The sequence below is a fragment of the Paenibacillus sp. UMB4589-SE434 genome, from assembly GCF_030226685.1.
GTDB lineage: Bacteria > Bacillota > Bacilli > Paenibacillales > Paenibacillaceae > Paenibacillus_B.
Window position 1 is genome coordinate 461,371 of sequence record NZ_JASOYK010000001.1, and the last position, 57,671, is coordinate 519,041.

Genomic DNA, 57,671 nt, shown 5'->3' on the forward strand with positions numbered 1-57,671 from the left:
TAAAGCGGGTCCATCTTCCTCAAAAGGAGCAAAACCTGCTCCACCCCCCTATAACCTAGGTAAGCAAGTCCCATCTGCAAATAGGCCAGACACGCACACCAGTGAAGGTTCAAGTTATGATCCAGCATTTCCATTTCCGCCGCCACTTGAAGATACGATAATCATCAATGAGGTCGACTATTATTATCGAATTATTGTCCCAGTTCGTGTTCACCATTCCGTGATCGGGACCATTGCTATTTCTTATGCCAAGAAGGAGCTTACCGATATCAGCCAACAGTATGGACTGATTATTTCGCTGCTGCTTTTATCGGGTTTGCTTGGCTGGTCGATCCTTTATTTAATGCTGCGTAAATTAACGAAGCCGATTCATGAGGTTGTGCAGGCGTTTAAACGAATCGAGGCAGGAGACTACCGATTGCTATTGCAGGAGCATGTAAAAGAGCAGGAGATTTACGATCTTCTAGTTTACTTCAACGTAATGGCAGCCAGACTGGAGCAATTGGAGCAGTTGCGTGCAGAATTGATTGCCGGAGTAACCCACGAACTGCGAACGCCGATCACATCGATCCGGGGACTTACTCGTGCAGTCAGAGATCAAATCGTTGCCTCTAGCGAAGCAGACGAATTTCTGGATATTTCGTTAAATGAAACGAAGCGGCTGGAGCAGATGGTATCAGATTTGCTTGATTTTAATTCTTTTATTTCCGGAAACATTAGAATTCATTTACAGGCTGTTGATCTAGGCAAGCTGTTGAGTGATATCATCCATCACTGGAGCCTGATCTATCAGGATGATAGCTTAGTTATACAACTCGATATACCTGCTCGAACACGAATGGTGTATGGGGATACCGGCCGTATTCAACAAATTATCGTCAATCTTCTACATAATAGCCGGCAAGCGATCGGCAGCAACGGTAAAATTTCCATTTCTCTATCGGAGTATTCAAGCACACATTATGAAGTCCAGTTTAAGGATAACGGCTTAGGCATTCCTATTGGTGAACAGCTCCGTATATTTGAACGGTATTACCGGGGTCAGAACAAGAAGCCTGCGGTGCATGGACTAGGGCTTGGACTTACAATAAGTCGAATGTTGGCGGAGGCGATGAGCGGGACACTGATTTTGGTAGAAAGCTCTCCCCAAGGAACAACATTTCAGCTTCTGCTTTCTAAAGTTCCAGAGAACATGAATATCGTACATCGTTCAAACTGTGTCCAATAAAACGCTTTTAAAATAAATAAATTCGATTCGGATTTTGCCACACTGCTGCCACACGATCCGATTATTCTGAGATTGTTCGAACTGCTCGATGATCGTGTCGGAGGTGGTACCAATGATTGTCTCAAAATAAAGTGGGTTTCAGTTTCATACTTAATTAGATCTTAGCAAACTCCAATTTATTTGACTTTTATAGTGGATTTATTAAATGTTAACAAAGGTTGAAAGGTGGTTTTAATAATATGTCAAATGTGGTTGAGTACAATACAATTGTGTCAAAGGCAAGAACACATGACAATAAGTTATTAGTCATCACAGCGTCCGAAAAAGAAGATAAGCTATATGTATCTCCACAGCAGTATGGCAATGACCATCAACTGTGGGAAAAAAGACAGGTGCGCAGTGGTGACACAAATGCATATGCGCTTGTGAATAAGGCAACAGGCACCTGCATAGGAAGGAAGGACGCCACTAACGGTTCCAAACTTTACTTGGAATCCGTCTCCGAAGCAGACGTAAACGGCTTGATGGTATGGCGGGATGATCACGTGACAGGAACTCACAACGCGATTAATAGTTATGTCGACTGGGAACAAAAGGTGAATATTCCAGGGAACGGCCCGTATGCTGATGGGAATGTCCTTGTTACTTGGGAGTGGTCTAAGGGTCAGCCCAATGAGCTGTGGGTATTTGTCCCAGACAAAAAAACAATCAGTGTGAAGCGAATGGACTTTCAGATGGATAAGGCAATCATATTAAATAGTGTACCCATAGTTTCCTCCAAACAAATCGTTAGCAATCATACGGATACAGAGCAAACCCAGAAAGTGACCCTTTCCTTTTCCAAAGGGTACACGTACAGTTTTACGCGCGAAAGAGGGATCAAAATATCAGAAACGGTTAAATTTAAAGGAGGCTTGCCTTTGGTAGGCGAGTCAGAAGTTGAAATTGTGGTCGAGGGTTCGCGCACTTATTCTGAAACCAACACACAAGAAGATACACAAGAAATAACGACAGAGGTTCCGGTTGTCCTGCCGCCCCGCAAATCAATTGAAGTGTCTGCTATTTTATTACAGGGGATCATTGATGTTCCTTATACGGTTACGTTCGACATTGAATACCCAGGTAAAAAGGTAGAAGAAACCGTCTCTGGCAAGTATACAGGAGTAAACACATTTACGATGAAAACGGATTTTAAGCTGTTGGGGGACTGAATGAACAGATAGTTGCTGGATACAGCGTAAGCGTTAAATGGATTATGAGCTACTATGTAAATAAGGCTTATAGAGTAGAGAATATAAGCCCAGTTGTACTAACTAAAGAAGTAACGGAACAGCAAAAACAGCCTCCTTGCAATAGCCAATTGGCTATTGCAAGGAGGCTGTTTTGTTTGCAGGTTCACTATACCCAGCCAAGCAATCTTGCTGTCTGAGCAACAATAAACGTAACCGCAACGGCAATACCTAGCGGAATTACAGCTGAGAGTACCGTCCACTTCGCACTTTTAGTCTCTTTATAAATATTAAATAATGTAGTTCCGCATGGATAATGAAGCAATGAGAACAGCATCATATTTAAAGCAGTGAGCCAAGTCCAGCCATGCTGGAGGAATATATCTTTGATGTTATCGAGTCCATCGGCATCCACCATTGCACCAGAAGACATGTAACCCATTAATAAAATAGGAAGCACGATCTCATTCGCAGGCAAACCAAGCAAGAAGGCCATAATAATATAACCGTCTAGTCCAATTAAGTGACCAAATGGCTCAAAGAACCCAGCCATGTGGGCCAGAATGCTGTCACCACCGATAAATATGTTCCCTAATATCCACGTGATTACCCCAGCTGGGGCGGCTACAACGACGGCACGAGTCAATACATTCAAAGATTTGTCACGCGACGACAATAAGATGGTCTTCCAAATTTGCGGCCTGCGGTAAGGCGGCAATTCAAGCGTGTAATGGGTAGGGACACCACGCAGTGCCGTCTTAGACATCACCCAGGACACAGTAAGTGTCACGACGATGCCAAACAATACCATTCCCATGACAACACCCGCTGTTGCTAATGACTGCAGTCCACCGCCAACTCCAGCGGCCATAAACAAGGAAGATAGCAGGATCAGTGTAGGCCAGCGGCCATTGCACGGCACAAAGTTGTTCGTCAGAATCGCGAGCATTCGCTCACGTGGTGACTCGATGATCCGAGTAGACAATATCGCTGCGGCATTACAGCCAAATCCCATTGACATCGTCAGGGCTTGTTTGCCATGGCCACCTGACTTTTTGAACAGTCGATCCATATTAAAAGCGACACGTGGTAAGTAACCGAAATTCTCCAACAAGGCGAACACGGGGAAGAAGATTGCCATTGGCGGCAGCATTACGCTTATTACCCACGCAGTCCCGCGGAAGAAGCCGAGTACGAGTACGCCGTGCAGCCACGCGGGCGCATGAACAGCTTGGAATCCTGCTGTTAAGTAACCCTCGATCACCCCGAAGAAGTCAGCGATCCAGCCTGACGGGACATTTGCCCCTGTAATCGTAATCCAGAAAACTACACCTAAAATAGCAAACATAATAGGGTAGCCCCATATCTTAGAGGTGAGTACTTTGTCTAATTTATAAGTGCTCTGCAGTTTCTTTTTGTCTTCATATTGGACGGCCAATTTACAGATTTCCCGGCTTTTGCTGTAGATGTCACTAACCAGTTCATCCCGAATAGAAGCACCTTGCGAAATCGTGCGAGCTGCGCCGAGCAGGGAATCAAGCGGATCAGTGGTGTTAGTGGCAAGCGGTGCGTCCATAACTGATCTCCTCCTTTTGCTGCTCCATCACAGGCTGCTCTTGAAGCTTTGCTCTTAAAGATGAGATTAAGCTCTCATCCTCATCCAATAGTCTTAAAGCTACCCAGCGAGCAGGAAATCTGTCGCCTAAGGTTTGTCGGATCATCGGCTCCAACTGAGCAATCTTGCTTTCAATGTCGTTGTTATAAGTGATGGGAACAGGCCTAGGAACATTTTGACCCGAAGCGACCTCAGCAACCCTGTCTAACAAGGTATCAATACCAGTCTTATTGCGAGCAGATACAGCTACAACAGGTACACCAAGCTGGCTTGCAATCTGGTCGGTATCTACCCGAATGCCAAGCTTCTTTGCTTCATCGATCAGATTGATACATACAACGACACGAGAAGTCATCTCGAGCACTTGGAGTGCCAGATTCAGGTTGCGTTCCAACGAGGTAGCGTCCAGTACAACAATCGTCACATCGGGCTGTTCAAAAATAATATAGTCTCGTGCCACTTCCTCATCCGCGGAATTTGAGTATAAAGAATAAGTACCAGGCAGATCGATCATTCGAAAGGATATATCCTTATGGACAAATTCACCCTCAGCGGACACGACTGTCTTTCCGGCCCAATTGCCTGTATGTTGACGAAGCCCTGTCAGGGTGTTAAAAAGTGTACTTTTTCCCGTGTTGGGATTGCCCGCCAGAGCTACAGCGTAAGGTCTCATAGCAAATCCCCCTCCTCGTATTGCCCGTAGATAAGGGAGCTTTCTTCTATTCGCAGTGCAATGGTTGTATTGTTAACTCGGAATGCGGTTGGATCACCGAGTGGGCTCTTCTGGAGCACTTCAATTACGTTGCCAGGCACGAATCCGAGATCAAGCAGCCGTCTGCGCAGCACGCCCTGGACTTCGATGCGTTCCAAACGTACATAACGACCTGTGCTTGCATCAGCTAAAGATAGACTTGATGTTGTTGTCATAAGAGCATCCTCCCTTTCATGTTAGTTTAGAGACAAAGTGTTTACCTAGGGCAAAAAGAAAATTGTATTATGGTATATGTACAGACGAAGTAATTTGTTATTTAGTATAGGGCAATTGTATTTCCATGACAACAAAATCTTTCGCAAGGGCAAAACTTAAGTGTTATTTGACAGTCTAATTGGCTGTGTTTGATTGTCTGAAGAGCGTCTGAAAGGACTACCACGCTGCTAATGGTAAATTGTTAATTGGCGTTTATATGTCAGTACCCACTTACATGGTTTGTTGAATATCGGGAGCCTTAAATAACTTTGACATCTAATTTGCTTTGTTTTATAGTGAGTACTACACTAACTACTAAAGGAGTTATCATGGAAGAACTTTATAAAGAACTTCAGAAGTGGGGCTTTTCGCAATATGAATGTAAAGCATATATAGGGCTTTTAAAAAACTACCCCATTACGGGATATGAAATAAGTAAAAGGTCAGGTGTACCTCGTTCAACGATATACGAAGTTTTGGCAAAATTAATAGATAAAGGTGCGGTTTATACCGTACCTTCTGATCCTGTAACCTATGCACCCTTGCCAGCAAAAGAGTTAATCCGCAGATTGCGTAATAACTTCGAAAATTCTATGGAGTATCTTGAAAAGAATTTATCTGCTTTAGAAAGCGAACAAGAAGTAAATGCAGTTCGCCGCATCAGCAGTGATGAGCGTGTTGCAGCCGAAATGATTGACATCATAGATAAAGCAGAAGAAGAAATATGGCTATCGATTTGGGAACCACAAGTCTCATGTATAAAAAGGGCGATAGATAGGCGTGTACATGATGATATTCATGTTTTTTCTATTCTTTTCGGGGCACCTGAGATTGAGCTTGGTGCAACCACCCATCACAATTATATGACTCCCAAAGTAGCTGAGGAACGTATGAATGGTCGATTAACGATTGTTGCACGAGACAATAAAGAAGTATTAATTGCAAATTTTTCTGCAAATACACCTGCATGGGCCATAAAAACAGAAGATCCAGCACTTGTATTAATTGCGATGGAATACATCAGGCATGACATTATGTTCTCAGAATTAGTTAAAGAAGTTGGTCCAGAGAAAACAGAAGCCCTCTGGAAAAACGACCCTAATTTATTTCATGTGGTTACTGGAAAACGGTTCAAATAAATTGAACCGTATTTTCTTTCATTTTTTCCGTAGTAGTTAGTGTGTTAGCTTCTATTTTTTGCGAAGAAGGAGGGAATAAAGTGAGTTTGTCAAACGTCCAAATAAATTCGTCTCAGAGAGATGAAGAAAGCTTTATCAAAGGGGTAAAAGACTGTATCCCTACGCTACTGGGTTACTTAAGCATCGGAATAGCAGCTGGAGTTATCCAAAAGACCGCGGGGTTAAGTATAGCTGAAATAGCTCTGATGTCATTAATTCTCTATGCTGGCTCAGCTCAGTTTATTGCTGCTGGAATGATAGCAACAAGCAGTTCTCATACGGCCATTATTATTACTATTTTCTTTGTTAATCTTCGTCATATCTTACTTAGTGCAGCATTAGCACCTTATTTCCGGCATCTTTCCCCACTTCGGAACATGCTGGTAGGTTCTCTACTCACGGATGAGACATTCGGTGTCGCTATTAGCGAGACTGCGAGAAAAAAGAAAATCAGTGAAAAATGGATGCATGGCCTCAACATAACTGCTTATGTCAATTGGCTTATAGCAAATCTAGCGGGGGCATTTTTGGCACAATGGATTTCAAATCCTGAAAAATTCGGTCTAGAATTTGCCTTGCCAGCTATGTTTATTGGAATTCTTATGTTGACAATGTTAGGTCGAAATAAAATCAAACTTGATATAGTTGTTGCAAGTATAGCAGTTGTTATTGCTGTAGGTAGTACTTTTATGATGTCTAGCAGTATGGGCGTTATTGTTGCTACAATTGTTGCTTCAACAATCGGAATGGTGGTTGAAAAATGGAAGTAAGATGGGAAGTTTTTTTGATTATTTTAGGGGCAGCTTTTGTGACCTTTATTCCAAGGGTAGTTCCTCTTATGGTGCTAAGCCGTTTCGAATTACCAAAATGGGCAATGCGGTGGTTAAATTTTGTGCCCATTTCTGTTATTGCTGCTTTAATTGGACAAGAGATATTTACACATGATGGAAAGATTACATCCCTCACTACGAACCTTGAATTTTTTGCAGCCATACCTACATTCTATATTGCGGTAAAAACACGTAGTTTACTGGGAACTGTTCTGGGTGGAATTATTTCCATCATAGTTTTACGTCTTTTGTTTTAAAATGTAAATTCATTAATTGGACAAGCTACACCTTTTAATACATCAGACCTTGCACGAAAGAATAACTAGTTTATAGTAAGTGCATATTTCGTGGATTAGAAAAGAGAGAGTTAAGAGACATTTTACTTACCAGTTTAGCAAGTTACAATTCTTATTGGTTCGGAATTCAGTTTGATCTATATTCACTTGGAACTCTTTAAATTGGAATAGGTAAAGATCATATTTTTTAGTATGGGTCATATCATTCTTACCAATCATTACATTGCTCAGTTGATATATCATTGTGATATACTTCTATATGTATTATTTGATATAAAATTATAAACAATCTTTCCCTATATAACCGTCTAGCTTCTTTTTTATTAGTCCATAAAGGAGTGATACAGATTGAAACAAATTCGTTGGGTTCCATTGATATCAACTATCCTTATTAGTGGCAGCATATTATTTGGTGGCTGGTATATTTACCGACATCAGCTTATGGAAGCACCGCTGCAGACCAACATTAAAGATATAAGCCATGTACAGCAAGCAGAAGTGAATTGGCAGCCGAAGCAGGTGGCTATTAAGCTGCGAGTCACCCCGGATAGTGATATACGCGAGATTGTACAGAATGTATATAAAGTAACGGCAAAGCAGGCCCAGCAGCGTACAGTAGATATTCAGGTCATAAACGATAAAACGTCGCCGAAGCTGGAAAAGTGGTGGTCTGAAGCTTTATTTCCAGTAGCAGAGGCTATGGCACATCAACGCTATGGAGATATACCCGATAAGCTAGCAAGCCTAGCCAAAGATAAAGGCGTTAAGGTGCAGACCGAGATGGACAACCAGTATGTATATGTAACGGTTAAGGATGATGAAGGCAACAGCAAAGTCGTGTTATTGCCATTACAAGGACAACCAATGGGGGTGTGGCCAAATGCGAAATCGGACGATGGCGTGGCCTGAGTTAGCGATCGGTTTGTCGATCGTCATACTTGCTTTTCTTGCTTACATTGGTATTAATGTGTGGCCGATTGTCATTGCGGCTGCGGCTATCGGTATTTTGGCTTTTGCAGCACGATATCGCAGTAAAGCTACAGGGATGACCGGCGGCAACGGCAGCACACGTTCGAAGTCACGATCCGCTAAGGTACAATCCATTGGATTTGAAAGGATTGGCGGTCAAGATCGTGCGAAGCATGAACTTGTTGAAGCTTTGGACTTTCTTGTCAGACCGGAAGCCATTAAAAAATTTGGCATCCGCCCCTTAAAGGGGATTCTGCTGACAGGACCACCGGGTACAGGCAAGACGTTGATGGCAAAAGCTGCAGCGAGTTATGCAGATGCCGTCTTTCTTGGCGCATCAGGTAGTGAATTCGTGGAGATGTATGTGGGTGTAGGCGCAGGACGTATTCGTAGTTTATTTAAAGATGCACGTCAGCTCGCTGCCAAAGAAAAGAAGGAAAACGCGATTATTTTTATCGATGAAATTGATGTGATTGGTGGAAAGCGTGAAGGCGGTCAGCAGAAGGAATATGACCAGACGCTTAATCAATTATTAACAGAGATGGATGGTTTGTATGCAGATGAGATGCCTCGTATACTGATTATGGCAGCAACCAATCGCAAAGAAATGCTTGACGGTGCGCTGCTGCGCCCAGGACGGTTTGATCGACATATTCAGGTGGATCTTCCCGATAAGAAAGGCAGACAGCATATCTTGGAACTGCATACTTTGAACAAACCGATTGCAGATGAAGTACAGCTTGAAAAGATTGCAGAAGAGACATTTGGTTTCTCCGGTGCTCAGCTTGAAAGCGTGCTGAACGAAGGTGCTATTTATGCAATGCGCGAAGAAAAAGAGCAGATTGAGATGCGCCATCTGTCACTGGCCATCGATAAAGTGATGATGGGGGAGAAGACGGATCGGGAGACGAACCAGGAAGAACGACGCCGTGTCGCTTTGCATGAACTCGGTCATGCTATTGTGGCGGAAATAGTTCGTCCGGGCAGTGTATCCCAAGTGTCGCTTAGTCCAAGGGGCCAAGCGTTAGGGTATGTTCGACATCAGCCTCAGCAGGAAAAATATTTATATACATTACCATTTCTGGAAGAACAGATTATGATCTCTCTTGGCGGCGCTGTGGCGGAAGAAATGTTCTATGGCCATCGGAGTACAGGCTCGCAAGGAGACTTTGATCAGGCATTAAACATAGTGGAGACCATGGTAAACGCAGGTCTGACAAGTCTTGGTATAGTTAAAATGAAGCATGTATCGATTGAGGCTTTGTCTGCTGAGATGAATACCATCATGGAGCAATTAACGGCACGGACTAGACAGATGTTGGAACAGCATCGGGATACGTTCCAGCATTCGTTGGAGAAGCTGATTCAAGATGAGCAGCTTTCGGGGGACGATTTCCGGTGTCTAATATGTGAAAGTAAACAATTACCAGCGTGAAAATGCGCTGGTAATCTCCTTTTTTTAACCTTAAACATGTTAAGATATCGTTAGGTACCTATGCGTTAATCCTTTTGATAACGATACCCCATGTTCGGGTACAATACCAGAAGAGCATAGAAACATGAAAGGTGGAAGAGACCATGTTTTTCAAAAAAATCGGCGTCATTGGCGGCGGTACAATGGGCCAAGGCATCGCAGAAATGCTTGCTGTGAAAGGCCTGGACGTGCTGTTGGTGGAGCAAACGCCGGAGAAGCTAAACCATGCTTATGAAATGATCGAAACAAGCTTGGACAAGCAATTGGAGAAATGGGCCATTACACAAGCCGAGAAGAAGCTTATCTTGTCCCGCATTCACAAAGTAACTCATCTCGCTGAACTTAGCGCTTGTGACATGGTAATTGAGACGATCTCGGAAGATTTGGAAGCGAAGAAAGCGATCTTCGCGGAGCTTGATCGTGTCTGCCCTAGCAGTATCATTCTGGCAAGCAATACATCGACTTTGTCGTTGACTGAGCTTGCAAGTACGACTAAATATCCTGAGCGTGTCATTGGCATGCACTTTATTTATCCAGTATCCAAGGTTGACTTGGTTGAAATTATCCGTGGGTTGAAGACTTCGGACGCAACGTTCTCGGAAACGAAACGTTTTGTAGAGGAAGTTGTACAGAAGAAAGGCGTTATGGTTTATGAATCGCCTGGCTTCGTTACTACACGGATTATTTGCATTCTTATCAATGAAGCGCTGCATGTGCTTCAAGAAGGCGTTGCAACTGCAGAAGACATCGACAATGCGATGAGAATCGGATATAATTTCCAATATGGCCCGCTTGAAATGGCAGACCGTTTTGGCTTAGATTCGGTATTGGCGGCTATGGAGCGTATGTTCCGTGAATTCGGAGATATCAAGTATCGTCCTTCCGTGTTGTTGAAAAAGATGGTTCGCGCTAACCAACTCGGTATTAAGACCGGCGTCGGATTCTTCAAGTATGACAAGGATGGGGATAGACTATGAAAATTCTCGTAATTAACGCAGGAAGCTCCTCGCTTAAATATCAAATTTACGACATGACGACAGAAGCCGTCTTGGCGGCAGGTCGAGTGGAACGTATTGGCATGGATTCATCCATCCTCGTTCACGAACCACATCATGTAGACGAGATTACTGAGGTTAGTGAAATACTAGACCACACAACAGCAATCCGTAAAGTGTTGGATAAGTTGACTGACCCTCAGGTTGGTGTTGTCGGTTCGATCGGCGAAATTGAGGCTGTTGGTCATCGTGTCGTTCACGGCGGCGAGACGTTTAAGAGTTCTGTACTCGTGGATTCCGAGGTTAAATCGGAAATTCGTCGTTTGTTTGACTTGGCGCCGCTACATAACCCAGCTTGTATGATGGGAATCAAAGCGGCTGAAGCCAACATGCCTAACGTGCCGCAGGCAGTTGTATTTGATACAGCTTTCCATCAAACGATGCCTGCTAAAGCGTATATGTATGCCATTCCTAAAGTGTTGTACAAGAAACACAAAATCCGTCGTTATGGCTTCCATGGAACTTCCCATGATTATGTGAGCAAACGTGCGGCACTGGTTGTTGATCGTCCACTGGAGGATCTGAAGATTATTACTTGTCACATCGGTAATGGTGGCAGCTTGACGGCTGTCAAAGGCGGCGTGTCGGTCGATACAACGATGGGTATGACTCCGCTTGAAGGCTTGATGATGGGTACCCGTAGTGGTGACCTTGATCCAGCAATCGTACCATTTACGATGATGAAGGAAGACTTAACGGTCAATGAAGTGAATTCCATGCTTAACAAGCATAGCGGCTTGTTGGCTGTGTCCGGGCTATCCAGTGATATGCGTGAGATTACAGACGGCATGGAAGCAGGCGAACCGAATGCGACTCTAGCATTTGAGATGTATGAGTACCGTCTTCGTAAGTATATCGGTGCATATGCGGCAGCAATGGACGGTGTGGACGTGATTGTCTTTACTGCTGGTGTTGGGGAGAACTCTGCGATTGTTCGTAAGCACGTGTGTGACAACCTGACATTCTTGGGCGTAGAAATTGACCAAGAGTTGAATAAGGTTCGTTCGAAGGAACCACGTGTCATTTCTACACCTAACTCACGAGTAGCGGTACTTGTTGTCCCTACGAACGAGGAGCTTATGATTGCACGCGATACGTATCGCCTTGCACAAGAAGCTAACTCTAACAAAGCATAAGCATACGCTTCCGGTGCCATGAGGGCTGTGGCGAATTAACAAATAGGGGAGATCGAAACGATGGCGACAACTTGTGTCATTCGTGAAGTAAGCAAACATGTGGGCGCGGAAGTCCGCATTGGCTGCTGGCTGCACAACAAGCGCAAGAGCGGTAAAATTCAATTTCTGCAATTACGCGACGGTACGGGATTTATGCAGGGTGTCGCGGTGAAGACAGAACTGTCGGAGGAAGCTTGGGAAGCGGCGAAGAGCCTGACTCAAGAGAGCTCCTTATATGTGACAGGGGTTGTACGGGAGGAGCCACGCTCCAAGTCCGGTTTTGAATTGACGGTTACGAATGTAGAAGTCATTCAAATTACGCAGGACTATCCGATTACACCAAAGGAACATGGCGTTGATTTCTTGATGGATCACCGTCATCTGTGGCTGCGTGCACCTAAGCAGCGTGCAGTCATGGCGATTCGTGGCCAAATTATCGCAGCTGTGCAGCAGTTCTTTAATGATCGTGGGTTTACGTTAATGGATCCTCCGATCTTAACACCTTCTTCTTGTGAAGGCACAACGGAGCTTTTCCATACGAAATACTTCGAAGAAGATGCGTTCTTGACGCAAAGTGGTCAGCTTTATATGGAAGCGGCGGCTATGGCACTTGGTAAAGTATATTCCTTTGGACCAACGTTCCGTGCCGAGAAATCCAAAACTAGACGCCACCTGATCGAGTTTTGGATGATTGAGCCGGAGATGGCGTTTGTAGACCACGATGAGAACTTGCGTGTGCAGGAACAATTTGTGTCGCATATCGTACAATCCGTCTTGACCAATTGCAAGTCTGAGCTGGAAACGTTGGAGCGCGACACAACCAAGCTGGAAAAGGTTGTCGGAGCATTCCCACGCATCACGTATGACGATGCAATTAAATTCCTGCAAGAGAAGGGCTTTGACATCCCGTGGGGCGAAGATTTTGGTGCGCCACATGAGACAGCAATCGCTGAGCAGTATGAGACACCTGTCTTTATTACGCATTATCCGACGAAGATTAAGGCATTCTATATGAAGCCAGATCCTTCGAACCCAGACGTCGTGCTTTGTGCGGATATGATTGCGCCTGAAGGTTATGGTGAGATTATTGGCGGATCACAGCGGATTGACGATCCTGAATTGATGGCAGAACGCTTCCGCGAGCATGACTTAGCAGCTGAAGCTTACCAATGGTATATGGATCTTCGCAAATACGGTACAGTTCCTCACTCAGGCTTTGGTCTTGGGCTAGAACGTACAGTAGCTTGGATCTGCGGACTGGATCACGTACGCGAGACAATTCCGTTCCCACGTATGCTGTACCGCTTGTATCCTTAAACTAATAAATTACCTATCATCCCGTATCACTTCGTTGTGATACGGGATGTGTTGTCTATGTGGACATGGGACTTACTAAACTTGCCAAAGTATGAGACAATGTAAAGGTTGTGAAGAAGAACAGAGATCACTAAGCCATCAGTATAGGGATAAACTTACTCAAAATACATAAAGGGGGAGCGATCATGAGTGGAGAAGCTTATCGGGCTTATGCTAAAGGCATATCACACGCATTGATGACAGGTCAGGTATCGCTGCCTTATTTGCTGCTTAAGCATTATAAGCGGCTTGGACTTACGGATACGGATACGATGGTTATCATTCATTTGACCGCATTTAAACAAAATGAGTGGAAGGACTTCCCAACTATTGAAGAAATTCAAGAGCGCATGAGTGTTCCTGCAAGCCATGTGATTACTTCCCTGCAGCGTATGATGAAGGATGGTTTTCTGACCATTGATGAAGAAATTGATCCGGAATCGGGTGTTCAATTTGAACGCTACAATTTAACAGGTTTATACGACAAGCTTGGCCATCTGTTAACTGATGAGGCAATCGCTGAACGCAAGCGACAGCGTGCTGCTGCGCCCGCAGCCGGAGAGCAAGAATCATTAAACTTGTTCGAGATATTCGAGAAGGAATTTGGCCGTCCGTTGTCTCCGATGGAATATGAGACGATTGCTGGCTGGATAGATGACGATCGGTATGCACTGGAGCTTATCCTGCTAGCCTTAAAGGAAGCGGTATTTGCAGGCAAAATACATTTCAGATACATCGACCGTATTCTATTGGAGTGGAGTCGAAATAAAATTCAGACCGTCGAAGAGGCTCGCGCACATACTCAAAAATTTAGAGGATCACGATGACGCGGCGTTAAATGATACTTTCCCATTAGGAATGAAGAACGTGATCCATTTATCACTATAATCAATCATGTTATTCTGGCATGACTGATTATAGTGATAGTAAATTTGCGGATCAGTTGAACAAACAGTTCGTTTATGATCTTATCAAGGCAAGGCATGCTCAAATATATGTGCTTCATCTCAGCGGTCGAGCTATTAAATTACATTTAATGTTTTAAGTGCATGGTATATTCCATCATCGTCTACATTTTTTGTTATAAAATCGGCCTTTTCCTTCAATCCTTCTCGCGCATTCCCCATAGCGACTCCAATTCGAACTGTTTGTAACATCTCGATATCATTGATCCCATCACCAAAGGCAATAGCTTCATCTGCGCTAAAATTAAAATGTTGAAGTACTTTTTGAATTGCATTCGCTTTGTTATTGCCTTTTCTCTCTATATTATATGCGTTTGGAATGTTTTCTCCCCAATGGTAAAAATTGAAGTTCGGTCGAGATGTTATGATAATCATTGATATTACCATTACTTAAAAATAAACACATACCCATATATTCAACTTTACGATGAGGGAATATACTTGGGATTTCGTGACAGTCAATATTTTTTAATATAGGTAGTGCTACCTCTTTTGCTAATCCATTGGAATAACTATCTTCTACACCAAAACAAGACAGATGATCCCCGTTTAAGCTGCATATTTGCACTAAATGATCAAAATCATTTTGAGAAATCGGATCTTTATAGACTTCTTCGTGACCTAATCTAACATATGAGCCACTACAATTAATAAAATTTTGAACCTTAAGTAATCTGCCGACTGATTTAGTAAAAAAATAGGAGCGCCCGGTGGCTAATACAACTTGGATACCTTTGCTATGCAATGCTTTAATGCTTTGAATAGTTGAGATAGGTACTTGATCGGTTTGATTATCGACAATAGTACCGTCTAGATCAAAAAATACAATCTTTATAGTCAATGTCGTTCCTCCTTTATCTGTGGGTCCATCTCATCAAACTATAATAAGGCAAAACATTAAATAAACTATTAATTAGCAAACTTTTTTGGTCAAATGTAGTATATCATTCCTCATCCCAATAGATTTTTATCCGATCGCAAATTATCGGTACAATAAAATGGATAGAGTTGTTAATTAACGGCAAGTTCAGGTTAAAGGATGAACGGACTGCCCAGACCATAACTGTCAGTTAAGTCGTGATGGATGGTATTAAGCAGTATGAAGCTGCTAATTGATACAGGGAGGCGTAGATTTGTAAAAAAGATTGATTATTTGTAATAAAAATTTATAAAAATCACCTCTTTTTCATTCTTTGAGGTGATCTTTTGATGGGTATTTATGTTATATTAATGTTTATCTTGTAAGAAACTGTACTTAAACCTAACGGTGCAGTTTAGTAGAAGAAGGATTTTTGAATATATTAGCGAATAACAAGTCAAGATGGAATTAAGGTTTCATCTTAAATGGGGTATCCAAAAACGGCTATTATTCACTTGAATCATAGCCTAATTAAATTAATGAATGAGATAACTTTTAAATAAGACGTGTAAGAAAATACGGATATAAAAGAGGCCTATATGAGTATTTACAAAACACCATCTGGAAGAGAAATGTCACTTAAGCTTTATGAAGCTCAATTGAAGAAATTGGATTATTCCTGCGAGGATATTTACGTGCATACTCGTTTTGGGAAAACACATATCATTGAAACTGGCAATCTATCGGGTGAACCATTGTTAGTATTTCATGGTGGAAATAGTACAACTGCCTATAATTTATTAATGTACAAATTCCTGCTTAAGCATTTTCACATCTATGCGGTTGATATTATTGGGCACCCTGGAAAAAGTGATGAGGTTCATCTCTCTCCTCGCAATTATGATTATGGAAAGTGGGCAAGCGATGTTATAACAGCGCTTGGATTTGATAAAATAGCTTGTTTTGGGGTTTCATTTGGAGGCGGAGTTCTGGCAAAATTGATGTGTACCGCACCGGAGAAAGTAAAGAAATCTGTATTAATTGTGCCATCAGGCATTAACAATGCCTTTCCAATCAGTACTGTAAAAATGATGATACCACTCCTCAAATATAAACTAACAAAGAAAGAAAAATATATAAAAGAAACAGCTTTATTTATGGCTATTAAAGAAGAAATTCTTGATATAGATACTTTGGATATGGTGAAAGATAGTTTTGATCATGTAAAAACAAAAGTGGGGATGCCATCCAATGTGAGTGAACAATTAATGCAACAGTGCAAAGCGCCAACACTTATTATGGCAGGAGAAAAAGATTGTTTATTTCCAGCGAAAAAAGTATTACCAAGGGCGAAAAGAATCATTCCAAATAACACGACTCATATGTTAAAAGGGTGCGGGCACATGCATATGATGCCAGAGCGTGAAAAGAACATGATCATTGATTTCTTTAGTGTTTTGTAACTTGAAAGTCCTTTGAAAAATAAAGAAAGAGACAAAAAAGGGGGGATTACTAAATGACTAATAATTTTATTGAAAATATTCAATTGTTTTATTCTGACCTTCCCATTGAAGACTGTTATTTTAATGAAATTGGACAGAATAATGATGTGTTAATTGTAAACAAATCTTTGGTTTTTAGATTTCCAAAATATAAAAATGGAATAGTTCAATTAAGAAGAGAGACGGAAATTTTGAATTATATTAAAGGTATCGTCTCCACACCTATTCCGAATCCAATTTATCAGTCTTTTGAAGAGTTAGAACCAGGTAAGGTCTTCACTGGCTATAACCTAATAGATGGTGTTCCTTTGTGGAAGGAAAGTTTAACAGGTGTTAAGAGTGTTGAATTGGTTAAAGGGTTGGCAAAACAACTTGTTTCTTTTCTAGTAGAACTCCATTCTATTTCAGAAGAAAAAGCAAGTCGAGATTTGAAACTAGAGGTTTGTAATCCTCGTGAAGAGATGGGTAACCTATATGATAAGATTCAAAATAAATTATTTCCATTTATCAGAAAAAACGCTCAAAAGGAAATATCACATTCCTTTGAAACGTTCCTAAAAGGCGAAAGATTTTCAAATTTAGAAATGACACTTATACACGGAGATTTTGGAGCGTCTAACATCTTGTGGAATCCAGAGACAAGTATGGTTTCAGGGATAATAGATTTTGGTGGTTCTGGCTTAGGAGATCCAGCGTATGACTTTGCTGGAATACTTTCCAGCTATGGTGAAGATTTTTTTGATATGTGTATTAACCTGTATCCTAACGGGAATGAAATATCTGAACGAGTGCAATTTTATAAAAGTACATTTGCTTTACAAGAAGCATTACACGGAATTGAGCATGACGATCGACAGGCTTTTGAAAGTGGAATTAAAGATTATAGATAGATTGCTAGTTCAACGAATATACTTTAATGTTTGTACCAAATATTTACTTGATATTTCATATATTGATTTATTTGTTGTTGACTTTGTGGAAAATGAATGCTAGTGTTAATTTCAATAATTATATATGAGGCATTGATCAGAGAAATGATCTCCTTCACGGACTGTCCAGAGAGAGAAGTGTAAGCTGAAAGCTTCTTCCGTTACGGATGTGAGATTACCCCTTTGTAGCTGTGGCATTGAACCCCTAGATCTATTGATCTTGGCAGTATGTGGCACCGACTTATCCTCGATAACGGATACTAATAAGGACCTTATCCTTCATGCACGGGCAATAGCGCGGTATGACTTGGTAATGGTCGAATTAGGGTGGAACCACGAGCTGAACGCACTCGTCCCTTAGTGGAAAGAGGCGTTTTTTTGCGTTCAAATTCATAATGATAAAGAATGGAGACGAGATCATGGAGATCAAAGTAACATTGCCAGATGGAGCTAAAAAGGGGTATTCACAAGGCACAACGATAGCACAGGTAGCGGAATCAATCAGCATAGGCTTAAGGAAGAATGCCGTCGCGGGTAAAATGGATGGCAAACTAGTTGATCTGAACGAGGCGATTGCAGATGAATGCCGGGTGGAAATTGTAACGTTGGACAGCAAAGATGGTGTAGATGTGTACCGGCATACGACAGCACATATCATGGCCCAAGCACTGAAACGGAAGTACGGTACAGAGCGTGTTAAGCTTGGAATCGGACCCGTTATCGATAACGGATTTTATTATGATATCGATATAAATACACCAGTATCAAGTGATGATCTCCTGAGTATTGAACGTGAAATGGAGATTATCATACAGGAGAACTTACGGATAGTTCGTCGTGTTGTAAGTCGGAAAGAAGCGATGGACATTTTTGAACAATTAGAGGAACCGTTAAAGATTGAACTTATTCAAGGGCTGCCAGATGAGGCGGTTATCACCCTATATGAACAAGGCGAGTTTGTTGACCTTTGCAGAGGTCCACATCTTCCTTCGACAGGAGGAATTAAAGCTTTTAAGCTGCTAAATGTGGCAGGTGCCTACTGGCGTGGAGATTCAAACAACAAGATGCTGCAGCGCATTTATGGCACTTCATTTCCAAAAAAAGCAGAGCTATTGGAACATTTGCAATTGTTAGAGGAGGCCAAAAAGCGCGATCACCGCAAACTTGGTAAAGAACTTGAGTTATTTATGTTCTCCGAAGAAGCACCAGGAATGCCTTTTTATTTGCCAAAGGGGATGACGATCCGCACAGAGTTGGAAAACTTCGCGCGTGATATTCAGCAACAAAGAGGGTACGACGAGGTGCGTACACCACTTATGTTAAATAATCGCCTTTGGGAGCAGTCCGGACATTGGGATCATTATAAAGATAATATGTACTTTACAAATGTGGACGATAAGACTTTTGCGCTTAAGCCGATGAACTGCCCAGGACATATGCTTGTTTTCAAGAACAGCATGCATTCGTATCGGGAATTGCCTATTCGGCTTTCTGAATACGGGCAAGTCCACCGTCATGAATATTCGGGGGCACTTAACGGAATGATGCGTGTCCGTACGTTCTGTCAAGACGACGCTCATTTATTTGTACTACCGAGTCAGATCGAGGATGAGATTGGTCAGGTCATCGCATTGATTGACCATATTTATCAAGTGTTTGGTTTTGAATACAAGATCGAGCTATCAACACGACCTGAGGATTACATGGGTTCAGATGAACTGTGGGATGAAGCGGAGAAGTCGCTGCAGCAAGTACTGGATAAGCGCGGCATCCAGTATCACGTAAATGAAGGAGATGGCGCGTTCTACGGTCCAAAGATTGACTTTCACATTTTAGATGCTCTTAAAAGAAGTTGGCAGTGTGGAACGATACAACTTGATTTTCAGATGCCGGAGAAATTTGATCTGACTTACATGGGTGAAGACAGTCAGAAGTACCGGCCTGTCGTAATTCATCGCGCGGTATACGGCTCTATTGATCGTTTCATAGGCATTATTACCGAGCATTATGCAGGTGCATTCCCGCTATGGCTTGCACCTGTTCAGGCGAAACTGCTGCCTGTGTCGGAGCATTATAATGAATATGCTTACTCTGTTAAAAAGGGATTAGCTGAGGCGGGGATTCGGGTTGAGATGGATGTGCGCGATGAAAAGCTTGGTTACAAAATTCGTGAAGCCCAGCTGGAAAAAGTACCTTATATGCTGGTGCTCGGTGAAAATGAGAAAAACACAAATAGTGTATCCGTTCGCAAGCGTGGCAAAGGGGATTTGGGTATGAAGAGTATACTTGAGCTGATTGAACAGATAAAGCAAGAAATTTTGGCTAAAAAGGAGTAGGATTAGACCGATCATTACAAGTAGTTGGCCATAATCACTCAGTTGCACAACGTTACTATCCATCCGTTTGATGGATAAATAGCAGTTCACTTTATTCAGGCGACCCGCATGACTTAGGGTCGCTTTTTTATTTTTTAAAACCAATTGAAGCTGGTTATTTTCTAACCTTGTCCTAACTTACTGCTCTTTATAATAAAGCCATGGATGTAAGACAAAACATATTAAACTTTAGGAGGAAATAAAAATGAAAATGAAAAAATCAGTTATTGGATTGCTTAGTGCGTTTTTGGTTGTAGGGGGATCTGCATCGGCGTTTGCTGCTAGTTCAGGTTCTGGTAACTCTCTGGACAACATTTCTGCAAAGATTACTGAAATAACAGCTGACGCTCTAGGTATTCAGACAGCAGGAAAAGAGAAGCTGATTAAAGATAAAAAAGAACAGAAGAACGTATCTAAAGAAAATGTTACCGGAACAATCAAAACGTTCGAATCGGGTACAATGGATACTAAAGTAAAAGGAACTCCTCTGAACAAGGAAATGGTAAGCGACCTGTCGGTGGATTTTAAGGTGTTAGCACCAGGTAAATTATCGCAAGATACCAAAGGGAAAGTCCAGTTAAACAAACAATAAAAACAACTTTATAAGAGCATAACTATACGATCTTACACCATCCTAAAAAAGTCGCACTCTATGTGCGGCTTTTCGGTCGGTGTTACGACAGGTACGGATAAACAGGAGGTATTCATGAAAATATTGCTGGTAGAAGACGAATTGCTGCTCAGTTCGGTTATTAGCAAAGGGCTTAGAAAGTGCGGATATGCTGTCGATTGCGGATATGACGGAGAAGAAGCATTGGATTTATATGATGTAAATACTTACGATATTATCATATTGGATTTAAACTTGCCTAAAGTGGATGGGTTAGAAGTACTGCGATCTATTCGTCAGCTTAACGCTGAGATCAAAATCATTATTTTATCTGCTCGTAGTGCAGTAGAGGACAAGATTAAGGGCTTGGACTTTGGAGCTAACGATTATTTGGCAAAACCCTTTGATTTCTTTGAGCTGGAGGCTCGCATTCGGAATTTGCTCAGACAATCGTTTGTTCAGCAACGGACACAGCTGTCTTGCGGACCTGTTTGTATGGATACAGCCAAAAAGCTAGTGACTGTTCATCAGCAAGCGCTAGAGCTAACTAAAAAAGAATATAGCTTATTAGAATACTTGCTTTATCACCAGGATAGAGTGATAAGTGCTGAGGAGATCATTGAACACGTCTGGGACAGTGAGGTTGATTTGTTTTCCAACTCATTAAAGTACCACATTCATTCTTTAAAGAAAAAATTGTCGGCTGTCGCAGGAGACAGCGAAATCATTAAAAATTATAGGGGACACGGTTATGTGATTTCCTATGCAGCGGAGGACGTCAGTGATCAATAACGTTTCTTTAAGAGTGAGAATAACGGCACTCGTCGGAATTGTAATTATCATTATTTCTGTTGTGCTTACAATGGCCTCCATCAGAGGAGCGCAAGATTACTTTTCTGGAACCATGTTAAATAAAACAATAGTGGATGATCGCAGTACGGAAATTCGTCTGGATGAGAATATGCACCGTCAAGGAGAAGGAAGCTCTCCACTTTCCAATATATCGGCTACTATACGTGTGGTGGAGGCGCAGAAGAATTTTTCGAACCAGAGCATTACGGTAATGACAATTATTATCCTGGCAGGTATTGGCGGAACCTACATGATGGTTGGTAGGGCATTGCGACCGCTCTCAGAACTGAACGAGGCTGTAAAGGGCATTCATGAACTTAATTTGGAACAGCGGATACCTGTGCCGAGCAGCAAGGATGAGTTGGGAAGTTTGTCTGTCTCGTTTAATCGTATGCTTGACCGGCTTGATCGATCGTTCGCTAGACAGCGAAGATTTGCAGCGGATGCAGCTCATGAGCTTAAAACACCATTGACCACGATTAAGACCTCCATACAAGTTCTGCAGTTGGATCAATACCCGACGATGGAGGATTATAAGCTGAATGCAGAAGTGACACAGCAGAGCACTGATCGTTTAATACAAGTGGTGGATAATCTGCTTGATTTGGCTGTGGAAGATAGTACGACATATGGCGATATGATCGGGATCTATGACATGTGTAAACGTATCAGGAGGGAATTGCAACCATTGGCGGATCAACATCAGGTGAGCATCGGTATTCATAAATGCACGTGCCAATTGAACGGAAATTATGCCATGTTGTACAGCGCAATATTTAACCTCGTGGCCAATGCGGTAAAATACAATAAGCCTGGTGGCAAAGTCGAACTGTTAACATCCACAGAGCATGAGTACTTAACTCTAACGGTAAGTGATCAGGGAGTGGGCATACCAGAACATGAGCTTGATCTGATATTTGAACCTTTTTATAGGGTGGATAAATCACGTTCCCGCGCAATTGCAGGTACAGGTCTTGGTCTTGCGCTCGTCAAGTCGATTATAACGAAGCATCATGGAACGATTAAGGTGCAAAGTATCGAAGGAATCGGGACTACCATGCAAGTCACATTGCCTATAAGACAGATGATACAAAGCCAAGGAGAAAAAAGTGGGGGGATTGAAGGATAATTTAAGATGGGGCAGGGGCCAATCCTAGCTCATTCTTCTAAAATTGAGTTTATTTCCCTTATCAGACACAGACACTTATTTCAGCAGTTGGAACAATGGACATACTGAAAACCGGAACACCTCGGCAGGTATTCCGGTTAGTATTGCTTATTAATTTGCCCAGTAGAGTAGGGACATCATATTAGCATCCCCAGCTGTTGCAGAATAACGCGGATCTTCTAGGCAAGTGCTTTCATACGATACACATATTCAAATAAAAACTCAAACGCCTCTAGATGTCGTTTTGCTTCGAAGCTATTAGCCCCCCATGCATATATACCATGGTTACGCAAGATAATACCCGGAATAACGGGATTCAGCTTCTCAGTAACACAAGGGACGATACTCGGAATATGGGTGTAGTTCGGTACAACTGGGATCTCAATTCTCGCATTTTCCTCCCAAATGTTAAACGCTTTGATCAGCTCGACACCTTGAACAGGAATATAGCCCTCATCTCCGTACAACTCAGATACAATGTTATTAAAAACAGTGTGTACATGGAAGATAGCACCGCAGCCAGTTAGACGATAAATTTCGCAATGAATTAACGTCTCGGCGCTTGGCTTTAACGAAGTCCGCTCTGTAGGCTGACCAAGTTCGTTAACGAGCAGGAAATCCTCAGGCGTATGTACGGTTTTATCTTTGCCGCTTGCGGTAATCGCAAACTGAAATTGACCTTCTTGGATATCGCCTACACGTACTGACAAATTGCCGCTCGTGCCTGGAAACCAATTGCGTGATGCAAATAATTCTTTTACGGATCGTAATTCATGGAATGCCTGCTGTTTGTGCTCTAATGTGATTTCTAGACTCACTGTTAAGTTCCTCCCAATACGAAATTCCTACCGGATTCCTGCGTCATAGCAGCGCTTAACAAGATAGGTTATTTTGACTCAAATGAGTCAAGTACTGCGCTCGTGGACATATGCTCAATGATGTCAAAAAACGTCTCGAATCGTGTGAATGGCAGTTGCAGTTGTTCGCATTTATCAATTAGATGAGATCTCGCATAAATAGTCTCCACAAGCTTGGCCGCTGCAAAGTCAGTTACACTGTCGCCGATAACGATTCGTTCGTATTTCTCGGCTGGGAACTGTCTTACAATCGTTGTCTTACACATCCCGCAGTCATTTGTGCATGGCGGTTGGCAGGCATTAGGCCATGTGATTTGGATCGTGTCTCCACTGAAATCACTACCATTGCAATAAATATGGTCTGTCGGAATGCCAAATGGTTCCAATAGTGGGTAGACAAAAAAGTCGATCCCTCCGCTAGTGACATAAAAATCAATATCTTGCTCTTGACAATATTGGAGAAACTCTGCAAATCCAGGGCGGATCTGAGCTTGCGCGATAGCTTGCTGTGCTGCTTGCTCTTGCAGAGAAACAGGCAGCAGGGCGAACATTTCGCCGACGCCTTGACGTACAGACTTCCGTTCATGGATCACATCTTCTACAATATTAGACCAGCCATCCGGGTTAAAATGCTTCATAAGTGCAACGATGTTATCATTTATAGTAATGGTGCCGTCAAAATCGCAAAATACGATTCGACGTTTCTTGGTGTGCATTATTTGTTCCCCCACATATCTAATGCTGCTTGTAATTCTGTATGCGATGCGGCGTAGTCTGCCAATGGAATGCCCTGCGTCGTAGCTTCGATCGCTTGGACAAAGGCTTGACCGCCGCTTGCCGTTCCATCGGGATGTCCATGCACACCACCGCCCGCATTAACAACGACATCTATGCCGAAGTCTTTAATAATAAGCGGAACGAGTGCAGGATGAATGCCAGCAGAAGGAACTGGTAAGCTGCGGTTCATCGGCATCTTCGTATCCAGACAAGCTGCTCGAATGCCTTGAGTATCTTCCCGCGGCATCGTTACTGAGCCGTAAGGAGACGGGAAGAGGATAAGGTCTGCACCAGCTAGCCGCATAAGCTTGCCTAACAGCAGTGCTGCGGATATGCCATAATGCGGCGAAGGGTACAGGGCACCAGCCATCGCAGGGTGCGCAAGGATCGGCACGTTAATATCCGCATCGGCGCTTAAACCATGCAGCGCATCGTATCCATAACTTAACGTGTTAAACAATAAAGCATTCGCACCTGCGTCAATCGCACGGAGTGCTTGCTCACGAAGCTTAAAGGTTGAGCCTGTCAAGTTGGCGGCATACAGCAGCTTTTTGCCGGTTGCTTGCTCGGCCTGCTGTGCGGCCTCCATGCATGCACGAACCCGATCTTGGATCGGGGTTAGCGGATTCTCAAACAAGATCTCATCATCCTTGATAAGATCTACACCACCCAGCGCCTGCTGGTAGAATTGCTGCTTCAGCGTCGAAAGATCGTGGCCGATGACTGACTTGAATATACTCATCAGCAGTGGACGGTTATAGACGCCTAGCTGTTCGCGCACGCCATCAACACCGAACTTTGGACCGGCAAATGCTTGCTGGAAGTCATCGGACCATTGCAAGTCGATCAATTTCACCCTGCCGTCCATTGACAGCTTGCCGAACACGGTAACAAGCAGCGCTGGAATGTCATGGCTGAAGTTGACGTCCGGGTAGGCGATGGCAATGTCCGCGTAGCGTTCGCCTGCTTGATCCGATTCGTATACTTTTATCCATTCTACTTGGCCAAGATGCTTGCGCATGGATTCTTTCTGCAGTTCCGGCAGGTCGGTCCAGCTTCCTACTGTAAGCCCAATCGCAATCCCTTCTGCTTTCTTTTGAAAATCAGCGCGATCATCATATAAGCGATATGTGGCGATGCAGTTATGATTCACCTGAGTTCCCTCCCTATTTGTTCTCCCATCTCGGCAGCGCGTGCACGGGCCTGAACGATTGCCTCTTTGACCGCTTCTTTTACGCCGCGTTCATTCAATACGTTCAGAGCTGCTTGTGTGGTTCCTCCAGGTGACGTCACTTTCTGCCGTAGAACAGCAGGAGATTCACCCGTCAGTCGGACCATCTCGGCAGCACCACGAACAGTCTGTACGACCAGTTCATGCGCCTGCTGCATGCTTAACCCTTCATGAGCAGCTGCTTCTATCATCGCTTCCATTAAATAGTATACATAAGCAGGACCACTTCCGGATACCCCTGTCACGGCATCTAGTAAACTTTCTTCCACTTCCGCTACGATACCAATTGCTTTGAGCATTTGTTCGGCAATGAAGCGCTGCTCTATAGTGGTTTCGGCAGAATAGCAGACACCAGTTGCGCCAAGTCCTATCGTACTGGAGGTATTGGGCATCGTACGTACAACAGGGGTTTCTCCAAGAATTTGTTGAATAGTTGAGATGGATAAGCCTGCGATTATTGAAACAATTAAGCTTTTTTTATGCAGGAGAGGGCGCAGCTCCTTACAGGCTTCGATTGCGTCTTTAGGCTTCATAGCCAAAATAATGACATCAGCCTCATGCAGCCATTTTGCTTTGATTTCGTCATGATTGCTTGCGCTGACACCGTATTTCTCACGCAAATAACCAAGCCTTGCTTCGCTATTACGATTAATCATCGCAACATGTTGAGGTGTTGTGATGTTATTATCCAGCATGCCTTTAACAAATGCTTCTGCAGCAGAACCAGCTCCAAAAAAACAATAGTGCGGGTTAGGGGTGTGCACTTTCTGATTTGCATCAACTGTTAGCTTCATTATATATTGCTCCTATCCGTAGAGCCCCGACCCGCAGTTCTATCATGTTGTGATAATGACTGGTGTACGAGGCTCAAATGTGTATGGTGTCTCTATAATCTCTATTATTTATCTATTATTTATTTAAGTTTCTACCCGCGAATTTGACCTGTGCCATAGACACGATACTTGCTTGAAGTCAAGGCTGGCAGTCCCATAGGTCCGCGAGCATGCAGCTTCTGTGTGCTGATGCCAATCTCGGCGCCATATCCAAACTCAAATCCATCAGTGAAGCGGGTCGAAGCATTATGGTAAACTGCTGCCGCATCAACTTCTTGAAGGAAGCGGGCGGCGTGATGCTCGTTTTCGGTTACAATGCATTCGGAGTGCATTGTGCTATGTCTCGCAATATGCTGCAGTGCTTCGTCTAAATCGTGAACAAATCTGACGTTAAGCGTGAAATCGCTATATTCCGTGCTGTAACTCTGTTCTGTTGCCTGTTCTGCAAACGGTGCTATTTCATTCGTATAGGAACAGCCGTAAATACGGACACCATGCTCGTGATAACGTGCCAGTAATAACTTTATTTGTTCAAGATCATATTGACGGTGCACAAGCAATGTTTCCATGGAATTACAAACGGAAGGGCGCTGTACTTTGGCATTCCAGGCAATTTCAGTCGCCATTTCCGGCTGAGCAGATGCATCTATAAAGGTGTGGCATACACCAGCACCCGTTTCAATAACGGGGACGGTTGCATTTTGCACGACATTCTGGATTAGCGAAGCACCCCCACGCGGAATAACAACATCCAGCAGGCCGTTTAAGGTTAACATTTCATCAACTGACGCCCGATTGGGATCTTCGATGATTTGAAGAGCCTCCACAGGGATGGCAGTGTCTAGAAGTGCTTCATGAAGCACTTCTACAATACGCTTATTTGTAGACAGGGCTGCGGAGCCGCCGCGCAGCAGCACAGCGTTTCCTGTTTTGAGACACAAACCTGCAGCATCTACGGTAACGTTGGGGCGTGCTTCGTAGATCATGCCGATCACACCAAGAGGTACGCGAATATGCTCTACGTGCAGACCGTTTGGACGATCAAAAGTTGCAAGTACGTCTCCCACCGGGTCAGGCAGTGCTGCAATCTGTCGCAGACCCTCTGCGATATCGTGGATACGGGCTTCTGTTAAGGCGAGTCGATCCAGCAGCGACTCAGATGTGCCTGCTTGACGACCGCGCTCAAGATCCAACATATTCGCGGCAATAATAGACTCCTGTGATACGATCAACTTGTGTGCCATGTGCAGGAGTGCTTCGTTCTTTTGCTCCGTTGTTAATTTGTTCATAACGATCGCAGCTTGTTTAGCCAATTTGGCCTTGCTTCTTACTTCACTCATGTCAGCAGCCTCCTTTAAGATGAGCTAATAAATATATAAATTTGACTTGTGCTTGAAGTATGGTTACATGGAAGTTATGTCTTGCTTAACGAAGGGTGACCCATTCGTCACGGTGAATGACTTCTATTCTAGCTATTTCTAAAGCCATGAGCACATCAGCAGTTGACCAGCCTGCTACTTTGCGAAGCTGTGCATAGTCGTAATTGACAATGCCGCGCCCAATGAGACGACCATCTACACCGATTACTTCTACGACATCGCCAGGATGGAACTGACCATGTACGTCGGTTATTCCTACTGGGAGCAGGCTCGAGCCTTTAATAAGCAGCGCATGCTCTGCACCTTCGTCCACACGAATACGGCCAAGTGGAGTAGAGTGAAATCCGAGCCATTGCTTCTTAACAGGAAGTGAATGCAGTTGGGTCTCAAAGTAAGTACCCTTGCCAGAACCATTAACCGCTTGAAGAAGATCACCGGCTTCGTGCACACGTCCTACAAATGCGCTTACACCTCCACGCATAGCGATACGTGCCGCATCGAGCTTGGAACGCATGCCGCCAGTGCCAACAGAAGTGCCAGCCCCACCTGCATAGGCGTAGATTTGCTCCGTAATCTGTTCGATCCGCTCGAATCGACGTGCCTCTGGATTAGTTCTAGGGTCTGCAGTATAGAGTCCGTCTGTGTCTGTAATAATAATGACACTTTCAGCGTGTACCAAATTAGCGACAAGCGCAGACAACGTGTCGTTGTCACCGAATTTTAATTCGTCAACTGAGACAGTATCATTTTCATTCACGATCGGAATAATTCCTTGCTTTAAAAGCTCTTCAATTGTCATGTGGGCGTTGTGCCCGCGCTTGCGGTTGGCAAAGTCCTGACGGGTTAGCAAAATTTGCGCAGCCGTGATCCCATAAGGTTGTAAGCTTTCTTGATAAGCTTGCATGAGCAGTGCTTGACCAACGGCTGCTGCGGCTTGCTTCTCATGCAATTGCTTTGGCCGAGTCTCGTAGCCGATTGCGCGGAATCCCGCCGCAACAGCGCCAGAGGTTACCAGCACCACTTGTAATCCCAAATCAGTCAGGGACTTCAATTCTTTTGCATAATATCTAATTTGGTTTTTGTCTAATCCGCCATGCTCCGAGGTGAGAGAACTGCTGCCAATTTTAACTACGATTCGTTGATTCATGGTTACCACCTTTTTCACATCTATCATATCCATAAGAATACAAAAAAGACTTTCGTCCTATAAAGGACGAAAGTCTGGGCTTCCGCGGTACCACCTTCATTGAAGGCATGCTTCAAGCAGCCGATTGGAACCGGCAGCTGGGTATGACCTTCCTGCTCATAGCCGATAACGGGGCTTACCGTTCAGGTGACGCCTGTTCCTAAGATGTTGGCGTCAAGACCGTTCAAGGGTAGGGTTCCGCAATTGTACACGACAGATGCTTGCAGCCCCTGGCATCTGATCTCTGGACGTTACATAAATTGCGTACTGGTCCTGTCATTACGTGTCATACGTATCAAGTTAAAGCAAAACTATTAATCATCAGTTTACACGTGATCCTAACAGTTGTAAAGATTGATGGGAGCGAATTAAAGCCCAATATTTGACGAGTTGCGTTTAAAACAGTTTAAGTTCGCCAATTCGGTATACAGCTTCTTTAAGTCTCTCCTCGCTGGAGAGCAGGCCTACGCGAACGTATCCTTCTCCATGTTTACCAAATCCAACACCTGCTGCAACAACAACATTTGCTTCTTCCAGCAATTTGTCAGCAAACGATACTGAATCATAACCGTCAGCGACAGGCAGCCATGCAAAGAAAGAACCTGCGGATGGGTTGGACTTCCATCCAATTTCTTGCAAAGCGCTAAACATGGCATTTCGACGCGACTCGTAAGTGGCACACAACTTATATACAGAATCTTGAGGTCCCGTTAAAGCAGCAGCAGCAGCTTCTTGGACGGCTCCGAACAGGCTGACGTACATATGATCTTGCATCAAGTTGATCAAGCGAACAATATCTTTATTGCCCACGGCAAAAGCAACACGCCAGCCTGCCATGTTGTACGTCTTGGACATGGTGTAGAATTCAATGCCGACTTCTTTTGCACCTGGTGTCTCCAGAAAACTAACAGGACGCTTTCCATCAAAGCCGAGCGCACCATAAGCGAAGTCGCTTGCTACTATGATGTTATGCTTAGCTGCAAAGGAAACTGTATCCTGATAAAATTGGCGATTGGCAACTGCTGATGTAGGATTGTTTGGATAGTTCAGAAACATCAACTTGGCGCGTTCCACGTCAGAAGGAGACAAGGCTTCGTATTGAGGCAGATACTGATTGGCCTCAACAAGCGGCATCATGACCATTTCTGCACCGGACAGGACTACACCTGACCAATAGTCAGGGTATCCCGGATCAGGTACCAAGCACACGTCACCAGGATTTAATAAAATCTGGCTTAATTCCACCAGTCCAGTCTTGCCCCCAAACAGAATCGCGACCTCTGTTTCTGGATCAAGATCAACGTTGTAATCTTCTTTGTAGCGTTTCGCAATCGCTTCTTTTAGATAGAGAAACCCGCTAAATGGCGGATATCGATGGTATGTAGGATTGGCAGCGGCAGATTGCAGGGATTCCACGATATGAGCAGGTGTAGGCAGATCCGGATTGCCTTGGCCAAGATTAATGACATCATGGCCTTCAGCAATCCGTGCGTTCGCTTTCTTGACAAGGTTGGAGAAAAATTGTGTTGGCAGATGCATCATACGATCTGCGGGGACAACTTGAAATTGCGACTTTGCTTGTACCATCTTCATCCACTCCGAGACAAATTTATATGCATGCTTTATTCCAAATAATAACGATAATTTAGCATGTTTTGGTGGGAGTGTACACTTCTTTTTAAGAATAGTCTCGCATTATTCTCTGTTTGCTCCTGGTTGTGACGGCGTGAGCAGTTCCTCCATAAAAGGTTTAACGTCCGCTTTGATCTCCAGCATGTAAGGCTTGCGGTCGGCAGAGAATATGAGAAGCAGTGGCTGCTTTGGTGGACTGTAAATAAGAAAAACATCACTTGTGTCAATTTGCTGATTAGCGAGATGTACAGTAAACGGCTTCTCTAACGGAATTCTGACGATATAGCCTGGACGTTTGCCAATCGTTATTTGCGGAGAGAGTCCAGTGACGGATTGCAGCCATTGTTGAGCGCTCTTTTGGTACTTCGCTTCATTTGATACTGACTTGACAATACGTTCTTGTTCCATGTCAAATACCTGAATGGGCGGCAGCGTCTGAGGATTTTGCGTAAAAGCGCCCACTGGAACAGACTGGAACAGTGTACAGAACAAACAAAAGGCTGCAACAAATAGGATACGTGCAGGTGCAATTGGCAAGAAACGCATGATGATGCTCCCTTCATCTATCTATAAAATAGCTGCCCGCATATTGGGGATGCTTTCTTACTTTGTCCAACTTGACGTAATTCCATGAAGCGTTATGATGGAAGAAAGTGACACAATGAAAGGGTGGGGAACATGGCTGCTCAACAATGGCATATAAGCGTCATTCAAATGGATGTGAAAATTGGCGAACCAGATCGTAACTACGATGAGGTGATTCAGAAGATCGAACAAGCAGTAAGTTCTGATCCTAAGCCTGATGTTATTGTTCTGCCTGAAATGTGGAATACAGGTTATGCATTAGAACGTATTCACGAGATCGCGGATGAGAACGGGGAAAGAACGCGCAAATTGCTGCAGGAATTGTCTGCGATGCATCAAGTGCATATAGTCGGCGGTTCAGTTGCCATAAAAGAGAACGATCGCATTAAAAATGTCGCTTACATTTATAATAAAGAAGGCCAACTGGCTGGCGAATACGCTAAGATTCATTTGTTTAGATTGATGGATGAACATGTCTATTTAGATGCCGGGCAGCAGCTTGGTCGTTTTGAATTAGACGGTGTACAGTGCGCTGTTATTATTTGCTATGATCTCCGTTTTCCTGAATTAAGCCGTTCATTGGCATTGCAAGGGATTGAAGTGCTGTTTGTTCCAGCCCAGTGGCCTCACCCAAGGCTGCATCATTGGCAAACGTTGTTGACTGCACGTGCAATTGAGAATCAAATGTACGTGATTGCCTGTAATCGAATGGGCTCCAGTATTGGTGCTGACGGCAATGTGACTTCTTTCTTTGGTCATTCCACTGTGCTGGATCCATGGGGGGAAACAGTGGCTGCAGCGGGTGAAGAAGACATGATTATAACGGCGGCGCTATCCTTATCGCTTGTACAAGAAGTTCGCGGGCGTATTCCCGTATTTCAAGATCGCAAGGAATCACTCTATAAATTATCGGCAAATGTGCAACAGGGATGAGGAAACGTGTCTATGAGCCAATCACAGAGCCGCAGGCGCAAGCATAAACGGAATTCTAATCCACTAACAGTCGTGTTAAGTGTACTTTCTTTGCTCTGTATTGTACTACTCATATACGGCGTGTGGGGAGACGGGGTTCAGCGCTTCAAGCAACTAGTAGGGATCGAAACGCGGCAAACCGACTCAGACGATCGGTCATATAACCAAGTGTCAGAGGGGGCATCACCACCAATTAATACAGCGCATCCTGACCTGGCTGGTGGAGCCAATGGATTGTCACCTGAGGATGCACGTGACGCGGATAAGCTTGTATTAGCTAAGCAAAAAGCGGCAGAACTTGCAGCTGATATGTCTTTGGAGGAACAAATCGGACAGCTACTTATGGTTGACGTATCAGCAGTCAAAGCAGAACAACCTGATGCTCCAATTGAACAGGCGTTGGAAACCATTAAGCCAGGCGGTGTGATCTTGTTTCGTGACCAGCTGAGTACGGTGGAAGAGACGGTGGAGCATACAACCATGCTGCAGCATCTCGTTGCAAAAGTGCCTACTTGGATAGGGGTGGATCAAGAAGGTGGATTGGTAACCCGTTTCTCTTTTATGTCAGAGTTTAACGGCAATATGGCGCTTGCAGCGACAGGTAATCCAGAGCTTGCACGTGAAACGGCCAAGAGGATGAATGACAACCTTGTTAAATTAGGATTTACGATGAATTTTGCGCCTGTTGCAGATGTGAATGTTAATCCAGATAATCCTGTCATTGGTATCCGTTCCTTTGGTTCTTCGCCTAAACGAGTTAGTGACTTTGTGCAAGCTTACATAGAAGGTATGCATCAGGCTAATATTCCTGCGGTAGTCAAGCACTTTCCCGGACATGGCGACACAAATATAGACTCGCATTTAGGACTGCCAGAATTGAAGCACACGACTGTCAAAATGCAAGAGGTCGACTTTCCTCCTTTTCGCGAAGCAATCAAGGGTGGGGTTGATATTATTATGACGGCACATGTGACCGTACCCGCTATTGATGCTTCACAAGTTTCATCGAAGAAAGACAACAGCAAGATTCATCTCCCTGCTACATTGTCTAAGCCTATTTTACAAGGATTGCTGCGGGAGCAATGGAAGTACAATGGGGTTATTATGACGGATGCGTTAAATATGGGTGCTATCGCTCAGCATTTTGGTTCCGAGGAAGCTGCTATTCGGGCGATTGAGGCTGGAGCTGATGTGCTGTTGATGCCAGCTCAGCCAAATAAGCTGACACATACGATTGCAGCAGCAGTTGATAAGGGACGTATAACTAAAGACAGGATTAAGGAAAGTGTCATTCGAATATTAACGGTTAAAGCGAAGTACGGAATGCTTGATCATACAAAACCGATCGGTGTGAAAGAACGCCTGGAAGCAGCCCAACAGTGGTTGAATAGCAACGGCGATCAAATATTTGCTCAACAGGTGGCAGAACAAGCCGTTACGTTTGTTGGTCCAGAAACGAGTCTTCCTTTTATTAAAAAAGAGACAAAGCGGGTGGTGCTCGTTGGTACTGATTCCTATGCGCTGAAGCTGATGAATGCGGCTCTGCTTGATTCCATCTCGCGGCATCCGGTAGCGGGAACCCGAACGTTAAGTAGCGAGACGATTACCATTAAGTCAGGTACGAATATTGAGCAGCTTCGCGCAGTAAAACAGCTTAAATCCCTGCATTCTACCGATGCTGTGCTTGTCGTATCTCGGGATGCACAGCTCAAGCCTGCGCAAAAAAGGACTGTACAAGCATTAATCCAACTGCTTAAGGAGAAAATGGCCACATATGGACTTATTGCTGTAGGGTCGCCATATGACATCAAAAAACTAAAGGACTATCCGTTTGCAGTTGTGACTTATGGTTTGATGGAGGCTAATATGCGGGCTGCTGCGGATCAGCTGTGGAACAGGCAGCATTCCGGTGGAACGCTGCCGATTGAATAGTTAGTTTACATGATCTATTCTTCTTCGGGTTCCAGCTTAAGCAGCGCTTGAACTGGAGAAGAAGCAATTACACGGTTGCCGAATTGCGCGGCAACCGTTTCTTTTATGGTCTGCATAAAGGCTTTCGCGGCATTAGACATATATCTGCCTGAGCGATAAGCCAATACTAGCGTACGGGCTGGACGACCTTCTATTGGGATATAAGCCGGCACGAACTCGCTACGTGGAGCAGATGCGATAAAAGAAGGAACCAGTGATATTCCCATCCCGGCAGCGACAAGCGATTGTACAGTCTCCATGTTGCTGCTTTCAAATACAACCCGAGGCTCAAACCCGGCATTGCGGCACATCTCTAATGTGATTTGTCGGAAGCCTTGTCCTTTTTTTAAAAAAATAAAAGGCTCCTGTCTAACTTCCTGCAGCGATATCGGTCTGCGATGACTGGACGTAAGACCCTCTAAAGTAGATGTCGCCAGCGGGTGGTCATGTGGCACCGATATGACGATCTCTTCATCCACGATCGGTTCGTAAGTAAGAGTAGGTTCCTGAATTGGCAGTGACAAGAGGCAAAAGTCATTTTTACCTTGTGCTGTCATCTTAATTAAATTAGAAGTGGAGGGTTCTTCGGTCAGTACGAGTTCAATATCAGGATATCTTCTGTGAAAAGACGGCACTACGTGCGGCAAAATATGTGAACCCGTGATTGGCATCGTGCCGATCACAACTTTACCAGTCTTCGTCTGTGAAATATCAGACATTTCTCGTTTGAGTTGTTCGAGCGAATCAATAATCTTCTGGGCGCGATCGATAAACACTTCTCCTGCATATGTCATTTCTACTGAATTGGTCGTGCGCTGAAACAGCAGTACACCGATTTCCTTCTCCAGCTTGGATAATTGCTGGCTTAATGAGGGCTGGGCAATGTGAAGCTTTTCCGCCGCTCTTGAAAAATTGCGCTCCTCTGCAATCTGCAGTGCGTATTGCAATTGACGTATTTCCATGGCTCCTCCTTATAGTCACAACCTATTAACCTTATAGATATTATATCTTGGAACAATGAAGAAGGAAATGCTATATTGATGTCAACATAGAGAAGCGAAGGATACGAATACGTCGCGAGAGGTGAGGATTATGTCCAAGAAGAGAACGTTATTTGAAAAGATTTGGGATCAACACGTAATTGTACAAGAAGAGGGTAAGCCTGGAATTTTATACATTGATCTGCATTTAGTTCATGAGGTAACATCCCCGCAAGCATTTGAAGGCCTACGTCTTAGCGGACGCAAAGTGAGACGTCCTGAATTGACTTACGCTACGATGGACCACAACGTACCTACGAAGGATCGTTTTAATATTACAGACCCAATCTCCAAGCAGCAGATTGACACACTGTCGCAGAATTGTGCGGATTTTGGCGTGAAATTATTTGATTTGAATAATCTAGATCAAGGTGTCGTGCACGTAATGGGACCAGAGATTGGCTTGACACATCCAGGCAAGACGATTGTATGCGGTGACAGCCATACATCGACGCACGGTGCGTTTGGCGCATTGGCATTTGGCATCGGTACAAGTGAAGTAGAACATGTCATGGCTACTCAATGTTTGCAGCAGGCGAAGTCCAAGACGATGGAGGTACGCTTTGTTGGCAATCGCAAGCCTGGCGTGACGGCCAAGGATATGATTCTTGGTGTCATTGCGAAGTACGGAACAGACTTTGCGACTGGATATGTAATTGAATATACAGGCGAGGCGATACGTGAATTGTCGATGGAAGAACGCATGACGGTATGTAACATGTCCATCGAAGGCGGCGCACGTGCAGGGCTGATTGCACCTGACGAGACGACATTCAGCTATTTGAAAGGGCGCCAGTATGTGCCGCAAGGCGAAGCATATGATAAGGCTGTGGCACAATGGGCACAGTTCACTACGGATGAAGGCGCCAGTTATGATACAGTAGTGGAATTTGATGTAGAGTCGCTTATCCCACAAGTGACTTGGGGTACTAGTCCGGGAATGGGTACTGACATTACGGCTTCAGTTCCGAACCCAGCGGACTTTAAGACAGAGAATGAGCGTAAAGCGTCCGAGAAGGCGCTTGAATATATGGATCTGACGCCGGGGACTCCGATGACAGAGATTGAGATTGATTACGTGTTTATCGGTTCATGTACGAATGGTCGAATTGAAGATCTTCGTGCTGCGGCAGTTGTGGCTAGAGGCTACAAAGTGAGTGAGCGTGTGACAGCGATTGTAGTGCCAGGCTCCGGTCGCGTGAAGCTGCAGGCGGAAGCGGAGGGCTTGGATAAAGTATTTTCCGAAGCGGGATTCGAATGGCGTGAGGCTGGCTGCAGCATGTGTCTCGCGATGAATCCGGATGTTCTTCAACCCGGACAGCGTTGTGCTTCCACGTCAAACCGCAACTTTGAAGGCCGTCAAGGCCGCGGCGGTCGTACTCACCTAGTGTCGCCAGCCATGGCAGCGGCAGCTGCCATCAAAGGGCGCTTTGTTGATGTACGCGGCTGGGAAATCAAAACGGAAGTTATGAACTAGAAGGAGGACATCGCGATGCAACCATTTACGACATTAAAAGGACTTGTCGCTCCGGTAGACCGGGTCAACGTCGATACAGATGCTATTATTCCGAAGCAATTTTTAAAACGTATAGAGCGCAGTGGATTTGGTCAATTCTTGTTTTTTGAATGGCGCTTTGATGAGCAAGGAAACGTGATTGAATCGTTTCCATTGAACCAACCGGCGTACCAAGGAGCAAGTGTATTGATCTCCCGCGCAAACTTTGGTTGTGGGTCTTCTCGTGAGCATGCGCCATGGGCCATACTGGATTTTGGTTTTAGATGTGTCATTGCTCCATCTTATGCCGACATTTTCTACAATAACTGTTTTAAGAATGGCATTCTGCCTATTCAGTTGTCCGAAGAACAAGTAGAAGAGTTATTCCAGCGTACAGCTCAGTATCCGGATTACCATTTGGAGATTGATCTGGAGAACAAACAGTTGAAGGATGACTATGGTTTAGTTTATACATTTGACCTTGACGAGCACCGTCGCCAATTTTTGCTGCAGGGTTTGGATGATATCGGGTTAACGCTGATGCATGATGATGCTATCTCTGAATATGAAGCTCAACATGCTGATAGAATAGCTTATCCGATCCAAGCCTAATTCATCAGGTTTCATTTCACCTTTATATAGGGTGCTGTGGCGGGAAAACGTTATTCGTTTTCTCGCCACAGCACTCTTTTTTATGATCAGCTCATGGGGTATGCTTATGCGCCGAGATCTTATCATTCTTACATTTTGGAGAAGATAGAACCGGCAAATTGCATATGACGTTTGTGAACAATGTCATTATGCTGCTACACCGTCAAATACAACAGCTGCGTGAAGATATTTTCGCGACAGGACTATCGAATTTTGCATGTAAATGGTAGAATTAGTTTATTATCTTTATGTTGAATTAGCGCAACTTTTGTCTGCATTTAACGTCTAAAATAACGTCTGTTTCTTTGAAAGGTTTCTCATAGTTTCAAAGAGTCAGAACAACAAGAAAGGATGTAGAGGTGAAGATGCAGCATAAAAAAATCCATTTACTAGCAAGTATGTTGTTGACCATGTTGTTTTGTCTTGTATTTCCCCAGACGGGGGCGGCTGCCACACAGCCCACATTATATCTGAATGGGAGCTCAATCAAGCTTCCCGAACCAGTTATAATGGTTAGCAATTCTGTCATGATACCGATTCGCGTTGTGTCGGAGGAATTAGGCTACAAGGTTGACTGGAATCAGAAGGCGCGAACGATTTCTATAAAGAACGGAACTAGTACCATTTTACTAACCGTTGACAAGAACACAGCGTCCATTAATGGCAAGACGACTCAACTAGATGTGGCTCCTATGGTAAAGAATGGATCAACGCTTGTTCCACTGCGGTTTGTTGGCGAGAGCTTAGGATTAAAGGTAGACTGGGATAACGAATCGAAGTCTGTGTATTTGTTTACATCAGATGAAGGCTCAGTTGTTAATCCTCCTGATACAGGTAATGGCAACTCAGGAGAGACAACACCTCCCTCAACAGGCGATGTATTGGTAAAAGATTTTGATTTTTTCTCGAACACGTTACATATTGCATTAGGTCGTGATGTTGAACCTAAGATCATGTCCATGACAAATCCTGATCGTATCGTTATTGACTTCCCTAACTCGAAGTTCTCTGATGAATTTAATGAGAAGTTTGGTTTTGACAACAATGGTCAAGGTGAGATGCCGATTACGGATTACCCGGATGTTCAGAAAGTTCGCTTTGCTATGTTTAGCACAACGCCGAATACGACGCGGTTTGTCATCGATGCAAATTACAAGCTGGATAGCAAAGTGACAAGAAATGGACAAGGCTTAGTATCAATCGAATTGAGTGCATCAACTGGTGGAACTACCAATCCAACGAATCCGACAAAGCCTACCAAGCCAGACGGGAAATACACTGTTGTGGTTGACGCCGGACACGGTGCGCATGATTCTGGTGCAGTTAGTGTACGCAAACGATATGAGAAAGACTTGAATTTGCAGATTGCTAATAAGGTCGCTGAGTTGGCTGTGAAGGAAGAGAAGCTTAATATCGTTCTCACGCGCAGCACAGATGTGTTTCTCGAATTATCTGAACGGGCAAAGATTGCTAACGATCTTCAGGCAGACTTGTTTGTCTCCATTCATGCCAACAGCATTGACAATAAGCCTACAGTAAGCGGGACGGAGACTTATTATTATCGCAGCGAGAGCAAGGCGTTTGCGGAGCTCATGCATAAGTACCTGATTAAAGGGACGCAGTTCAAAGACCGGAACGCTAAGGTTGCTGATCATCATGTAACTCGCAACACAAAGATGCCTGCGATTCTACTCGAGATCGGGTTCTTAACGAATCCTGACGAAGAAGCTGTTATGTTTACTGAAGATTTCCAATATCGTGTTGCGCAGCAGATCGTGAACGGTTTGAAAGCTCAGCTTGGATTGTCATAATCGTTCGCATATTTTGCAACCTGGACAGACGTTGCTGCGTTATAACGACTAAAGGAGGTCATTAATATGAAGAAACGCAATTGGTTAGGTCTTGTAACTTTGGTTCTTGCGGTGGGACTTGTATCCGCCTGTGGTGATAAGAATTTATCCAACGGTGACGGGAAAGGTGTAACAGAACCGCCTACTGCCGGCACCGAACAGCCGACAACTGGAACGGGTACAACTACGCCGGGTACGGAGCAGCCAACTCCAGACAAGGAACCGGTGAAGAAGCCTGAACAGAAAGAACAGCAAATTACAGTATACGCAACGGATGATCAGATTATGGAATTGTTGTCCTACACGACAAAGATTACATTTAAAGATGATCATGAGAAGATCGGGGCTGCGTTGAAGACACTTCAGAAGTCAGAAGATGCTAAGTATGTCCCTTTGTGGGATGGGAATGAATTTAAATCCTACAAGCTTGACGAGAAAGGGATATTGACTGTTGATGTTCACATTTCGGAACACGGGCATTTGGGAGCGGGCGGAGAAGCATTTGCAATCGACGCTTTAACTAAAACGTTGTTCCAATTTGAAGAGATCAAAGCAATCGACATTCTTGTGGATGGAAAGCCTGAAGCAAGCCTGATGGGTCATGTCACACTTGATCATCCGATTAAACGGCCATAAATCAGGCCATGGGCAACATAAAAGAAGTAAATTAATTACATTTACGTGTTACATTACCGAACAGGGGCAGGAAATGCCCCTGTTTCTGTCGAATTATAAAGATCTTAACGGATTTTTAATACAAAGGAGAAACGATTATGCATAATAATTCCAGCAAACCTGTACGTGCAGTGACGAGCGCTATTCTGGCTTTATCATTGACGTTATCTGCTGTTCCTGTGGCTTTGGCTGCTGAGGCTGGACAAGCTGGTAGCAGTAGTACACAAAATACAGCAAATTCGGGCATTAGTCCGGTATTCAGTGATGTGAAATTAGGCCATTGGGCGGAAAAACATATACATAAATTAGCTGCACAAGGTATCTTAAAAGGTAACAATGGCAAATTCAGACCTGGGGACGACATCACGCAGCAAGAAGCGATTGCACTTGCGATTCGATTTATGAATCTGGAGGGGCAGCTAAGCAATGATGAATCAGTTGCATTGCCTGCTGAATTCAAGGTTGGAAATTACTTCAAGCCCTACGTTGTACTCGCGTTCCAGAAAGGACTGCTTGACAAGAACGAGGAATTAAAGAATCCAGACCCGAAGAAACCTTGGGGCGATCAGAAAGCTTCACGTGAGTGGATTACGAAAATTTTGGTCCGTGCAGTTGGCAAGCAAAGTGCTGCACTTGAGGTAAAGAATAAGCCTACTTCTTTTGCAGACAACAGTAAGATCAGTGCCAGTGCGCTTGGCTATGTAAATGTAGCACTTGATCTTCAACTGACTACTGGAATGAGCAATAACAAATTTGAGCCATTAGGCAATGTGAACCGTGCCCAGATTGCAACTTTCTTCAGCCGTGGCGAAGCGGTAGCAAACATTGTTTATGATAGTGTTGTAGCAGGTATCGTCGGTTCTGTCACAGATACGGAGCTCCGATTATATACGGAAGATAACAAGTGGGTGAATTATCGCATCGATAACAAAACGATGTGGTACAAAGCGGACAACGACAAGTCAATTTCGGCAAAAGAGATCCCGATGTATACGAAAGTTCGTGTCATCGGCCAATTGGGCAGTGCTTCATATGTCGAGCTTCTTAGTACAGAGCAGCAAGTAGAGTCCGTGCAGACAACACTTAAATACGCGGTTCCTAGTGAGAAGAAGCTGTATGTAAAAAATAGCGGACGTGAAGATCTGGACACCGTTTTATATGAAGGTAATACGTTGATTAAAGACGCTGGAGGGGCTGTGATTTCGGCAGATAAGCTTTCTCCTGATTCGGAGTTGACGATTACGCGCGAGACGTTCTCCAAAGATCGTAAAGTGTTGGAGATTCAAGTGAAGTCGGGTCCTGTCAACAAGAATGGCAAAGGAACGATTACCTCGGTTGATGTGAACAGCCGTATGGTTACGATTAAGCTCGAACAAGGGGATACCGAGACTTACCGGATAGCAGATGACGCTACTGTTCGATATGATAACGTACTAAAAGACATCAAGGACCTAAAAGTGAACGATGTAATCACATTTAGTGTGAAGAACAGTTCTATTTCATCGATTGTCATGTCTACCGCACCAGCAACTAGCGTAGAAGGCCGAGTAGACAGCTTCAGCCCGAATATGACATCCATTACGGTCGTGAAGGACAATAACAAGTTGGAAGCCAAAGTATTAGCTAGCCAAGTTGCGGTTGCTATTCCAGGACTCATTAATCCGTCATTGGGTGAATTGATTGCGGGTGAATTCGGAGATCGAGTGAAGTTAACGGTTAACGGCGAAGATAAAGTAACTCGAATCGAAGTGCTGAGCCGTAAAGTAGAGAACTTATATGGTGTGTCGGTTATTGGTTACGATGCTGCCAAAAAGCTGCTTACGGTTGTAGACGATAAGAACACACCTTATGTGGTGACGTTAAATGATGGCACGAAATATGAATTTAACGGCAGCGAAGTGCCAGCAACAACCATAACTTCCATGCTCACGAGCAATCGTAAAGTAAATGTAAAGCACATTAACAAGAAAGCTCTTGTTGTACAATATGTGTACAAATATGAAGGCAAACTTATTGTAGCGAGCCCTTCATCTCGAACCATTACGTTGCAGTTGGCCAATGATGACTTTGTGACGCTGCCCTATCAGTCTAATTCGATTGGTATAGAATTGTACGGCAACTCGAGTGCCAAAATTACGGATATTAAGAATGGTGATTTTGTTACCGCGATGCTGTCCGGCGATCAAAATTCAGTAATGTCGTTGACGGTCCGCAGCTACCATCAATTTGAAGTTGCATCGATTAATACATCGACTAATCGAATTACGCTGCGTAATGCCGCAAACCGTCAGGTTGAGGAATTTTCACTCAGTTCCACACCGATTTATGGTGTGAACAATGAGAAGCTCACTTTGAGCAATTTGAATCCTAATGACGTACTTAATGCCGTCTTTGATGGACGTTCTTTAGTTGAGCTTCGTAAAGTTGCTGTTACAGCAGGACGTGTTGAGTCTGTTGATACAACAAATGGCATAGTTGTTGTTAAAGATTACAATGGGCAAACAACTTCTCATCAGTCAGCAGGTGGTCTGACGATTATTTTGGATACTACGTCAACAACGGCTGTTGGTGCGCTAAAAGTTGGAGATCGGGTTGAAGTTCGTAAGGATGCTAAGAATGGAACCAACCTGAAAGTATTGACGGGCCTAAAACATGATTTCTGGAAGTATGATGCAAGTGCTAAGCAGCTGTATGTGAAGCGTAGCAGCTTGTCAGATACCGAATATTATTGGACACTGAGCGCAAATGTTGTTATTCGTAATACGACAGGTGACACGTTATCTATCTCTTCGCTGAAGAGTGATGACAAGATCTTCTTGTACTTCTTAAATGGACAAATTATTGAGATTGAGAAGCAGTAGTCGATACGTGTAGCTAGCTAGAATGCCGTTTCGTCCAATAATTGGGAGGAACGGTTTTTTAGTTTCTGTAGGTTTAATGTTAATCCGGTGTTATAATGCTAAAGTAGACTTTATAAGGAGGAATAAAGAGTGGCGACAAGCGCTCGTGTTCGCCGTGTTCTGGATACGCTTGGCGAAATGTTTCCGGATGCGCATTGTGAATTAATTCATTCGAACCCGTTTGAATTGACGATTGCCGTACTGTTGTCTGCTCAGTGCACCGATGAGACAGTCAACAAAGTGACGGTTAACTTATTTCATAAATATAAGACCCCGGAAGACTACTTAGCGGTTCCATTGGAGCAATTAGAGCAGGATATCCGTCGAATTGGCTTGTTCCGCAATAAGGCGAAGAACATTCAAAAGCTATGTCAGATCCTGCTTGACAAATATAACGGTGAAGTGCCTCAGAAACATGAACAATTAACTGAGCTTCCTGGCGTAGGACGGAAGACGGCTAATGTCGTAATGTCTACCGCGTTCGGCGTACCTGCAATTGCCGTGGATACACACGTGGAGCGGGTGTCGAAGCGTCTGGGATTGGCGGATGAGACGGATAGTGTACTGGAAGTGGAAAAGAAGTTGATGCGTAAAGTTCCACGTGTTGAGTGGACCTTGACTCATCATCGCTTCATATTTTTCGGTCGATATCACTGTAAAGCACAATCTCCAAAATGTGAAGTCTGTCTGTTATTGGATATGTGTAAATTTGGGAAAACACGTATGAAAGCGGAGCAGCGGAGAAACAATGGAAAATAAATAAACCTGAATGGGTGGGCGGTTGAATTGAAATGTATTTCGGTATACACAGACAATTTTGAACAATTCTCGGATATTTATGAGAAATTAATGCAGCAAACTGTACAGGACGATGAGGAAATAGTAGTAGATGGTGTGACCGTATATGGCGCGGGTGAAGTACCTGAGCAGTACATAGACCGTATGCGTCAAAAGCGCGATGTGGTTGTTATGCGCGTAAAGAACAAAGACATTACCATTCTACAGCATGGAAAACAATTCGAAATTATTCTCCCTGTAGAGCAAAATATGGTACACTAGAAACCGAGTTTGCAGGCAAATTGAGGAAGCCGAGCATCTCGGTTTCTTCTTTTTTTATAAGCTTATAAAGTAGGGATGAACAATAACATTGATGTAGGGGGGCGCAATAGGCATTATGCATCAGGATACTAACGAGGGGCAGCAGACAAGCGCGTCCAGAACTGCTCTGAGTACAGAGCTGGAAGAAGCCACACCAACGCCATTAGGTGAAGTGTTAAAGTCTTGGGCTTCACAGATGGCAAACGAAGAAAATGAAGCAGCAGCACGCAAGCTAAGCGAGCTTGTGGATAAAGAACGTGAAAATATGCTGATGATCGCGATGTGCGGTCACTTTTCTGCTGGCAAATCTACAGTTATTAATATGCTATGCGGTAAATCATTGCTGCCATCCAGTCCGATCCCTACCAGTGCGAACGTGGTTACTGTTCGTTACGGCACAAGTCGCGCAGAAATCTACCGCAGAACGGAACATGGTCCAAGTGCAATAGCAGAAGTGGTGCCGCTGGACAGACTTGAAGCCGTATGCAAGGATGGGGAACAAGTCGAACGTGTGAGCTTGTATGATGAAGTCAGTTGGCTTAAAGCGGGCGCTGCATTGTTGGATACGCCAGGTGTTGATTCGACGGATGATAAGCATCGTGCCGCTACAGAAGCTGCAATGCATATGGCTGATGTCGTTGTGTACGTGACAGATTATAATCATGTTCAATCTGAGCTCAATTTTTCATTCGCAAAAGAGGTAGTAGAGGCAGGTAAGCCATTAATATGGATTGTTAACCAGATTGATAAGCATCGGGAACAGGAAATCGAATTTGAACGCTATCGAACTGATGTAGATGATGCATTGGCAGCATGGGGAATCCATCCAGCAGCTATATATTATGTATCTATGCGGGAACCGGATCATCCTCACAATGAGTGGAAGCTGGTTACAATGGCGCTGCACCAGCTTGTTATTAAACGAGAACGGTTGGTTCGTTACGGAATTGAGCAGGCGGCACGAGTCTTGTTAGCTGAGCATACTGCACTGCTAGAAGAACCTGTAGCAGCAGCCTATGAGGAATGGGCAAGCCGGATAGGTGGGGAAGAGCAAGTTGTGCAACTTCGAACCGAGCTACAACGTTGTGAAGAGGAATATCATCTAACAAGCGAGCGATCGGAGCATGAGCGTGATTCGTTTGTTGACGCATTAAGCCGGTTGCTGCGGGACGCTAATATTACACCTGCTTTATTGCGCGATAGTGCCCAGTCGTACTTGGAAAGTCGCAAACCTGGTTTTAAGGTAGGTTTATTATTTACGGCGGGAAAGACAGAGGCTGAACGAGATCAGCGCTTGCAACGATTAGTGATGTTGTGGGTACAAGAAATCCAAGCGAATATTACAGCTCATCTCGTGCCGATGCTGCGGCAGCTAGCTGAGCGTGCATCCAGAAGTGGTACAGATGTGGTTAATGAGCTTGAAGCCTCTCTCCCTCACTTTGAGGCTGCTTGGTTTGCGAATGCAGTCCAGACCACGTCTGTCGGCTCCGGCGAATACACGATGAATTATTGCCGCGGCCTCGCAGAAGAAGCGAAATCGCTCATCCGCAAGACTGTACTTAGATTAGCGGATCAATACATCGAGCAGATCCATAAACAAGATAAGCAGAATTTATCGGGCCTAGAGCAGCAAATGCTGGAACTGCAGGCCAATCTCGCGATAGAAGCCAAGACGCGGCAGACGATGTATCGTATTCAAGAACGACACGCTGTCATGTTAAAGCAGCTTGAGAAAGTCTCATGTGAGATCCACTCTGTGAAAACCGCTCAAGAAGCGATGCCGGATTTAAGTCGGATCGGATCTGACTCTGCATCAGTTGTAGCTGAGGATCATCCGCCGGAGCAGACAACTGAAGGAACGTTGGCCCTATTTAAAGCGCATGATTGCCATCCCGCGATTCAACAAGATGATAGGCTCCATCTTCATGCTGTAGAGGGCCAAGTTGCAGCTGATCCATTGCCAACAACGTCAGAGGAAGTTGACGCATCTTTAATTCCTACGATTGAACAAATGAGTGATAAGCTGCAAGCAGCAGCATTACATCTCGAATCAGCAGCTGAGGTATTAGAGCCTCTCAAGCTGATGGATGCTTATGTTCCTAACCTGCGGGCAAAGGCGCAGCGACTGCGGGATAATCGGTTCACTGTGGCATTGTTCGGTGCATTTAGCGCGGGTAAGTCATCATTTGCGAATGCGCTTATTGGTGCGAATGTATTGCCTGTTTCGCCTAACCCTACGACAGCTGCAATTAATATGATCGGAGCACCTACTGATCAGTATCCACATCAGACAGCGCTTGTTCGTATGAAGAGCGAGAGCCAGCTCCTCGCAGATATTCAGTATGCCTTAACGTGTATTGGTGAACCGGAGACAGCTCATTGGGGCATGTCTGAGGCGCTGCAAGCAGTAGATCGCTGGCAGCCTTCGATGCTTCATCCCTCAGGAAGGCCTCACTATAGCTTCATACATGCGGTTAAACGCGGCTATATGAGACTCAGTTCCTTATTAGGACAAGAACTTCATGTGGATTACGAGCGATATCGTCAGTTTGTGGCGGATGAGAGCCAATCGGCTTTTGTAGACCATGTCCAGCTTTTTGTCGATAGCCCATGGACGAGGCAGGGCTTCACTTTTGTGGATACGCCAGGTGCAGATTCTATTAATGCGCGCCATACCGGTGTGTCTTTTGAATATATCAAAAATGCTGATATTGTGTTGTTTGTCACCTATTATAATCATGCATTTTCTCAAGCAGATCGTCAGTTCCTAACGCAGTTGGGACGTGTAAAAGATGCGTTTGAGCTGGATAAGATGTTCTTTTTAGTAAATGCCGCTGACTTGGCTTCATCATCACAAGAATTGGATGACGTGATGCGGTATGTCGGTGACCGTCTACTTGAATTCGGCATCCGTTCCCCGCGATTATGTGCCATTTCCAGCTTGAATGCACTGGAAGCAAAGCTTGCTGACGATCAAAAAAAGTTGAACGCAACAGGATTTACACAGTTTGAAACAGAGTTTTTACATTTTGCAAGTGAAGAACTGGCAGCTATGGCGATCAACAGTGCGGTGTCTGATGTTGAGCGTGCAAGCGGACAACTGACGGCAATACTGAACGCGGCCAGATCAGATGAAACGGAGCGAGAACGACGTCTGCAACAGCTGGCAGCAGCAGGAGAAGCCGCCATAAACGGGCTCACAGCATGCTTGGAAGTGGATGAAAGTCGCATGCTGGAGCAAGAAACGGAAGAGCTTCTGTATCATGTACGTCAACGAATTCAGTTTAGATTCAGCGAATCATTTACTTATTCGTTCAGTCCTGCGGCATTGCGGAGTGATGATCAGGACGTCGAGCGTACGTTGTTGCAGTGTTATCGAGATTGGCAGCGAGCAAGCGAATTGGAGCTGACAAATGAATTGTTGTCCACTTCACTGCGGCTTGAACAGCTGGCCCAACGTCTCGTAATGGAGCACTACAATAAAGTTGCGGAACAAGCGAGACAATTGCTGCCGGGCTATGAGCCGGTTGCAGCCGCCATGACAGCCTGGCCAACGCCAAAAATTCAAATCCAGCATGCAGAAACCGAGCTGACAGGCAAGAAATTACGCTCGATCTACAAGAACAATAAACATTTCTTTGAAGGTTCAGGTAGAGATTCTTTAAAACAGCTGATGGAGCAAATAGCTGTGCAAAACATAATGCTCACCAATCAAACATTCCAAGGAGCAGCCGTGGATGCAGCTATTCTAAATTTTAAACAAACTTTAAATACGCAGATTCAATCCGGCATCGAATCTGTTAAACGATACCAGGAAGCAATGGCTTCGGCTATGAGGGAGGACGTCGATACGGAGCAATTGGAAGAAATGGCTGCGAAATTGTTCACTTTAGTACATGAAATGAGCTAAGTTGAGAACGATTTAAACATTTTCTATATCAAAATGATATCAATGTGTATTTACCTGCATCCTCTAAGGGCTGTGGGTTTCTTTTTTCTCTAATGTGCTACGGACGCAAGGAAAAAGGATGATTTAAAAGAATAAAGTGTATTCTTACCCATAAATGTCACTGTATCGGCTTACAATCGTTATTATGCGTAAATGTCCGTTTTGAAGTTGAAATTGCCTGATGATAAACTGCGTTAGATATCGTTTGCAACGGAAGAGAGGGGGAGTAACGATGAACGTATTCAAACAGTTAGCGCCATACTACTGGCCTAAAAAAAAGCTGCTGTTTGCATCCATTGCTTGTTTGATTGTCGCCACGGCGTTGGGGCTTGTGTATCCCAACATGCTAAGGATTCTCATTGACGACGTCATCGCAAAGAAGCAATACGAATGGGTGCCTTGGCTAGCATTAACGGTAGTTACCGTTGTTAGCGTCAAAGGCACCCTAACATTTTTACACGGGTTTTTCGGGGGGAGACTAGGTAACTATACTGCATACGAGATGCGTAATGCATGTTACCGCAAATTGCAATCGCTGTCTTTCCGTTATTATGACAAAGCTCGAACAGGGGATCTAATGTCCAGATTAACTGCCGATCTGGAAGGAATTCGCAACTTTGTGGGCTTTGGTTTTGCCCAAATATTAAACATGGTGCTGATGGTCTTGTTCGGCGCAGGTATGATGATCTCGATTAATTGGCAGTTGACGCTTATTACGTTGATATGTATGCCGCTGCTCGTATTTGTAGCAATCAAGTTCGAAGCGAAGATTCATCCGGCATTCCGCGAGATGCGCAAGACATTCAGTTCATTAAACACAGCTGTGCAGGAGAACATTACAGGGGTACGTACGGTTAAGTCATTTGCCCGTGAAGAACATGAAGTCGATAAGTTCTCAGTACGGAACATTGCGTACAAAGACAATCAGATTCACGTGGCCAACCTATGGGGGAGCTATTTCCCTGTGATGGAAATATTGGCGTCCTTAAGTGTTGTCATTCTGCTGGGCGCGGGTGGAACATTTGTAATTCAGGGAACGTTGACATTAGGTGAACTAGTAGCATTTTTCAGTATGATCTGGTACATTATCGGTCCGATGTGGGGAATCGGATTCCATATTAACAACTATACGCAAGCCAAATCATCGGGTGAACGAGTTCTAGAGCTATTAAACTCCGAGGTAGATGTGGAAAATCACATTGACGCGGTAAAGCTGAATCCCGACGAAGTTAAAGGACACGTACAATTTGATCATGTTTCATTTGGTTATGAAGGCGAACTGCATGCAGTTCGTAATATTAACCTGAATGCTGCCCCAGGTAAGGTGATTGGACTTCTGGGAGGAACGGGAGCCGGGAAATCAACCATCATACAGCTGTTAATGCGTGCTTACGATGTGCAAGAGGGTTCCATTCGTGTGGATGGGCACGATATTCGTGAAATCGATCTCAAAAGCCTCAGACGTCAAATTGCAGCTGTATTTCAAGAAACGTTCCTGTTTTCGTCAACGATCCGCAACAATATATCCTATGGTCGTCACGATGTATCCGAAGAAGATATTATTCGTGTCTCGCAGCTAGCTAAAGCGCATGATTTTATTATGGAGCTGCCTGACGGTTACGATACGATAGTTGGCGAGAGAGGGATGGGACTATCGGGAGGTCAGAAGCAGCGGATTGCGATTGCTAGAGCACTGCTGAATGATCCGAAAATTCTAATCTTGGATGATGCTACAAGTGCAGTTGACATGGAGACTGAGCATGAGATTCAAGCCGGATTTAACGAGGTCATGCGTGGACGCACCGTATTTATTATTGCGCATCGTATCTCGTCACTGCGTCATGCTGACGAAATACTCGTACTGGATAAAGGTAACGTAGTCCAGCGCGGCACGCATCATGAGCTCATCAAGGTACCAGGTACTTATCAGGATGTTTATCAGATTCAATATGCGGACTATCTACAGGTGGGGGAGTCAGCAGAGACAAGAGATGAGGTGAAAGCATGAGTCAAGCGAACACAGCAGACGCGTCCAGACAACAGAGGCCAGATGAAGATATCGATAACCCTATTGTATATGATAAAAAGACACGATTTGTTTACCAAGATGACGAATTAATTGAAAAACCGTTTAACTGGGCACAAATGCGGCGCTTGCTGGTGTATATGAAGCCTTATCGCAAGCAGTTGCTCCCTGTCCTTATCTTGTTAATGATTCTTGGCACGTTGACGAAGTTGGCTGTTCCTTTTCTGATTAGTTATGCGATTGATCATGCCATTAACCCAACGGATGGTGGGCCAGCCTCACTTCGAATGTTGTATATTATAACTGGCAGCATATTCGGATTGTATTTGATACAATGGGCAACCAACACTTACCGCATCAAGTTTATGAATATGATCGGACAGCGTATTATTTATGACTTACGCGCAGATTTGTTTAAGCACATTCAGTCGCTATCGTTCCGATTCTATGATAAGCGACCCGCAGGGTCTGTATTAGTGCGAGTGACCAATGACATCAACTCGCTGCAGGATTTATTTACGAACGGGGCAATTAATGTACTGATTGATATGCTCCAGCTGATAGGTATTATCATTATCTTACTGTTCCTGAACGTTCAGCTTGCCGTTGCCGTCATGATTACGGTGCCGATCATGTTTCTTGTTTCTACCAAGCTGCGGCGCTATATCCGGATGGCATGGCAGGACGTTCGGATTAAGCAGTCCCGCATCAATTCACACTTGAATGAAGCAATCCAAGGGATGCGAGTAACACAGGCCTATACGCAAGAGCAGGAGAATATGACGTTCTTTGACCACATGAATACAATTAATCGTACGTCTTGGAACCGCGCCTCGGCGTTAAACCAGACATTTGGCCCAGTCATTGAGATTACGAGTGCAGTTGGTGCTTTTATTTTGTTTGTATATGGCACACATCTGGTAGAGACTAGTGCGATCACGGTAGGGGTGCTGTTTGCTTTTGCCCAATACGTGGGGAACTTCTGGGAACCAATCAATCGACTTGGGCAGATGTATTCACAAATGCTCATTGCAATGGCATCCTCAGAGCGTATCTTTGAATTTATGGATGAGAAGCCGTCCATTGATGATAGCGAAGAAGCGATGGTGCTCCCGCTAATTAAGGGAGATGTAGAGGTAGAGCATGTGTTATTTGAATATGATAAGGGACGTCCGGCACTTCAGGGGGTATCCCTTCATGCTCATGCAGGGCAATCAATCGCTTTGGTAGGACATACCGGCTCAGGCAAAAGTACAATTATTAATTTGTTATGCCGATTCTATGATCCGACTGAGGGACGAGTGCTTGTTGATGGTTTTGATATCCGGCACGTAAAGCTGCACAGCTTGCGTTCGCAGGTTGGAATTGTACTGCAGGATACTTTTATTTTCTCAGGCACAATACGAGATAATATTCGATTCGGGCGGTTGGATGCGACAGATGAGGAAGTCGAAGCAGCTGCAAAGGCTGTTCATGCTCACGAATTTATTAGCGAAATGAAGGATGGGTATGAGACCGAAGTTCAGGAGCGCGGCAACGTGTTGTCGATGGGACAACGGCAATTGATTTCGTTTGCCCGCGCGCTGCTTGCAGATCCGCGTATACTTATCCTGGATGAGGCGACGGCAAGCATTGATACCGAGACGGAACTTAAGATTCAGGAAGCATTAAAAACGCTGCTAAAAGGGCGGACGTCGTTTATTATTGCGCACCGCTTATCGACAATCCGTCATTGTGATAACATTATCGTATTGGATCATGGTCGTATTATGGAGCAAGGGAATCACAGTGCATTAATGAATCAACGCGGTATTTATCATGGCTTGGTAGCCGCACAGTATAAATATATGTAAGCTGAAAGGCGCTTCCGTGTAAACGGGAGCGTTCTTTGCTTTATTTGCTTTCTGTCCTATAAATCAGTAATGTAAGTGTAGACAGAAGCGTTGTCAGCATAAGTGATACCTAGTCCTAAAGAAGCTCGGGGCATATCGTAAACTGACCTGTTGGACAACCCCTATACATAACGATGAAGAGAGGGAAACGAGATGAATAAGCGATCTGGCTTATGGGGATTTATCGCTGCTGTAGGAGTGGGTTCGACCCTGTTGTTCCTCGTCGGATTTGGATTCGGTGTAGCCGATATTATATCACCAGGCAGTGTGCCATTTGCCGAAAAGCCACAAGTGAAGACTCCGGAAGTAACCCCAGATGAATCAATGAAGGAGATTCGTATCGTGTCACTTGGCGACTCGTTAACAAGAGGTACCGGTGATGCCACAGGTGACGGCTACGTGCGACGTACAGTAACCCAATTACTCAAAGTACAAGAGAAACCGGTAAAGTTGATAAACAATTTGGCAGTAAACGGACTGCGCGCAGATCAGTTAGTAAATAAGCTGAAAGAAGACAGCATCGGTTATTCGTTGAGACAAGCTAATGTTATCTTGTTGACGATTGGGGGCAACGATTTATTTCAAAGCGCCCGTACAGAGCAGATGGGCAATGAGCCTTTAAATGAGGCGTCCTTGCAAGCCAAAGCCAAGGCAGGCGTCACTTCGCTTGAATCGGTACTTATCCGAATACGAAAATGGAACCCGGATGCACTTATTATATACGTCGGATTGTATAATCCGTTCTCTGATGTCAAAGAAATGCGGGTCATTGGCGGTTCAGTCGTTCAAAGCTGGAACAATGCGGCCGCATCTATCATCAATAAGGATCCTAATATGCTCCTTATTCCGACACAGGATCTATTTGAGCGTAATATGGGGATCTATATTTCCTCTGACCATTTTCATCCGAATGCGGAAGGTTATGCAGCAATTGCGGAGCGTATCGTACAGAGTATGAAGTAAAGCAAATGTATGCAGTCCTATTAATAGAACTTAGGCAGCAGTTAGGTTGCGAATACGTAATACATACGTGAAATTTTTACCGAAATAAGTCTTATTCATCTAATCTATGCTGCCGAATTAAGGAGGTACCGAGATGGAAACGGAACATGCATTGCCGGATCGTCCTGTTATTTTATCAGTCAAACAAATTAAGAAAAAGATTGGCCGTAAATGGATCATTCATGATGTGAGCTTTGATGTTCGCGCGGGTGAAATATTTGGTTTTCTAGGTCCAAACGGCTCAGGCAAGACAACAACAATTCGTATGCTCGTGGATCTGATTAAGCCTACTTCTGGTCATATTCAAGTATGCGGGTATGATGTGAACCGTCAGCCAGAAAAAGCACTGAGATTTGTAGGTTCAATTGTCGAGAATCCGGAAATGTATAACTATTTGACGGGTTGGGAAAATCTAGAGCATTTTGCGCGGATGGTACCTGGCATTGATTCCATCCGCATTCATGAAGTCGTTAACGTGGTAGGCTTGACCAAGCGAATCCATGATAAAGTCAAAACCTATTCTCTTGGGATGCGGCAGAGGCTTGGAATTGCCCAGGCTTTGCTTGTTCAGCCAAAGCTGTTGATTCTTGACGAGCCGACGAATGGACTAGATCCACTTGGGATTAAGGAGCTGCGTGGATTTATTCGTTTGCTGGCAGACAGCGGCATGGCTGTATTTGTATCGAGCCATCTGCTCAGCGAAATTCAGTTGATGTGCGACCGGGTAGCTATTATCAGCAATGGTTGTGTACTTGCTGTAGACGATGTTGATCAGTTGCTTACGGGCCGCAGTCAGTATGTCATATGGATGGCAGAGCCGCTGGACAAGGCATTACAAATGCTACAGGCCAGCGAACAAGCCAAAGTGCTGGAAGCGGATAAGGCGGTAATAGATGAGTCTGTACTTATAGGATTGCCTGAGCACTTTATCATTACAGAAACGTCACCGGAACATATTGCTGCATTAAATCAGGCTTTAACGGATGCGGGAGTAGCAGTAGAAGGCATTCAGCGTGTTGTGCCAACGCTTGAACAACTCTTCCTGGAGATGACGGAAGGAGGTCACATTGAATAATATGTTGGCTCTAATCCAAAACGAAACGTTAAAAGTGCTGAAAAAGAAACGATTTTATGTCGTTATGCTTATTCTTGTTATTTTAATTCCGGTATTTACATACGCCCAAATGAAGATTGCCCAAAATAGTCGTGAGAAATTCGATCAGGATTGGCGGCGGGAAATTACACAGCAAATTACGGATTACCAAAATACGCTCGGTAGTGATCGAATTCCTGAGGAGTGGAAGAAATTCCGTCGTATCATGCTGCAGCAGTTGCAATATTATTTGGATCATGACGTGAATCCTAATGAACCTAATGGAGTTACGTTTACGCGTACCTTTATGGATAATTCGGTTAATTTATTTATTCCGCTGCTGGTGATGGCCATCGCAAGTGATATTGTATCATCTGAGCGCTCTACGGGGACGATCAAGATGCTGCTGACGAGACCCGTGCGAAGGTGGAAAATATTAATGAGTAAATGGCTGGTACTCATGCTGTTTACGGGTGTGGTTGTTCTCATGACAGCTTTACTGTCCTACCTCATATCGGGTGCTGTGTTTGGGTATGGAGGATGGAGCTTCCCGTTGTTTACCGGATTTAATGTGTCGGGAACAAATGTTAATGTTGAGGCTGTACATATGCTGCCTTCATGGTTATACTTGTTGATGCAGTGCGGATTAATATGGTTTTCCAGCATTGTGGTCGCAGCGCTTGGATTTATGATATCCGTGCTGGTGCGGAGTACAGCTGCCAGTATCGTTACGCTGATGGCAACATTGATTGCAGGAACGATTCTATATAATATGGCTTCAGCCTGGCCGACAGCCAAGTATTTGTTTATGATTAATTTAAAGCTGACAGACTATTTGGCTGGAACACCAGCACCAATAGAGGGAATGTCACTGTTGTTTTCCTTGGGTGTATTGTCGGTTTGGGGAGCGGTTGCCTTATTCATTGCATTCCGCGTCTTTACGAAACAGGACATTTTGAATTAAAATAGACAAGAATGCGAAACATCTGTTTGCATCTGAATGGACTGGTGGGATGTGAGGTCATCTCATTAGTACGTTTAGGGCGGCAGATTTTCTTTTGCCGACCGAATTAGAAAGACATAATATGTACAATTGAAGGAGGAGCACGAATGGTCGATCAGATCGATTTGTTCGGTCAGCTTCCGAAGCAGGAAGGAACACCAGAGCACCGCGCTTCGGATTATGGCGCTGACGACATTCAAGTGCTCGAAGGGCTTGTCGCGGTTAGAAAGAGACCAGGGATGTATATTGGAAGCACAAGCTCATCGGGTCTTCACCATCTTGTATGGGAAATCGTCGACAATGCAGTGGACGAGCATCTGGCCAAGTATTGCTCCGTCATTGATGTGACGATACACGCGGACCAATCTATAACGGTTCGCGATAACGGACGAGGAATACCAACAGGATTACATAAGACAGGCATTCCGACACCACAAGTCGTATTTACGATATTGCATGCCGGAGGTAAGTTTGGTGGTTCTGGCTATAAGAAGTCAGGTGGTCTGCATGGTGTAGGCGCATCGGTGACTAATGCATTATCAGAATGGCTGGTCGTTGAGATATACCGTGATGGCAAGATTCACCGTCAACGCTTTGAGTCGTGGACGGAAGACAACGGCATTGAACATGTCGGTGAGCCTGTTGGCGGGTTGGATATTATAGGGAATACCAACCGGACAGGAACTAAAGTTACGTTTAAGCCGGACAAGAAAGTATTTCACGGTAGTATTCATATGAATATTGACACGCTCTCCGAGCGTCTGCAGGAGATTGCTTTCTTGAATTCGGGCCTTACGGTGAATCTGAAGGATGAGCGCTCAGGCAAGCAGGAAACGTTCCGTTATGAAGGCGGAGCAAGTGAGTTTGTTCAATACTTGAATGAGAACAAGAGTGTACTGCACGATGTCATTCATTTTACAGGTGAGAAGGAAGACATTGAGGTAGAGATCGCACTTCAATATAACGATGGTTATACCGAGACGATCGCTTCATTCGTGAACTCGATTCCGACGCGTGGCGGGGGAACACACGAGACAGGTTATAAGACAGCCTATACTCGGGTTATGAACGAGTACGCCCGCAAGAATGCACTACTTAAAGAAAAAGATAAGAATCTGGACGGCAATGATCTTCGTGAAGGTATGATGTCTGTTATCAATGTGAAGATGTCTGAAGTAGAGTTTGTCGGCCAGACAAAGGACCAGCTTGGGAGTGCGATTGCGAGAAGTGCAGTGGATGCCATCGTGTCCGAGCAGATGCAGATCTTCCTTGAGGAGAATCCTCAGGTGGCGCAGCAGCTGGTTAAGAAGGCCATTCAGGCTTCGCGGGCTCGCGAGGCTGCACGCAAAGCTCGCGAGGAAGTGCGCACAGGTAAGAAGCGCAGCGAGAGCTCGAATTTGGGCGGCAAGCTGACGCCGGCTCAATCTAAGGACTTTTCACGTAATGAGCTGTTTATCGTGGAAGGTGATTCTGCGGGAGGTTCTGCAAAGCAGGGCAGAGATTCAAAAGTACAGGCAATCCTGCCGCTAAAAGGGAAACCGATGAATCCAGAGAAAGCCAAGCTTGCTGACATTTTGAAAAATGATGAGTACCGCACAATCATTCATGCTATAGGTGCAGGAGTAGGTCCTGAATTCGAAGTTGACGAGAGCAACTATGCCAAGATTATTATTATGACCGATGCCGATACGGATGGGGCGCATATTCAGGTGCTGCTGCTGACGTTCTTCTACCGGTATATGAAGCCTTTAATTGATGCAGGGAAGGTCTATATTGCTCAGCCGCCTCTCTATAAGATTACGCACAAGAAAGGGAAGCTTTCAACAGTTCGATATGCATGGACGGACGAACAGTTAAGCAGTTATTTAAAACAGTTCGGAAACCAGGCGGAAATTCAGCGCTATAAAGGTCTTGGTGAGATGAATCCTGACCAATTGTGGGAAACAACGATGGACCCGGAGACACGAACGCTGCTGCAAGTTCAGATTGAGGATGCAGCCAAGGCGGAACGCCGGGTGTCAACTTTGATGGGAGATAAAGTTGATCCTCGTAAACGCTGGATCGTAGAGAATGTTGACTTCACGGAGTTCGAAGAATAGAAAGGTGATATAGATGAGCGTATCGGAACAGTTCAAGCCTGCGTTTTTGGAAGACGTGGTTGGCGACCGGTTCGGCCGTTATTCCAAATATATAATCCAAGATCGAGCTATTCCTGATATCAGGGATGGTCTCAAGCCGGTTCAAAGGCGAATTTTGTATGCGATGTACGAATCCGGAAATACACCAGACAAGCCATACCGCAAGTCCGCGAAGACAGTAGGGGACGTCATGGGGAATTATCATCCTCATGGAGATTCTTCAATCTATGATGGTATGGTACGTATGGCTCAGCCTTGGAAGATGGGGCATGTGTTAGTTGACGGACATGGCAACTGGGGTTCGATGGACGATGATCCAGCAGCGGCCATGCGATATACGGAAGCACGCTTATCGCCGATTGCGTTGGAGCTGCTGCGGGATATCGAGAAGGACACTGTATTGTTCCGTCCGAATTTTGATAATACAGAAGAGGAGCCGGCTGTACTGCCAGCTCGCTTTCCGAATCTGCTCGTGAACGGTTCAAGCGGGATATCCTCTGGATTTGCAACGGAGATTCCGACGCATAACTTGCGTGAGATTATCGATGCTTGTGTGGCTCTCATTGATAAGCCGAGTGCTGGATTAGATGATATTCTGAACATCGTTCAGGGCCCAGATTTCCCAACGGGCGGTATCATTATGGGCGAAGAAGGTATCCGTGAAGCATATCGGACAGGCAAAGGTCGTATATATATTCGTTCCAAAACGGAAATTGAGGACATGCGTGGTGGACGCCAGCAGATTGTCATTACGGAAATTCCATATCAAGTAGTGAAGTCTCGACTGGTCACGGCGATGGAAAA

The 57,671-nt window shown here is 44.4% G+C and carries 48 protein-coding genes (2 of these 48 only partly in view); 34 read left to right on the forward strand and 14 right to left on the reverse strand.

What is annotated here, in order from left to right; all coding sequences use genetic code 11:
• Both QP775_RS02250 and QP775_RS02255 read left to right on the forward strand, forming a co-directional pair.
• On the forward strand, positions 1 to 1,228 hold the 3' portion of the coding sequence (locus tag QP775_RS02250) for a HAMP domain-containing sensor histidine kinase (protein ID WP_285103260.1). The gene continues 332 nt to the left of window position 1, outside the view; 1,228 of the gene's 1,560 nt are visible here — the last part of the coding sequence; its start codon lies beyond the left edge, outside the window; the stop codon is at positions 1,226 to 1,228.
• A gap of 239 nt (positions 1,229 to 1,467) precedes the next feature.
• Positions 1,468 to 2,439, forward strand: a complete 972-nt coding sequence (locus QP775_RS02255) for an ETX/MTX2 family pore-forming toxin (RefSeq protein WP_239327414.1) — start codon at positions 1,468 to 1,470, stop codon at positions 2,437 to 2,439.
• Positions 2,440 to 2,626: 187 nt separating this feature from the next.
• Here QP775_RS02255 and QP775_RS02260 read toward each other — a convergent pair whose 3' ends face one another.
• Genes QP775_RS02260 through QP775_RS02270 form a run of 3 tightly spaced genes read right to left on the reverse strand, consistent with a single transcriptional unit; the run spans position 2,627 to position 4,999 of the window.
• Positions 2,627 to 4,033 (reverse strand): nucleoside recognition domain-containing protein, encoded by a 1,407-nt coding sequence (locus tag QP775_RS02260; RefSeq protein WP_239327415.1) that lies wholly within the window; start codon positions 4,031 to 4,033, stop codon positions 2,627 to 2,629.
• Positions 4,011 to 4,745: a FeoB small GTPase domain-containing protein gene (locus QP775_RS02265; RefSeq protein WP_285103264.1), complete on the reverse strand. Its 735-nt coding sequence runs from the start codon at positions 4,743 to 4,745 to the stop codon at positions 4,011 to 4,013. The genes QP775_RS02260 and QP775_RS02265 overlap by 23 nt, the downstream gene beginning before the upstream one ends.
• Positions 4,742 to 4,999: a FeoA family protein gene (locus QP775_RS02270; RefSeq protein WP_285103266.1), complete on the reverse strand. Its 258-nt coding sequence runs from the start codon at positions 4,997 to 4,999 to the stop codon at positions 4,742 to 4,744. The genes QP775_RS02265 and QP775_RS02270 overlap by 4 nt, the downstream gene beginning before the upstream one ends.
• 369 nt (positions 5,000 to 5,368) lie before the next feature.
• Between QP775_RS02270 and QP775_RS02275 the strand changes: the two genes are divergently transcribed.
• The 9 genes from QP775_RS02275 to QP775_RS02315 all read left to right on the forward strand — a co-directional run bounded on the left by QP775_RS02275 (position 5,369) and on the right by QP775_RS02315 (position 14,199).
• On the forward strand, positions 5,369 to 6,178 hold the full coding sequence (locus QP775_RS02275) for a TrmB family transcriptional regulator (RefSeq protein ID WP_239327418.1): 810 nt from the start codon (positions 5,369 to 5,371) through the stop codon (positions 6,176 to 6,178).
• A gap of 80 nt (positions 6,179 to 6,258) precedes the next feature.
• Positions 6,259 to 6,987: an AzlC family ABC transporter permease gene (locus QP775_RS02280; protein WP_239327419.1), complete on the forward strand. Its 729-nt coding sequence runs from the start codon at positions 6,259 to 6,261 to the stop codon at positions 6,985 to 6,987.
• Complete coding sequence (locus QP775_RS02285; RefSeq protein ID WP_239327420.1) at positions 6,978 to 7,304, forward strand: AzlD domain-containing protein; 327 nt, start codon at positions 6,978 to 6,980, stop codon at positions 7,302 to 7,304. Before QP775_RS02280 ends, QP775_RS02285 begins: the two co-directional genes overlap by 10 nt.
• Positions 7,305 to 7,691: 387 nt before the next feature.
• The gene (locus tag QP775_RS02290) at positions 7,692 to 8,252 is read left to right on the forward strand and encodes a quinolinate synthase (RefSeq protein ID WP_285103270.1); all 561 of its coding nucleotides are present in this window, start codon (positions 7,692 to 7,694) and stop codon (positions 8,250 to 8,252) included.
• The gene (locus tag QP775_RS02295; protein WP_239327422.1) at positions 8,224 to 9,747 is read left to right on the forward strand and encodes an AAA family ATPase; all 1,524 of its coding nucleotides are present in this window, start codon (positions 8,224 to 8,226) and stop codon (positions 9,745 to 9,747) included. Before QP775_RS02290 ends, QP775_RS02295 begins: the two co-directional genes overlap by 29 nt.
• Before the next feature lie 143 nt (positions 9,748 to 9,890).
• Positions 9,891 to 10,763, forward strand: coding sequence for a 3-hydroxyacyl-CoA dehydrogenase family protein (locus tag QP775_RS02300; protein WP_239327423.1), 873 nt, complete (start codon positions 9,891 to 9,893; stop codon positions 10,761 to 10,763).
• On the forward strand, positions 10,760 to 11,977 hold the full coding sequence (locus QP775_RS02305; protein ID WP_239327424.1) for an acetate/propionate family kinase: 1,218 nt from the start codon (positions 10,760 to 10,762) through the stop codon (positions 11,975 to 11,977). The genes QP775_RS02300 and QP775_RS02305 overlap by 4 nt, the downstream gene beginning before the upstream one ends.
• Before the next feature lie 60 nt (positions 11,978 to 12,037).
• On the forward strand, positions 12,038 to 13,333 hold the full coding sequence (asnS, locus tag QP775_RS02310) for an asparagine--tRNA ligase (protein ID WP_285103274.1): 1,296 nt from the start codon (positions 12,038 to 12,040) through the stop codon (positions 13,331 to 13,333).
• A gap of 185 nt (positions 13,334 to 13,518) precedes the next feature.
• A complete protein-coding gene (locus QP775_RS02315) occupies positions 13,519 to 14,199 on the forward strand; it encodes a DnaD domain-containing protein (protein WP_239327426.1) in 681 nt (226 codons plus the stop codon).
• A 195-nt stretch (positions 14,200 to 14,394) separates the two neighbouring features.
• Here QP775_RS02315 and QP775_RS02320 read toward each other — a convergent pair whose 3' ends face one another.
• Positions 14,395 to 14,712 carry an HAD-IIB family hydrolase gene (locus QP775_RS02320; RefSeq protein ID WP_285103276.1) on the reverse strand — a complete coding sequence of 106 codons (318 nt, stop codon included), beginning with the start codon at positions 14,710 to 14,712 and terminating at the stop codon, positions 14,395 to 14,397.
• Entirely contained in the window at positions 14,642 to 15,178 is a 537-nt protein-coding gene (locus QP775_RS02325) for an HAD hydrolase family protein (RefSeq protein WP_285103278.1), read from the reverse strand. Before QP775_RS02325 ends, QP775_RS02320 begins: the two co-directional genes overlap by 71 nt.
• 617 nt (positions 15,179 to 15,795) lie before the next feature.
• Between QP775_RS02325 and QP775_RS02330 the strand changes: the two genes are divergently transcribed.
• The 6 genes from QP775_RS02330 (at position 15,796) to QP775_RS02355 (ending at position 22,593) form a co-directional block, all read left to right on the forward strand.
• Positions 15,796 to 16,659 (forward strand): alpha/beta fold hydrolase, encoded by an 864-nt coding sequence (locus QP775_RS02330; protein ID WP_239327428.1) that lies wholly within the window; start codon positions 15,796 to 15,798, stop codon positions 16,657 to 16,659.
• Between the two features lie 53 nt (positions 16,660 to 16,712).
• Positions 16,713 to 17,588 carry a phosphotransferase family protein gene (locus tag QP775_RS02335; protein ID WP_239327429.1) on the forward strand — a complete coding sequence of 292 codons (876 nt, stop codon included), beginning with the start codon at positions 16,713 to 16,715 and terminating at the stop codon, positions 17,586 to 17,588.
• 458 nt (positions 17,589 to 18,046) lie between these two features.
• A complete protein-coding gene (gene thrS, locus QP775_RS02340; RefSeq protein ID WP_285103281.1) occupies positions 18,047 to 19,963 on the forward strand; it encodes a threonine--tRNA ligase in 1,917 nt (638 codons plus the stop codon).
• Between the two features lie 244 nt (positions 19,964 to 20,207).
• Positions 20,208 to 20,594, forward strand: a complete 387-nt coding sequence (locus QP775_RS02345; RefSeq protein WP_285103283.1) for a hypothetical protein — start codon at positions 20,208 to 20,210, stop codon at positions 20,592 to 20,594.
• A gap of 114 nt (positions 20,595 to 20,708) precedes the next feature.
• Positions 20,709 to 21,404, forward strand: a complete 696-nt coding sequence (locus QP775_RS02350) for a response regulator transcription factor (protein ID WP_285103285.1) — start codon at positions 20,709 to 20,711, stop codon at positions 21,402 to 21,404.
• The gene (locus QP775_RS02355) at positions 21,394 to 22,593 is read left to right on the forward strand and encodes a sensor histidine kinase (protein ID WP_285103287.1); all 1,200 of its coding nucleotides are present in this window, start codon (positions 21,394 to 21,396) and stop codon (positions 22,591 to 22,593) included. Before QP775_RS02350 ends, QP775_RS02355 begins: the two co-directional genes overlap by 11 nt.
• Before the next feature lie 218 nt (positions 22,594 to 22,811).
• Here QP775_RS02355 and mtnB read toward each other — a convergent pair whose 3' ends face one another.
• From mtnB to QP775_RS02395, 8 genes are all read right to left on the reverse strand, one after another.
• The gene (mtnB, locus tag QP775_RS02360; protein WP_285103289.1) at positions 22,812 to 23,450 is read right to left on the reverse strand and encodes a methylthioribulose 1-phosphate dehydratase; all 639 of its coding nucleotides are present in this window, start codon (positions 23,448 to 23,450) and stop codon (positions 22,812 to 22,814) included.
• 68 nt (positions 23,451 to 23,518) lie between these two features.
• Positions 23,519 to 24,205 carry a 2-hydroxy-3-keto-5-methylthiopentenyl-1-phosphate phosphatase gene (locus QP775_RS02365; RefSeq protein ID WP_285103292.1) on the reverse strand — a complete coding sequence of 229 codons (687 nt, stop codon included), beginning with the start codon at positions 24,203 to 24,205 and terminating at the stop codon, positions 23,519 to 23,521.
• Positions 24,205 to 25,419 (reverse strand): 2,3-diketo-5-methylthiopentyl-1-phosphate enolase, encoded by a 1,215-nt coding sequence (locus tag QP775_RS02370; RefSeq protein ID WP_285103294.1) that lies wholly within the window; start codon positions 25,417 to 25,419, stop codon positions 24,205 to 24,207. The genes QP775_RS02365 and QP775_RS02370 overlap by 1 nt, the downstream gene beginning before the upstream one ends.
• On the reverse strand, positions 25,416 to 26,291 hold the full coding sequence (proC, locus tag QP775_RS02375; protein ID WP_285103296.1) for a pyrroline-5-carboxylate reductase: 876 nt from the start codon (positions 26,289 to 26,291) through the stop codon (positions 25,416 to 25,418). The genes QP775_RS02370 and proC overlap by 4 nt, the downstream gene beginning before the upstream one ends.
• A 131-nt stretch (positions 26,292 to 26,422) precedes the next feature.
• On the reverse strand, positions 26,423 to 27,670 hold the full coding sequence (locus QP775_RS02380; protein ID WP_285103298.1) for a glutamate-5-semialdehyde dehydrogenase: 1,248 nt from the start codon (positions 27,668 to 27,670) through the stop codon (positions 26,423 to 26,425).
• An 85-nt stretch (positions 27,671 to 27,755) separates the two neighbouring features.
• A complete protein-coding gene (proB, locus tag QP775_RS02385) occupies positions 27,756 to 28,856 on the reverse strand; it encodes a glutamate 5-kinase (RefSeq protein WP_285103300.1) in 1,101 nt (366 codons plus the stop codon).
• A 435-nt stretch (positions 28,857 to 29,291) separates the two neighbouring features.
• On the reverse strand, positions 29,292 to 30,482 hold the full coding sequence (locus tag QP775_RS02390; protein ID WP_285105664.1) for a pyridoxal phosphate-dependent aminotransferase: 1,191 nt from the start codon (positions 30,480 to 30,482) through the stop codon (positions 29,292 to 29,294).
• A 108-nt stretch (positions 30,483 to 30,590) separates the two neighbouring features.
• Positions 30,591 to 31,073 (reverse strand): type IV secretion system protein VirB6, encoded by a 483-nt coding sequence (locus tag QP775_RS02395; RefSeq protein WP_239327439.1) that lies wholly within the window; start codon positions 31,071 to 31,073, stop codon positions 30,591 to 30,593.
• 132 nt (positions 31,074 to 31,205) lie between these two features.
• Here QP775_RS02395 and QP775_RS02400 point away from each other — a divergent pair, with 132 nt between their 5' ends.
• Positions 31,206 to 32,045, forward strand: coding sequence for a carbon-nitrogen family hydrolase (locus QP775_RS02400; protein WP_285103303.1), 840 nt, complete (start codon positions 31,206 to 31,208; stop codon positions 32,043 to 32,045).
• Positions 32,046 to 32,057: 12 nt separating this feature from the next.
• On the forward strand, positions 32,058 to 34,016 hold the full coding sequence (locus QP775_RS02405; RefSeq protein WP_285103305.1) for a glycoside hydrolase family 3 protein: 1,959 nt from the start codon (positions 32,058 to 32,060) through the stop codon (positions 34,014 to 34,016).
• Between the two features lie 14 nt (positions 34,017 to 34,030).
• On the opposite strand, the gene QP775_RS02410 is transcribed toward QP775_RS02405, so the two are convergent.
• Positions 34,031 to 35,017: a LysR family transcriptional regulator gene (locus QP775_RS02410; RefSeq protein ID WP_285103307.1), complete on the reverse strand. Its 987-nt coding sequence runs from the start codon at positions 35,015 to 35,017 to the stop codon at positions 34,031 to 34,033.
• Between the two features lie 130 nt (positions 35,018 to 35,147).
• Here QP775_RS02410 and leuC point away from each other — a divergent pair, with 130 nt between their 5' ends.
• The 15 genes from leuC to parC all read left to right on the forward strand — a co-directional run.
• Complete coding sequence (leuC, locus tag QP775_RS02415; protein WP_285103309.1) at positions 35,148 to 36,572, forward strand: 3-isopropylmalate dehydratase large subunit; 1,425 nt, start codon at positions 35,148 to 35,150, stop codon at positions 36,570 to 36,572.
• Between the two features lie 15 nt (positions 36,573 to 36,587).
• Positions 36,588 to 37,202 (forward strand): 3-isopropylmalate dehydratase small subunit, encoded by a 615-nt coding sequence (gene leuD, locus QP775_RS02420; protein ID WP_285103311.1) that lies wholly within the window; start codon positions 36,588 to 36,590, stop codon positions 37,200 to 37,202.
• Between the two features lie 404 nt (positions 37,203 to 37,606).
• Complete coding sequence (locus QP775_RS02425) at positions 37,607 to 39,052, forward strand: N-acetylmuramoyl-L-alanine amidase family protein (protein ID WP_285103313.1); 1,446 nt, start codon at positions 37,607 to 37,609, stop codon at positions 39,050 to 39,052.
• Between the two features lie 66 nt (positions 39,053 to 39,118).
• Positions 39,119 to 39,727: a GerMN domain-containing protein gene (locus QP775_RS02430; protein WP_239327446.1), complete on the forward strand. Its 609-nt coding sequence runs from the start codon at positions 39,119 to 39,121 to the stop codon at positions 39,725 to 39,727.
• Between the two features lie 137 nt (positions 39,728 to 39,864).
• The gene (locus tag QP775_RS02435) at positions 39,865 to 42,627 is read left to right on the forward strand and encodes an S-layer homology domain-containing protein (protein ID WP_285103315.1); all 2,763 of its coding nucleotides are present in this window, start codon (positions 39,865 to 39,867) and stop codon (positions 42,625 to 42,627) included.
• 129 nt (positions 42,628 to 42,756) lie between these two features.
• Complete coding sequence (gene nth / locus QP775_RS02440) at positions 42,757 to 43,425, forward strand: endonuclease III (protein ID WP_285103317.1); 669 nt, start codon at positions 42,757 to 42,759, stop codon at positions 43,423 to 43,425.
• A 27-nt stretch (positions 43,426 to 43,452) separates the two neighbouring features.
• Positions 43,453 to 43,725 carry a hypothetical protein gene (locus QP775_RS02445; RefSeq protein ID WP_028546722.1) on the forward strand — a complete coding sequence of 91 codons (273 nt, stop codon included), beginning with the start codon at positions 43,453 to 43,455 and terminating at the stop codon, positions 43,723 to 43,725.
• Between the two features lie 115 nt (positions 43,726 to 43,840).
• Positions 43,841 to 47,674: a dynamin family protein gene (locus QP775_RS02450; protein WP_285103321.1), complete on the forward strand. Its 3,834-nt coding sequence runs from the start codon at positions 43,841 to 43,843 to the stop codon at positions 47,672 to 47,674.
• A 271-nt stretch (positions 47,675 to 47,945) separates the two neighbouring features.
• On the forward strand, positions 47,946 to 49,721 hold the full coding sequence (locus QP775_RS02455; protein WP_239327449.1) for an ABC transporter ATP-binding protein: 1,776 nt from the start codon (positions 47,946 to 47,948) through the stop codon (positions 49,719 to 49,721).
• The gene (locus QP775_RS02460; protein ID WP_285103324.1) at positions 49,718 to 51,592 is read left to right on the forward strand and encodes an ABC transporter ATP-binding protein; all 1,875 of its coding nucleotides are present in this window, start codon (positions 49,718 to 49,720) and stop codon (positions 51,590 to 51,592) included. The genes QP775_RS02455 and QP775_RS02460 overlap by 4 nt, the downstream gene beginning before the upstream one ends.
• A gap of 192 nt (positions 51,593 to 51,784) precedes the next feature.
• The gene (locus QP775_RS02465; protein ID WP_239327451.1) at positions 51,785 to 52,594 is read left to right on the forward strand and encodes a GDSL-type esterase/lipase family protein; all 810 of its coding nucleotides are present in this window, start codon (positions 51,785 to 51,787) and stop codon (positions 52,592 to 52,594) included.
• A 133-nt stretch (positions 52,595 to 52,727) separates the two neighbouring features.
• Positions 52,728 to 53,708 (forward strand): ABC transporter ATP-binding protein, encoded by a 981-nt coding sequence (locus QP775_RS02470; RefSeq protein ID WP_285103326.1) that lies wholly within the window; start codon positions 52,728 to 52,730, stop codon positions 53,706 to 53,708.
• A complete protein-coding gene (locus QP775_RS02475; protein ID WP_285103328.1) occupies positions 53,701 to 54,690 on the forward strand; it encodes an ABC transporter permease in 990 nt (329 codons plus the stop codon). The genes QP775_RS02470 and QP775_RS02475 overlap by 8 nt, the downstream gene beginning before the upstream one ends.
• Positions 54,691 to 54,836: 146 nt before the next feature.
• Positions 54,837 to 56,828, forward strand: coding sequence for a DNA topoisomerase IV subunit B (gene parE, locus QP775_RS02480; protein WP_239327454.1), 1,992 nt, complete (start codon positions 54,837 to 54,839; stop codon positions 56,826 to 56,828).
• 13 nt (positions 56,829 to 56,841) lie between these two features.
• A protein-coding gene (gene parC / locus QP775_RS02485; RefSeq protein ID WP_285103331.1) for a DNA topoisomerase IV subunit A crosses the window boundary here: on the forward strand, positions 56,842 to 57,671 show its beginning. It continues 1,603 nt past the right edge of the window; 830 of the gene's 2,433 nt are visible here — the first part of the coding sequence; it begins with the start codon at positions 56,842 to 56,844; the stop codon falls past the right edge of the window.

What these genes read in the sequence shown, in the direction of transcription:
- QP775_RS02450 (WP_285103321.1), top strand. Translation starts at nt 43,841, where the DNA reads ATGCATCAGGATACTAACGAGGGGCAGCAGACAAGCGCGTCCAGAACT.
- QP775_RS02400 (WP_285103303.1), top strand. Translation starts at nt 31,206, where the DNA reads ATGGCTGCTCAACAATGGCATATAAGCGTCATTCAAATGGATGTGAAA.
- QP775_RS02470 (WP_285103326.1), top strand. Translation starts at nt 52,728, where the DNA reads ATGGAAACGGAACATGCATTGCCGGATCGTCCTGTTATTTTATCAGTC.
- QP775_RS02285 (WP_239327420.1), top strand. Translation starts at nt 6,978, where the DNA reads ATGGAAGTAAGATGGGAAGTTTTTTTGATTATTTTAGGGGCAGCTTTT.
- asnS (WP_285103274.1), top strand. Translation starts at nt 12,038, where the DNA reads ATGGCGACAACTTGTGTCATTCGTGAAGTAAGCAAACATGTGGGCGCG.
- proC (WP_285103296.1), bottom strand. Translation starts at nt 26,291, where the DNA reads ATGAAGCTAACAGTTGATGCAAATCAGAAAGTGCACACCCCTAACCCG.
- QP775_RS02455 (WP_239327449.1), top strand. Translation starts at nt 47,946, where the DNA reads ATGAACGTATTCAAACAGTTAGCGCCATACTACTGGCCTAAAAAAAAG.
- thrS (WP_285103281.1), top strand. Translation starts at nt 18,047, where the DNA reads ATGGAGATCAAAGTAACATTGCCAGATGGAGCTAAAAAGGGGTATTCA.
- leuC (WP_285103309.1), top strand. Translation starts at nt 35,148, where the DNA reads ATGTCCAAGAAGAGAACGTTATTTGAAAAGATTTGGGATCAACACGTA.
- QP775_RS02460 (WP_285103324.1), top strand. Translation starts at nt 49,718, where the DNA reads ATGAGTCAAGCGAACACAGCAGACGCGTCCAGACAACAGAGGCCAGAT.
- QP775_RS02410 (WP_285103307.1), bottom strand. Translation starts at nt 35,017, where the DNA reads ATGGAAATACGTCAATTGCAATACGCACTGCAGATTGCAGAGGAGCGC.
- QP775_RS02390 (WP_285105664.1), bottom strand. Translation starts at nt 30,482, where the DNA reads ATGGTACAAGCAAAGTCGCAATTTCAAGTTGTCCCCGCAGATCGTATG.
- parE (WP_239327454.1), top strand. Translation starts at nt 54,837, where the DNA reads ATGGTCGATCAGATCGATTTGTTCGGTCAGCTTCCGAAGCAGGAAGGA.
- QP775_RS02315 (WP_239327426.1), top strand. Translation starts at nt 13,519, where the DNA reads ATGAGTGGAGAAGCTTATCGGGCTTATGCTAAAGGCATATCACACGCA.
- QP775_RS02295 (WP_239327422.1), top strand. Translation starts at nt 8,224, where the DNA reads ATGCGAAATCGGACGATGGCGTGGCCTGAGTTAGCGATCGGTTTGTCG.
- QP775_RS02430 (WP_239327446.1), top strand. Translation starts at nt 39,119, where the DNA reads ATGAAGAAACGCAATTGGTTAGGTCTTGTAACTTTGGTTCTTGCGGTG.
- QP775_RS02335 (WP_239327429.1), top strand. Translation starts at nt 16,713, where the DNA reads ATGACTAATAATTTTATTGAAAATATTCAATTGTTTTATTCTGACCTT.
- QP775_RS02405 (WP_285103305.1), top strand. Translation starts at nt 32,058, where the DNA reads ATGAGCCAATCACAGAGCCGCAGGCGCAAGCATAAACGGAATTCTAAT.
- QP775_RS02305 (WP_239327424.1), top strand. Translation starts at nt 10,760, where the DNA reads ATGAAAATTCTCGTAATTAACGCAGGAAGCTCCTCGCTTAAATATCAA.
- QP775_RS02345 (WP_285103283.1), top strand. Translation starts at nt 20,208, where the DNA reads ATGAAAATGAAAAAATCAGTTATTGGATTGCTTAGTGCGTTTTTGGTT.
- QP775_RS02395 (WP_239327439.1), bottom strand. Translation starts at nt 31,073, where the DNA reads ATGCGTTTCTTGCCAATTGCACCTGCACGTATCCTATTTGTTGCAGCC.
- QP775_RS02265 (WP_285103264.1), bottom strand. Translation starts at nt 4,745, where the DNA reads ATGAGACCTTACGCTGTAGCTCTGGCGGGCAATCCCAACACGGGAAAA.
- QP775_RS02435 (WP_285103315.1), top strand. Translation starts at nt 39,865, where the DNA reads ATGCATAATAATTCCAGCAAACCTGTACGTGCAGTGACGAGCGCTATT.
- proB (WP_285103300.1), bottom strand. Translation starts at nt 28,856, where the DNA reads ATGAATCAACGAATCGTAGTTAAAATTGGCAGCAGTTCTCTCACCTCG.
- QP775_RS02260 (WP_239327415.1), bottom strand. Translation starts at nt 4,033, where the DNA reads ATGGACGCACCGCTTGCCACTAACACCACTGATCCGCTTGATTCCCTG.
- leuD (WP_285103311.1), top strand. Translation starts at nt 36,588, where the DNA reads ATGCAACCATTTACGACATTAAAAGGACTTGTCGCTCCGGTAGACCGG.
- QP775_RS02300 (WP_239327423.1), top strand. Translation starts at nt 9,891, where the DNA reads ATGTTTTTCAAAAAAATCGGCGTCATTGGCGGCGGTACAATGGGCCAA.
- QP775_RS02320 (WP_285103276.1), bottom strand. Translation starts at nt 14,712, where the DNA reads ATGATTATCATAACATCTCGACCGAACTTCAATTTTTACCATTGGGGA.
- QP775_RS02275 (WP_239327418.1), top strand. Translation starts at nt 5,369, where the DNA reads ATGGAAGAACTTTATAAAGAACTTCAGAAGTGGGGCTTTTCGCAATAT.
- QP775_RS02425 (WP_285103313.1), top strand. Translation starts at nt 37,607, where the DNA reads ATGCAGCATAAAAAAATCCATTTACTAGCAAGTATGTTGTTGACCATG.
- QP775_RS02330 (WP_239327428.1), top strand. Translation starts at nt 15,796, where the DNA reads ATGAGTATTTACAAAACACCATCTGGAAGAGAAATGTCACTTAAGCTT.
- QP775_RS02270 (WP_285103266.1), bottom strand. Translation starts at nt 4,999, where the DNA reads ATGACAACAACATCAAGTCTATCTTTAGCTGATGCAAGCACAGGTCGT.
- QP775_RS02465 (WP_239327451.1), top strand. Translation starts at nt 51,785, where the DNA reads ATGAATAAGCGATCTGGCTTATGGGGATTTATCGCTGCTGTAGGAGTG.
- QP775_RS02255 (WP_239327414.1), top strand. Translation starts at nt 1,468, where the DNA reads ATGTCAAATGTGGTTGAGTACAATACAATTGTGTCAAAGGCAAGAACA.
- QP775_RS02350 (WP_285103285.1), top strand. Translation starts at nt 20,709, where the DNA reads ATGAAAATATTGCTGGTAGAAGACGAATTGCTGCTCAGTTCGGTTATT.
- QP775_RS02365 (WP_285103292.1), bottom strand. Translation starts at nt 24,205, where the DNA reads ATGCACACCAAGAAACGTCGAATCGTATTTTGCGATTTTGACGGCACC.
- QP775_RS02380 (WP_285103298.1), bottom strand. Translation starts at nt 27,670, where the DNA reads ATGAGTGAAGTAAGAAGCAAGGCCAAATTGGCTAAACAAGCTGCGATC.